We start from the raw sequence: 57,671 nt of genomic DNA on the forward strand, positions 1-57,671 counted from the left end.
CGTCGGAGATAACGTGAGGCTTAGATGCCGGCCACGGCGTTTTTCGCCGCCAGGCGTCCGTAGCACAGGGCGCCGGCGTGGTTCATGCCCATGGTCGTGTTCGGGTAAATGTGCCAGAAACGGCTGCCCATGATGGTGCCACCTACATACAAACCGGGAATCGGCTTGTTGTCCATATCGATAGCGTGCATGTTGTAATCGCAGCACACGCTGCCATAGAAGGTCTGATAGCCCAGAGTCGGCATCTTTGCGGCGTAGAACGGTGGTTGTTTTACCGGAGACATGCGGTCGGCGCGCTTGCCGAAGTCCTCGTCGACGCCTTTCTCGCATAGTTCGTTGTAGCGGTCAATCGTGGCTTTGAGCGTGTCTGCCGGCACTTCCATGGCGGCCGCGAGCTCTTCGATAGAGTCGCAAATGCAAGGTGTCATGGCCTCGACTTCGCTGCGGGTGATCATGCCGATGGGGTCAAGGAATAAACCCATAGGGATGTCGTCGAAATTGTCCACAACCTGCCAGTAGCAGCGATGGCCGACGGGCATGTGGGAGATCTGGTCCGGATAGTTGTCGTCGAAGACCTGCCAGATGCAGCGGCCATTCACGCGGGTGACCTTCTCGCCGAGAATCTCGCCGGTCACGTCTTCGTTCATGAAGCGTTCGCCAGAGCCGTCCACGAACAACATGGGGTTGCAGCCGAGGGATCCACCGTAGTGGTCGTTGGGGAAGGCGTGGCAGTTATCGGTGCGGGCACCCACCCAATGAGCCATCTGTAGGCCCTCGCCGATGTTGGTGACGTCGCCCTTGGCGTCGGTGTCGGGCCAGCCGAGCCATTCGCCGTCCTCGAGTACGCGTGGCATGTAGTACTGAATCATCTGCTGATTGGCCGCATAGTCACCTGTGGCCAAAATCACGCCCTTGGAGGCGTTCACCTTGTATAGGTTGTCATCGATGTCGGCGTAGATGACGCCGGTAACACGTCCAGTCTCGTCCTGGACAAGACGCTTGGCCCAGCTGGCATAGTTGACGCGAGCCTTCTCCTCGACCAGCTTCGCCACGGCCTCGCCGACTTTGGCGTGGGTGGGTTCCACCTGCACGACGCCGGCGGACATGGGGTAGCGCTCGTTGGAGAAGTCCCAATGGGGGTTGAGCGGCTTGTTGAAGGGCACGACGTAGGGCTCGCCGGCTCGGACGGCCTCCATGCGCTCCTCGCTCACATCGTCGAAGTAGCGGCCTACGATGGCGGCCAGACCGGCGGTGCAGTTGTTGATCAGCGCGTAAGCGTCCAGGTTGGTCTCTCCCACGGTCTCGTTGGGATTGACGATGGTGTGGGGGCAGGCCGAGAGGTACCAGTCGAAGTCCTCGCCGCAGTGATGCAGCAGGTAGGACCACATGCGACGGTCGACACGCTCTCGATGGTCGCCCATCACCTGCTCGACCAGAGTGTCAATCTCTTCTTCAGGGATTTCATAGCCGGCATCTTTTTGGGCCTGCGAGTTAATGGCGTGAAACTGGTGGGAGTGCACATGATGGGTGTCGCCCTTTTCGATGACGAAAACGTCGGCGCCTTCCTCCACGGCCTCGCGGGCGGCGGAAAGGCCGGTGAGGCCGAATCCCACAACCACGATTTCAGCATCGAACTCCTCGACAATGGCATCGTCGGGAATGGGCTCCGGATCGACCAAAAATGAGGGCGTGAATTTACCGTTCTCATCGAAAGATCCCCATTCGTTGCCCGTGACATTGCCGGTGGCTGCGAGGCCATCCTCGCCCGCCGACGTCGAGCTGTCTTGAGGCGCGCATCCGGCGAAGGCGCCTGCGGCCAGCGCGGCGGCGCCGCTCACTGCGGCCCCCTTGAGGAAGTCGCGGCGATTGATGCCCTCGCCTCCCTGTTGGATTTCTTGCTTCTCTAGCTTCATATTCCGTCCCTCCTTTGTTGGCGGCTTCTCCGCGTTGTGCGGACGTCTCGCAGCTTGTCTCTCGCGGAGGGCAAAGGCAATCAACAGGGCGCGGAAATGCGCGATTTTGCATGTCAACAAATTGTTGAGAGGTGTGTGATCAGGAGAAATGTCGACAATGACGGACTAATGGATTTCAGGGGAGTCGAGGTGGTCGATGATTCCAAGTAGTTCTTCTTGCGACGAAACGCCGAGTTTGTGATAGATGTTGCGCGCATGAGTACGTACAGTGGCCTCGGAGATATAAAGACTCTCAGCGATATAGGCATAGCCATGGCCGCGGCCAAGCAACGCGAGTAGTTCAGTCTCTCGAGGTGTGAGCCCATGTGTTTCAGAGAGTTTGTCGCACCGGGACTGAATGAATGACTTGAAGAATTCACGGGCCGGGTTGGTTGAGGTACGGTCTTCTGTATTGCCCAGAGCGAGAAACAAAATCACGGCGCCCATATAAAGGATGAACATCACTACAGTGATGACGTTGCCTCCTTGCCCAAGAAAACTAAAAGTTAGGGCTCCGAGTATGGATAAAAAGGCTGTTAAGGCGAGCGAGGCCCCAAACACAACGTCCGTAGAGAATCCGTTGGTGCGTGCTGACAAAAGAAGAAGTGCCCATGTGCAGAGGAGCATGCAAACAGAGCCGCCGTTTTGGAGATTGGAGACGAGCAGATTCCAATAGGGGAGCGTTACCTCTTCCAGCGAGGGCGTTACGAGGAAGATGACGGCGGTTATGGGCATGACAATCCAAAATAACTTGTGGGCTTGCTCGTAGGTTTGAATGTGAGAGACGCCTAGGCAAATCAGTATGACAGCGACAAGAGGGCCGACGGAATCGAGTCCGACAGCACCGTCAAAGGACAATTGATTGCTGGCAGAAGGTAGCGTAGATTTTCGTCCAGGCAAGAGCCATAAGTAGGCAGCCGATGCCAAAAAGGAATCCTCCCCAAGACTCTGGGGCGGCGTAGCCTAGTGCGCCCAGAAGGTGTATTGCCGACCCGACAAGGGCGCTGCCGAAGCCCAAGGCAAGGTCAAGGACAAGAGCAAAGCGGTTGGCGAGTCGTGTTGCAAAGTGTTGTCGGGAAACTAGCCCAAAAGAAAAGGCGAAAATCCCGGCACAGGTAATACCAAGAGCAGCTCCAAAGAAAAACTCCCCTGGGGATTCTCCCGCGCGACCGATCATGCCAATATATGCAGCAAAAAGGAGACCGAAACCGAGCGAGGCAAAAGAAAGCTGTCGGCTCATAGCCGCTGCCTTTCTACCCGATACCACCGTAGAAGATGCCGAGCACGATGACGGCGGCGGTGATGCCCACGAAAACGTAGCGGGTCATGAAGTTGAACCAGGGGCCCAAAGGCTTGCCGTGGCCCAGTTCCGCCTGGCTTTTCGCGAAGCCCTTGGGGCAGACCCAGAAGAACATGATGGCCGCCAAAAGCGCGCCCACGGGCATGACGTAAATGGAAACCACATCCATCCACAGCGACACGGTGGAGCCGCCCTCAAGGAACAGGCCCACGGCCACCGCCGCGATGGCCACAAGCCCCACCGAAGCGGCTCGGGACAGGTGCAGCTGCTCCTGCAGCGCCTCCACGGGTGCTTCGAAGAGGTTCATGAGGCTGGTGATGGCGGCGAACACCACGGAGATGAACAAAATGACGGCGAAGATGTTGCCAAAGGGCATCTCCTGGAACACCTGGGCCAGCGTGATGAACAGCAGCGGAGGGCCGGAGGACACATCCAGGCCGAAGGCGAACACGGCGGGCACCACCACGCAGGCGGCCACAAGGCCGGCCAGGGTGTCGAAGATGGCCACGTTGCGCGCGGCGGAGACGGTATCCACGTCCTTCTTCAGGTAGCTGCCGTACACGAGCGTGCCGCAACCGGCCAAAGAAAGGCTGAAGAACGCCTGGCCCAAAGCATACACCCAGGTCGTTGGGTTCAGCAGCGCCTCCCAGCGGGGAACGAGCAGGTACTCGTAGCCAGCCGCCGCGCCCGGCAGGGTGGCCACGCGAATAGCGATGATGACGAACAGCACGAAGAAGGTGGGCATGAGCACCTTGTTCACCTTCTCGATGCCTCGGGAGACGCCGAGGATCATGATGCCGAAGGTGATGGCTAGGCCCAGCAGGTGGAAGCCCACGTTGCCGAAATCCGACGCGATGGCGCCGAAGAACGCACCCATGTCGGTTTGGGCCATGAGATCGCCGTCGATGGAGGCCACCAGGTAGTTGCAGGCCCAGCCGAGTACTACCGCGTAGCCGATGGCGATGGCCAGCGAACCCAGCGTGGGGATAAGGCCGATGAGTTTGCCGATGATGCCGCCGTCAGCTTTGCGCATTTCCACGGCCTTGGCGAAAGCGCCCATGGGGCCGGTGCCCATGGCGCGACCGAAGGACATCTCGCCGATTACGCCGGAAAAGCCGATGAGCGCAACGAAGATGAGGTAGGGGATGAGGAACGCCGCGCCGCCAAGCTGGGCCACACGATAGGGGAACAGCCAGATGTTGGCCATGCCCACGGCGCTGCCCACGCAGGCCAGGATGAACCCGGTGCGAGTCGTCCAGGTGTCGCGCCGCTTTTTGCCGGTCGCGCCGCCGCCTGTCTCCTCGCCGATCTCAATGGCTCGCGCCTCTTCGGCCGCAAAATTGTCGTTCTTAGGTGCCACGGTTGTCCTCCTTGTGCATCAGTCGTTCCATTCTATCGGAAGAGCGCACCACCGTCGGCAACAGAATGGCCCAAGGGGAGATTGTTCGCGAAGGTGCGCCCCGCTTGACCCATGTGAGAAACTGATGCTGCCCTCATCATCACCGGCGTAACCGCCGCATATGTCGTGGTCTTATTCATGCACTGTTGGGAATCGAAGTGGGGAGCATTAGGTATCTTAACGCAGAGCAGCCTTACGAGCCTGGCTCAAGCAGCAGGGGCGTACGTATGGATATCGTAGCAAAAGAGGATGGTCGTATTTATGATATCGAGATGCAGGTAGGGCCAGAAGCCTATATAGGGCGCCGCATGCGCTACTATCAGGCAGCCATGGACGTTGGGGAGCTCGGGCCTGGTGAAGCATGGGGGCAGCTGCCCGAAAGCCACATCATTTTTATTTGCCCTACTGACCTTCTTGCGGGTGGCTTGCCCGTGTATACGATTAACCGTATCTGCATCGAGGCGCCCGATTTTGCATTAAGAGGCCGGTTCTCCTCTCGCGTCGTGAGAATCGCCGGATTCCAAGTAGGAAATGTGCAATATCTTGCAAGGCTTCATTTATGGGAGTCTGGGTCAGCGTTTTTTATAATTGCGGCATCGCATGAGGTCTGAACAGGCAACAGTTCCAACTATTGCGAATGCGCAATCGGAATGCAAACGTGCATTAATGGCCTTCGCGAGCGACTCGGCCTATGCTCAGACCATCGTGAAAGAGCGTCCGAGAAAAAGGAGGAGGACATGAAGAGTAAGAAAGCGACGACCGCGCTTCTGACGGTTGCCGTCTGCGGCGCGCTGATCGGCGGTGCTGCTCTGGCGGGTTGCGCTAGCGGTGCCACGGATGGCGACACGAAGGCGCCAGACACGGGGGCAGCGGCAAGTGCGTCGGCGACGCCCGAGGTGAAGGTCGGAGCCAACGGTGTGTCCCATATCGCCGACTGGGGCGAGGTGTATCCCCTGCAGACCGCATCGTTTTTGAATGGTGCCAACAACATTGAGGAACGCGACGGAGACAATCGTTCGCATAGTCATGCCCTGCTGGCCGAGGAGATGGAGGCGTTCATCCCCGATGCAACCTATGCCGTTCGCTGCATGGCGTGCCATTCCTCGTGGTATAAAGAAATTACCGAGGCGCATGGAACGACGGCGGAGGTTTTGAATTCTCCCATGGCAAGCTATGCGGATGAGTTTACGGATATGGAGTTCTGGGATTGCCGCACTTGCCACGAAGACGACCCTGCGAATACTCTAAAATCGACTAACGTGGTGTTCAACCAGATTTCTACCAGCTACGACTTCCCCGAGAAAGACAAGGTTTGCGGGCAGTGCCATAGCTCGGATACTCAGAAGATGCTGACTCAACTTGATATCGACGACATTTACAAGAACGGCGTAAGCGCTGATGGTCTGTTCCAAACTTGGCTTGAGTTTGAGCCTCTTGTTGACTGGGAGATTGGCGGCAATAACGTTGTTCGGATTGATGAAGAGACCGGCATAAAGATGTACGGCGAAGGCTCGGTTGTCGATCTCGAGAACTTCCAAGGGAGCAATCACCAGAACCTGGGTATGACCTGCGCTTCGTGTCACATGCCGCAAACGACGGCCGAGGACGGTACGGTCTATACGAGCCACGATGCTTCTGGCTCTCCCATCGAGAACCCTGTTGCTCTTGAGTATTGCCTAACGTGCCATGAGAATCAGGGCATTGATAGTCCCGAAGCAATGAAAGAATTCGTGCTCGGCAAGGAAGACGAACTGGCTCAAGGCCAGCTTCAGATGCGCGAAGACCTGGAGGCCCTGAAGGCCGCTATCGTAGAGGCCAAGGCTGCAGGCAATGTGGATGAGAAGACGATAGAGGAAGCCAGCATGGCGTGGTCCAAGGGCCGTTGGTACCTTCGCTACACCTATGGCCATGAAGGCGAGAACGTCGGCAAAAAGGCTGCTCATAATTTTGATCAGATGATGGATCTTATGCAGCGTGGACATAAGCTCGTCACTGAAGCCACGGCAACATTGGCATAAAGCCGAATAGTCCAAATCTAGCGCGCTCTCTTTTGCAGGGGGCGCGCTCGATTTGTGTCAAGGGCAGGGGGTTGAATGCAGCAGGGACGCAAGCAAACGACGAGGCGGCTTTCGCTCAAGCTCGTTGCGTTGGTGACCGTTGTCGTCGTTGTGGCGGCCTCCGCCTATGTAGTTTGGACCCAGTCGCGCCAGAGTGACGCCGTGGAAAGCAAGGTGCTCGCAGAGGCCCGAACGCTGAATACCGAGATGAGCGCGGTATGGGACTACATCGACGACTCGCAGGGCGCCATTAATTACAACTCCGATGGCTCCTATGACTTCAAGGGCATTTATTGCTCTATGGCGGGGAAGGCCATCGCCCAGCGTTTCACGAACGCCTCCAATAACTACGTGGTGCGCTATGTGCGCGAAAGCCCCCGCACTGCCACCGATGAGCCCGATCGCTTCGAACAGACGGCCCTCAATCATTTCACCGTGGGCGGGTCGTCGGAGTACTACGAAATGACCGAATATGAAGGACGTTCGGTATTTCGCTACGCCTCGGCGCTTCCCGTTAAGCGAAATTGCCTGAGTTGCCATGGCGAACCGGCGGGCGTGCCCGATGAGACCGGGTTTCTCCGCGAGGGTATGAAGCTGGGCGATGTTGCGGGCGCGGTAAGCATCATCATCCCCGTTGAGTCCTATGTCCAGGAATCGCAGCGCGAGTTCGAAAGCTCCGTGGCATTTTTCTGCCTGCTCGCCGCCGCCATCGTTGCGGTCCTGCTGCTCGCCATGCGCCGCTGGGTGTCTGCTCCGCTTGAACAGGCGAACCGCCAGCTGGAAAACGAGAGCCAGCAGAAGTCTGACTTTCTGGCTACGATGAGCCATGAGCTGCGCACGCCGCTCTCGTCCATTATCGCTTTCACGGATATTTGGGAGAAGTCCCATGCTGCCGAGGACTCCGATGAGCGCAAGCTGGTGGAGGAGATCAAGCAGAACAGCTCGGTGCTGCTGAATATGGTGAACAACACCATCGATGTGGCGAAGCTGGAGGCGGGCCGGCTCAGCATGCAGTGCAGCGACGTGGATATGGTGGATGTCGTGGAGGCGGTGTTCGCCGTGGCCGAGCCGCTTGCCATCAAAGAGGGCGTGTCCCTCGACCGTACGGTGGACCCGGAGATGCCGTTTTTGCACTCCGATGCCGAGGCGCTGCGGAAAATCATGCTCAACCTGGTGAGCAACGGTCTGAAGTACACGCCGGAAGGAGGCAGCGTGCAGGTTTCGGTGCGAGCGTCTGCCGACGGGAGGCAGGCTGTCATGAGGGTAGCCGACACCGGCTGCGGCATCCGGCCCGATAACTTCGAGGCGATCTTCAAGAAGTTCGACCGGCCAGGCGCCGGGGAAGATGGTCCCATCAGCGGGAGTGGGCTGGGATTATTCCTGGTGAAGAGCTTAACCGAGAAGCTGGGCGGCACGGTAGGGGTTGAGAGCGAGGTTGGGCGTGGCAGCGTGTTCACGGTGTGTGTGCCTTTCGATGGCCCCGCTACGGGAGAATAGGGGAGGAAATGGCGAAGATTCTTCTTGCCGATGACGAGCGCAGCCTCTGCGATGCAGTGCGCATGATTCTAGAAGACGCCGGCTACGAGGTGGTGACGGCATCCGACGGTCGCGAGGCGGTGGAGTTGTTCCAGCGAGAACAGCCGGACCTTGCGATGCTGGATGTCATGATGCCGCGCCTCGATGGCTTCGAAGTCGTCGAGGAGATTCGCAAGATTCGGAGGAACGTCCCGGTGCTCATCTTGTCAGCTAAGGGCGACATCGTCGACAAGAAGCGGGGCTTTCAGGTGGGCGCCGACGACTACGTGGTGAAGCCCTTCGACGATGACGAGATCGTCTTGCGGGTGGGCGCTCTGTTGCGCCGTGCGGCTATGACGTCAAACGGCGCTGATGACGAGGAGCCGAGTGCCGCCGAGGCGCGTCAGCTCATGCAGCCGGTGACTATCGGAGATTTGGTCATCGACCCGCGCCGCTACGAGGTGACCGTTGCCGGCAAGTCGGTCACGCTGACGCCCAAGGAGTTCCAAATCCTCGCGCTGATGGCCGACCATCCGGGCGAGGTGTTCACCAACGAAGAGCTCGTCGAAACGATTTGGGGCAAGGAGTACACCGGCGAGGCTATCAGCATTCCCGTGTACATCCGCCGCATTCGCCTGAAAATCGAAAAGGATCCCAGCCGTCCCGAATACCTGCAAACCGTCTGGCGCTTCGGCTACAAGCTGGGCGCTTAAGGGCGTTCTGTTTAAACCTTTACATCCTCCTAATTAAACCTTTATAATTCAAAAATTAGGAGGAGGTGCACGATGCCGCACGATATGAGCATTCAACAGGCCGCTGATGCGCTCGGTATTACCGTGCAGGCGGTGCATAAGCGCGTAAAAAGCGGATCGCTTGATGGAATAAAAAGCAACGGTGCCTGGCGCATTGATGCAGCGTCGGTGAGTCGTGCCAAAGCGGAACCTCCGAGGCGCGGTCGACCGTGGCCGGGCGAGACCTATCTGCTCATGAACGGTCCTTATGAGACCATGGAGTTTACCTATCACGCTCAGACAGAATCGTTTCGCCCAGGGGCGGTGATTGACGCAGCCCGCGCCCCCCTGGGGACGGTGTCGCGAAACGGACGCGGCAAGGCGACAGGCCTCAAGCACTGGTGGGAGCACCGCAGCATCCCTGGCTCACGTGCCGGCATGGACGAGAAGCTCCGCCTGTTGGGGCTCGAAGACCCTTCTCAGATACCGTTTCGAAATTTGGGGCTTTCGCTCTCCGATCAGTACTGGGTTTGCCCCGTGGGGCAGAGCCTTAACTGGGGGGAAATCAACTACTTCCAGAACGACTTTGGCGCTCCTGCGGGCGAGTGGGATGAATGGTTGGCGGAAGTGGGCCTCTCATCGCCGGACAATACGTCTGAGGGTGTCCTTCCGAAACGGTGGCTTTGCAAGGGCGAAAAGCGCATATTGCTGAAAGGACATATCCCCTGGACTGACCAGCAGGTTTTCAATGAGGTGGCCGCAAGTGCTCTGCATCGTCGCCTTCTGCGGCAAGACGACTTTGTCCCTTATGAAGTGGTGCGCACCGATCAGCTGGGCGTGGTGAGCGCCTGCCCGTGCTTTCTCACGTCACGCGAGGAGTATGTGCCCATGAGTCTTGTGCTGGAGGCGGAGCGCCGGCGACAGGGGGAAACGGTGTACGACACCGTGGTGCGCGCATGCAAGAATCTGGGCATTAGCCAGAAGGAGATCGAGGAGGGGCTGGCCAAGATGATTGTGTGCGATGGCATTCTCGCTAACACCGATCGCCATTTGCGCAATTTCGGGCTCATTCGCAATATCGACGACCTGTCCTGGCGACTTGCGCCGTTGTTCGATAGTGGGAACAGTCTTTGGTACGACAAGGACGAAGGGGCCGTGGCTCGGGGCGATTATGGTTTCTCGTCGAGGCCCTTCAGCGATATTCCCAACCGACAGTTGTCCTATGCTGCCGTTGCAGAGTGGCTCGATCTTGATGCGCTTGAGGGGTTCGCGGAAGAAGCCTGCGAAGTTCTCAGCGAAGGTGACCTTGCCCGCTGGCGCCTCGATTACCTGCGAGACGGCATTTGCGAGCGTATCGCAGCCGTTAGGACCATTCTGGGGTGAGGCTGCTCTTTGCTGATGCGGGTGAGGGGGGGTCGATTTTGGGCGCAATGACGGCGAGCCAGCAGACTGTCCGTCGTCCATTATTTTCCCGCTTATAGCTGTTTGACCCGGACATTAACAAAACGCAATATCTTGGCAATATGTCAGATATGGGATTCGATTTCTCTTTTTCTTACTATGGGTCATGCAGGAGGAATGTGCAGGAAAGGAGAGGAATCATGAAGGGAAAGCAGAAGAAGACGCTGCTGGGTGCGTCCGTGGTTGCGCTGTGCGTGTCCATTGCGATCGGCACGGCGGTTGGCTGCGCCCCGCAGCCGACTCAAACGGCATCCACCGGCGGCGATAAACCGGCGGCTGAGGCAGCTGCCTCGGAGGCGGCCACCGATGCTGACAACTACGATGGCGGCAATCTGGACAAGTGGGCCGAGCAGTTCCCGCTGCAGTACAACTCGTATCATCAGAGTCCGGTGAAGGCCGACGGCAAGCATCACGGTCACTACGACCTGAAGGCGAAGCTTTTCGCGCCGGTCGTGCGTGACGGCTCCGCGCTCATCACCACCAATGAGGATGGCACCACCGATACCAACGGTGACGGCATGTACCAGATCAGCGGTTTCGAGTACGACGAGTCCATCGGCAAGTGGGTCATTGACGAGAGCGAGCTTGGCCAGGTGAAGGCCCAGACGTTCAAGATGGGCTGCTACTCCTGCAAGTCCGGCACCTTTGATCAGGTGCTTGAGCAGCGTAGCCCCTCGATCTTTACCCAGGAAGTTGACCAGGAGTTCATGGACTCCATGAACGGCCAGATTTGGGCCTGCAACATCTGCCATGGCGATATGCCGGGCACGAAGCCCACTTCCACGTTCACCTACTTCAACACGGTGGGTCGCGATGGCCTGGACGAGTTCTCCGACAACGAGAAGGCCTGCGGCCAGTGCCACAACTCTTTGGACTATCGTCATGCCATCACCGACGACGAGGTCTTCCAGAAGTTCTCCGCCTACAAGTACGGTACCGACGTGGACTCGCTTATCAAGGCCGTGAACGAGGATGACATCACGACCCTCGACGAAGAGATCGGTGTGAAGCTCGTCTGCTTCGACCACGATGAGATTGAGTTCGCTCATACGAGCCCCATGGCTGAGCTCGGCGTCGATTGCGTCACCTGCCATATGCCGCAGTCCACTGAGGGCGGCACCACCTACACCAACCATCACGCTTCTGGTTCTCCGCTGGAGAACGAGGACTCGCTGAACAAGTGCCTCGAGTGCCACAAGAGCCAGGGCATCAACAGCACCGATGAGATGGTCAAGATGGTCCGCGCCAAGCAGGCCGATGCTACCGCCACCTACGAAGCGGCAAAGGCTAAGCTCGATGCCGCTCATGACGCGCTGGCGAAGGCCACGGCTGCCGGTAAGTCCGACGCTGAGCTCGAGCAGGTGCGCGCCGACTACCAGACCGCTGATGGCTACCTGCAGCACATCCGCGGCGGCAACAACGGCGCTGGCACCAAGGTCGTGCACAACGTGCCGCAGTTCTATGACCTCGCTGCCAAGGCGAGCAACCTGGCTGACGGTATCGTAAGCGCCCTCGCGTAAGCTTATCGACTCCAGCACACCTCCCCTCCGGGAACGGCACTTCATGGGTGCCGTTCCCTTTTTGGTAAAGGAGGGGCGGTGCAAAAGGACACGCATTGCTGCGATAATGGCAACTGCTTTTCAAGCGTAGACCCAAGGGGAGGGGGAGTCCTTGAGTGTGAAAAAGCCCTATAGCATGCGCATGCTCTCGCTGCGCGTGGCTGTTGCGGTGGTGCTTGTTGTCGGATTTGCCGGTGTGGTGTACGTGCTTTGGTCGGGGGCCGCACAGCAGGACGCCGTGCACAGCAAGGTGCTCACCGAGGCACGCACGCTGAATAAGGAGATGCAAGCGGCTTGGGATTACATCGACGATTCCCAGACCGCCATCAACACCGCCCCCGACGGCTCCTATGATTTCAAAAACGTCTACTGCGCCGTGGCGGGCAAAGGCATCGCGCGTCGGTTCACCCAAAACGCCGATGGCTACGTCATTCGCTATGTGCGCGAAAATCCCCGAACGGGCGGCGATGAACCGGACGTGTTCGAGCAGCGCGCCCTCAACCACTTCAGTGTTGGGGGCTCTACCGAATACTACGAGATGACCGAGCTGGATGGCCAGCCGGTGTTTCGCTATGCGTCGGTGCTGACTATTCGCAACAACTGCCTCGAGTGCCACGGTGACCCGGCCGGAGAGAAGGACGTCACGGGCTTTGTGAAGGAAGGCATGCAGCTCGGTGATGTGGGCGGCGCGGTGTCCATGGTCATCCCGGTTAACTCCTACGTGAAGGAGGCGGGCGAAGAGCAGCAGCGCTCCCTTGTCTTCTTCGTCGGCTTGGCGCTGCTCGTGGCTGTGGTGCTCAGCTTGCTGCTGCGCCGCTGGGTTGCCGCACCTCTCGAGCGCGCCAACGAGCAGCTGGCCCACGAGAACGAGGACCAGTCGAACTTCCTTGCCATCATGAGCCACGAGCTGCGCACGCCGCTGTCTTCCATCATCGCATTCACCGACATATGGGAGAAAAGCGATCGCGAGAAAGACCCTGAGGAAGAGCGGCTCGTAGGGAAAATTAAGGACAACTCCCATGTGCTGCTGAGCATGGTGAACAACACCATCGATGTGGCGCGTCTTGAGGCGGGGCGGCTTGAGGTGGCTCTGGACGAAGTGGATCTCGTCGATGTGCTTGCGGCGGTGTTTGCCGTAGCGGAGCCCTTGGCCATCAAGAAGGGCGTGGCGCTGACGAAGTCCATTGACCCCACGGTGCCAGTCATGCACTCGGACGGAGAGGCGCTGCGAAAGATTCTGCTCAATCTGGTGAGCAATGCGGTGAAGTTCACCGACGAAGGCGGCAGCGTTGCCGTGATGGCGCGCATGGCCGAAGGCGGCGAGCGGGTGCTCATTGAAGTGTCTGACACGGGCATCGGCGTGGCGCCTGAGGACTGCGGGCGCATATTCGACAAGTTCTCTCAGGCCAAGCATCAGGCGTCCGATAAGGCTGTCGTCGGTGTGGGAGGCCGTGCCGACAAGGCAGGCAAGTCGCCGGGCAGTGGCTTAGGTCTTTATTTGGTTAAGTGCCTGACCGAGCGCCTTGGCGGTTGCGTGAAGCTGCGGAGCACGGTGGGCAAAGGGACGGTGTTCACGGTAACGGTGCCGGTGAGCAGCGTTGAGGATGCAAGCGGGGAGGAGGCATCGTGACGAAGATTCTTCTGGCCGACGACGAGGAGAACCTGCGCGAGGCGGTAACGATTATCTTGGAGAAGGCTGGCTATGCGGTGTGCGCTGCTGCCGATGGTACACAGGCAGTGGAGGCTTTCTTATCCGAGCGGCCTGACTTGGTCATTCTTGATGTGATGATGCCCTGGATGAGCGGCTATGAGGTATGCGAGCGCATCCGCGAGGTGTCGGAAGACGTGCCGGTTCTCATGTTGTCCGCCAAAGGGGACATCATCGATAAGAAGAGCGGCTTTCATGCGGGAGCTGATGACTATGTCGTGAAGCCGTTCAACGACGAGGAGCTTTTGCTGCGTGTGGAGGCGCTCTTGCGCCGCCGCGGCCACAAGGGGGCGACGCCTTCTGCTGTGGGCCAGGTGGTGACGGTGGGCTCCATGGTGATTGACCCCCGCCGTTGCGAGGTGACCGTGGGCGAGCGCTCGGTGTCTCTCACGCCGAAGGAGTTTCAGATTCTCGCCCTTATGGCCGAAAGTCCCGGGAAAGTGTTCACGCGCGAAGACCTTATCGAGATGGTTTGGGGCGACGAGTACGACACGGGTTCGGTGAGCATCCCCGTCTATATCCGCCGCATTCGCGAAAAGGTGGAAGAGGACCCCTCCAACCCGGTGTTCATCCAAACCATCTGGGGCTTCGGCTACCGCCTCGGCGGCGAGTGAGGAATCATGCCAAGAAGAGCTCTGACAGCGATTTTGCCGTTCATGCTGCTCTGCGGGATTATGGCAATGCAGGGCTGCGGTACCGTTCAAGAAGACGACATGCAAGATGGTGCGAACGTTGAGGCGGGAGTGTCCAACGAGCAAGACGTTTCGGTAGGCTCTGATGACCGTCCGGGCTCTCAGCCAACTGTCGGAGAAGGGCCTTCTGATGCCGAGTACCCGTCGGGGTCGTACCTTGTGGGCGACACATTGCCTCCTGGCGAATACGTTTTCGAGCCAGATCCCTCGGGTCGTTACAAGGTCTACGAGTCCCTTGATTCTGCAGAGCTTCTTGACGAAGGGTTGTTTGAAGGCCCTGCTATTCTTACCGTTTCGGAGGGACAACGTATCGAGCACGACCATGCTCGCGCCATCCCATTTGAGCGCTATCCTCACGAGCTGAATCCTGATCGGCGCGCGGGCATGTATAAGGTCGGTGTTGATATACCTGCGGGAACCTATCGGGCTGTTGCCCCTGGTGAAGATCGCGGTTACTGGAACATTACCGGCAGCAGCGAGCCCGGCCGTACGGCCATCGCCTCAGGCACTTTTAGCGGCTCAGACACCTTCACCGTAGAGGATGGCCAGTACCTTCGCTTCAATCGCTGCAATATATCATTGATTCAATAGATGTTGCATGTTTGCAACGCATGCAAAAGTAGATATAATGCATGCAACGAAAGATGAGCGAAGGAGGCTGCCATGCCGGCGCTGCAAGTGAGGGACTTTCCCGCGACCCTGTATGACCAGCTGAAAGAGTGCGCGGCGCGCAACCACCGCTCCATCGCCCAGCAAACCATTATCGCCGTGGAGGAGATGCTGGCCGCTTCAATTGCGCTTGATACTGAATCGGTGCCATCGCGAGAGCGGGACTTTTCGACAGCGGAAGGCTTAGGTCGACGGTGTGGCGCTTTCGAAAAGTCCGGATACATCGGCCGGTGCGAGACCGATGAAGCGAGGGAAGCGCGAAGGGGCAAGCGCCAGCAGATTCTCAAGAGATTTGACGAGATACCATGGAAGGGTCCAAAGCCTTCAACGGACGAGATCGTGGCGCTTGTGCGCGAAGGACGCGACGAGCTTTCGGATAGGGTTTGGCGAGCGCTTGACCCGGTTGCACTGAGTTCTTCCTTCGAAGGCGAGGTGTCGTAGCCATGATCGTGCTCGATGTGAATGCCGGTGTCGCCATGGCGCAAGGGGCCGAGGAGGGAAAGGCACTCGGGGATTTGATCTTAACTGGCGAGGAAATCATTGCTCCGCATTTCTATCTTACAGAAGCGGCTAATGTCGCGTGGAAGTACGTGCGAGCGGGGCAACTTGACGAAGAGGGTTCCCATATATTCCTCGAGGCTATCGTTGATCTGGTCGATAGGTTCGTGCCTGCTGAGGAGATCCTTATCGAAGCGCTGCATCTGTCCATTCAGAATAACCACCCCCTATACGACATGCTGTATCTCTCCGTCGCTCGGCGCAACGCCGCGACGCTCTTTACGCTGGACAAGAAACTGCGGGCAATCTGCGAGTCGAACGGCGTGAACTGCATAGGGATGGAACGGCTCTAAGCTTACTCCGCGAACTTGTAGCCGACGCCCCAGACGGTGAGCAGGTACTTCGGCTGGCTGGCGTTGTCCTCTATCTTCTCGCGGATGCGGCGGATGAACACGGTGATGGAGCTCGCGTCCACCACGGCGCCCTCGCCCCAGATGTGCTCGTAAATTTGCTGGCGCGTGTACACCTGCCCCGGGTTGGCGGCCAGAAGCGCCAGTATCTCGAACTCCTTGCTCGTCAGATCGAGCGGCTGGCCGTTCTTTTCCACGAGGTACTTCCCGAAGGAGATGGACAGGTCGCCCACGGTGGTGTAGCCGTTCTGAGCGCTCGCGCGAGCGAAGGCCAAGTCGCCCTTGTGCCGGCGCAGATGCGCCTCAATGCGCAGCAAAAGCTCGCTGTTGTCGAAGGGTTTCACCAGGTAGTCGTCCCCGCCGGCCTTGAACCCGATGGACTTGTCCACGATGTCGCCCTTGGCTGACAGGAAGATGATGGGCACGCGGTGGCCGCGCTCGCGCAGGGCGGTGCACACGTCGTAGCCGTTCATGCCGGGCATCATCACGTCCAGCAGCACCAAGTCGGGCCGCTCCGCGTCGATGAGCTCGAGCCCCTCCCGCCCGGTGCCGGCACAGCAGAACGCGTAGCCCGCCTCGGTTACCAGGTGCTGCAGCGCCAGCTGCAGGCTCGGATCGTCGTCAATGAGCAGAATCTTGTCCATGGGTCTCCTCTCCCAAGCGGCCCTAGTGTGTCTCCCGGCTGCGGCCGCTGTCGTCCGCAGCTCTCTCGTTCTCGGTATCTATCAGGGGAATGTCATCGGGGATACTCACGGTAAAGGTGGAGCCCTCGTCGACGACGCTCTCAAGCGCTACGGCGCCCCCGTGCATTTCGGCCAGCTCGCGCACGAGTGCGAGCCCCAGCCCGCTGCCGCCGTAGGCGCGCGAGGACGAGCTGTCGGCCTGCACGAAGCGGTCGAAGATGGTAGCCTGGCTTGTCGCGGGAATGCCGCAGCCGGTATCGGACACGGAAAAGTCGATGACTTCCGCGTCGACACGATGCTCCACGGCGAACAGGATGCGTCCGCCCTCGGGCGTGAACTTCACGGCGTTGCTCATGAGATTCTCCACGATGCGCCTCAGCTTCTCGGCATCGGCAACGAACAGGGGCACCTCGCCGATGCGGTACTCCAGGGTGATGGACTTTTGGTCCGCAAGGGGAGCGATGGTCGACTGGACGAGTCCTACCATGTCCCCGATGTCCATCAGCTCCGGATGGAAGCTCTCGCGTCCGGCGTCGATGCGGGCCATCTCCAGGATGTTGTTGATGAGCGACAGCAGCGTCTTGTGGTTGCTCTCCATCTCGTGCCAGAGCCGCTCGTCCTCTTCGGTCATCGCGCCGGCCTCTCGTCGCTCGCGCAGAATGTCAGCGAAAGCCATGGAGGCGGCCAGCGGCGTCTTCAACTCGTGGCTCATCATAGCCAGAAAGTCGCTGCGGTACTGGTTCTCTTCGGTCAAGGCCTCGTTGGCTTCTTCCAAGGCGGCACTTTGGCGCTCCAGTTCGGTGTTGGCGTGCTCCAGGGCGAGCGTGCGCTCGGCAACGAGCTCTTCCAGATGGCTTGCTGTCTTCTCCAGCTGGGCGGCCATCTCGTTGAAACCGCTGGAAAGCACCGTCATCTCGTCAGAGGACTTGTCCATGGGAAGTCGGGCCGAGTAGTCGCCTTCGCCCACCTCTTCCATGGCCGAGCGCACTTGGGCGAGCGGGCGCGTGACCAAGTGCGACATGGCCACGGAGATGATGGCGACGCAAGCGACGATAAGCGCCAGCGAGAAGCCGATGTTGAGCGCGGCATTTTGGTTGGAGGCAGCCACGAAGGCCTCGGTGGGAATCTGCATGGAAAGTGCGCCATACACATAGCCTTCGGGCAGGCCCTCGCGCGGATAGCCGGAAAGGTCGATCTCGCCGGCGGGTTCTCCGTGGCACGACAGGCAGCTGGCATCCAGCACCATGGGCTCGGCGAAACGGAACACCTGGCGACCGTCCACGTCGGCGAACTCGTAATACTCCGTAAGATGCGGGTCGGCGCGGAAAGCGTCGATGGCTGCCTGCTCGAAGGCGTCGGGCGTATCGGCGACGTTGCGCGGCGTGTCGCTCACGTAACGCACGGAATAGTCGGTGTCGCGGGAGAAGAAGGCGCCGACGGAGCGGCCCGCGATGGAGCATTGCAGGCCCTTGAACTCGAAATTGCCCGCGCTGTCGTAATTGATCTTGTCCTGGTTCTTGTTCATGAACTCCCAGACGGCCTCCATGTTGGCCGACAGCGCCCGGGCCTGTTGCACCAGTTCGGTCTCTTTCAGCTTCTCGGAGCGGTCCGACTCCCACACCACGTTCGCCACGAGGAACGCGGCCACCACGCCGAGCACCAGCACGGCGATCTTCGTGCGAAGCTTGATGCGCATGGGCGGCCCCTCCCCTCGGCTGCGCCTCGTACCCGTAAGGCGCTTGAATCCCTTGGGGTAAGTCTACTGCATTTGCAAGCTAAGGGGTAAGAAGGTCTCTGGAAAATGACGATGGGTCAAGAGGGCTTTGACCTGGGCGGCGTCATCGAAGTAATATTTCCGCAATAACTTGTCGGAAAGATATGAGATTTGGTTTATGGCCCTTTCAGAGAGAGGGGGCGATTTTTTGCGAAGCTCGGGAAAGAGCGGCTCGCATTCATCGCGATGTGCTATGATAAATACGAAAGGGTTCCTCCCCAGCGACAAGAGCTCCGCTGCTCTTCCCTACGGATAGCTGGGGGGGTCGTTTTGTTTTTTTTGGATTTGCGGTTGCTTACGAGGGCGCTACGCGGATGGTATGAATTGAGACATCGCCAAGTCGCGCCAGTTGTGAAGGGTCGTTCGATTCCCATTTTCGATAGAGCGCCCAGGCATAGTAATCGACAGCTTGGAGGGCCAAATCGCTTTTAGAGGCCATGGGCATAACCGTAAAGGTCATGCCGGTTCCTTCCAGCACCGTTGCCAATGCGCGTTTGAGGGTCCCGACGATGGCCTTGCGTTTCTTTTGCACCGGAATTGAGTCGAGCATGATGCTGATATGACTGTATGAGGCATTGCGGGTCTCTGTGGTCACAAGGGCGCTGAGGAGGCTTTGGGCTGCGGTTTGGAATAGCTCCTCGGGCGTTTGCCGGTTTGGCGCTAGAGCCGCTTTCTCAAGTATTGCCGCGTAGCCGCGAGCGTCGTTCGAATGCTTCCTCAACGTGGAGAAAACACGCTCCCTTGTTTCAAGCGAGTCTTCCGTGGCGTGAAAATAATCATTGCGCTCGTGACTGTTGCTGAACCGTCCCTGCGCCGCGATGACCGCATAGCGACACTCGAGCAGCGCCCTGTGCAGGGGAAAGCCTTCGCCCGTTAAAACGAGGCCGGTATAGAGAAAAAAAGCGGGTTCCCGAGTCGCCGAAATACATGTCGCCCGCTTCATCAAGATATACGAGTAACGTTTTCTGGCCATCAATTTCCGTCATAAAAAGAACCTTTCACGATTTTGCATATCATACTTCATCGGTTCGCCCCTCGGGCATAAGAAACGGTTTTCTCGGCAACTTCCCTTCGCAACGAGTAATATTTCCGCAATAAGTTGTCGGAAAGATATGAGATTTGGTTTATAGCTGTTTCTCCAGGGGCTGGATATTCTCGATGCCATCGAGGAAAATTCCCAGAAAAGAAGGGGGAGGAATATGGGCGAGATTAAGCTCAACAGCCTCAACATGGACCGCCGCAACTTTGTGGCTGCTGGTGTTGCCGCCGCGACAGCGCTGGGTGCATCGGCATCGCTTTACGGCTGCGACAACCGTCTGAGCGAGACGGGCGGCACCGAGGAGGGTGAGGGCGCCTCTGTGCAGCCGGCAGGCGAGTGGAAGACCCTGGCCTGCCTGCATGGCTGCGGTACCCGCTGCATGAATCAGGCGCTCGTGCAAGACGGAGTGGTTATTCGCCAGAAGACCGACGACACTCATGAGGATTCCATCGAGTGCCCGCAGCAGCGCGGTTGCCTGCGTGGCCGTTCCCTGGTGGAATTCGAGATGGGTGCCGATCGTATCAAGTATCCGCTCAAGCGCGTGAGTTGGACGCCGGAAGACCCTCATGGCGACCTGCGCGGCAAAGAGGGCTACGAGCGCATTAGCTGGGATGAGGCCCTCGACTACGTGGCCGACCAGCTGAAGAAGGTCTACACCGAGTACGGTCCCCGCGCGGTGTTCATGCCCTGCAATCTGTCCGGTGGTCGCGCCACGGTGGCGCCGCTCCTGAACGCGCTCGGCGGTTATCTGGCCGTTTCCGACTCCATCTCCTACGGCACCTACACGGCCAACACCGAGTACCTGGGGCTGTCCTATGGCGGCGAGTGCATGGTGAACGATCGCATGGACCTCATCAAGAACGCCAAGGTCATCGTGCTGTCGGGCCAGAACCCGGGTTGGGGCTCCAACGGCAATCCGTCGTACTTCTTCCGCGCCGCCAAGGACAACGGCGCCGAGTTCGTGTACGTCGGTCCCTCCTATAACGTGTCTGCCGCCGCTCTGGATGCCCGCTGGATGCCGGTGCGCCCTGGCACCGACACCGCCTTCTACATCGGCGTGGCTGGCGAGATGCTGCGCCTTGAAGAAGAGCGTGGCGGCATTCTCGACCTCGACTTCCTCCATCGTTGCTGCATCGGCTTCGACGAAGAGTCGATGCCCGCCGATGCTGCCACGACGGAGAACTACGCCGGCTATCTGAAGGGCTCCTACGACGGGACGCCCAAGAACGCCGCCTGGGCGAGCGCCATCTGCGGCGTTCCGGAGGAGGACATCGTGTGGTTCGCCGAGACTATGGGCAAGGACAACGACGTGGTGCTCTCTCACGGCTATGCGGCCGCTCGCTGCAACGGCGCCGAGGACTTGCCCCAGGCCTACATGGCCGTGGCCTGCATGGGCGGCCACATCGGCAAGTCGGGCAACGGCCTGGGCAATTACTATGTCGACCGTCAGGGTCCGGGCGGCGTGCAGATCGTCTCCACCGGCGGCGACGGTACTGCGGACATCGAGTTGCCCGAGCTCGCCCCGCTCTACGACCCCAACAAAGTCGAGGGCACCATCGAGGACGATTTCGTGAACGGCCTCGAGGTGTGGGACGCCATCATCAATGGGAAGTACCAGTCCACAGGCCGCTGCTGGTCCGGTGTGTTCAACAAGCCGGTGGAGCGCGAGTGCGATATTCGCGTCGTGTACGGTGGTCGCGACGGCTCCGGCCGCTCGGTGCCGAACTCGTCGAAGATGGCCGAGGCCATGCGCAAGCTCGACTTCGTGGTTATTCAGCAGTTCGTCCCCTCGGCGACGACGCCCTATGCCGACATCATTCTGCCCGATTTGGCCAACATCGAGCGCGACCAAATCGTCGACAACGGCGACCGCGACCGCGAGATGGTGCTCGTGTACTCGAAGGTGTCCGATACGCCCTTCGAGGCCAAGAGCGACCAGTGGATCAACGAGCAGCTGCTCGAGCGTTTGGGCTACAACCCGAAGGACGTTTATCCCCTCAGCGAGGAGCAGCAGTTCTTCAACAAGCTGGCCAACTCCACCGTCAACGACGGCAACGAGAACGCCACGCCGCTCGTGACCATCACCGAGGAGGATATCGCGAACTGGGGCGTTGAGGGTACGCCGCAGGAGGGACTCATTGGCTTGGAAGAGCTGCGCGCGAAGGGCATCTACCAGGTTGAGCGCGCCTTCGGCGACGAATATGACCATATCGCCATGGCCGACTTCCGTAACGATCCCGCCTCGGATCCGCGTCCGAGCGCCTCGGGCCTTTTCGAGATCTACTGCCAGGCGAAGGCCGATATGTTCAACACCGCCGCCATGGCCGGCGAGACGTACAAGCCCTATCCGACCTATCACGAGGTTGTGGCTGACGAGGGCTTCCCGCTGCTCATGTTCAACACCCACTATCCGCGCACGGCCTGCTCCGATTTCAACAACGTGGTCACTCTGCGCGAGGCTTGCGAGGCACCGGTAACCATTAGCGCAGCCGATGCTGCCGAGCGTGGCATTGCCGATGGTGACCCGATTCTCGTGAGCAGCCCCTACGGGAAGATTCTGCGCACGGCGGCTGTCAGCGCCTGCATTGTGCCCGGTTCCATCGACGTGCCCAACGGCAGCTGGCCCGAGCTGGACGAGGACGGCATCGACCGCGGCGGCAGCCCCAACACCCTTTACGGCGGTGCGCCGAAGGGCATGGGCGTGTCCGGCTACAACAATGTGAGTGTTCAGGTGGAGAAGTGGAGCGGCGGGGAACTTGTCCCCGACTACGAAACCCAGCTGATTGTCTGCCCGGAATAGCGGCATCTAAGAGGAGGATACCATCATGGCGAGAAAAGCCTTTTACTTCGACAGCAGCCGCTGCGTGGCCTGCAAGACCTGCCAAGTGGCTTGCAAGAAGAAGAACGACCTGCCTATCGGCATCAACTACCGTGCGGTGGCCAGCTACGAGGTGGGGGAGTTCCCCACGGCGAAGATGTACCACATCTCGCATACCTGCAACCACTGCCTGAATGCCGCCTGCGTGGCCAACTGCCCCACGGGCGCCATGTACCGCGACGAGGAAGACGGCACGGTGCAGCACGATGACGAGATTTGCATCGGATGCGAGACCTGCGTGAAGTCGTGTCCTTACGGGGTGCCGGTTCTGCTTGAGGACAAGAAGGTCACCGGCAAGTGCAACGCCTGCATTGACACCCGGCCTGAGGACGGTGTGCCCACTTGCGTGGCTGCCTGCGGCATGCGTGCCCTCGAGTTCGGCGACTACGACGAGCTGGCGGCTAAGCACCCCGACGCGGTGCAGGAGATCGCGTGCCGCCCCGGCGCCGACATGACCGACCCGAGCACGCTGATTGATGGTCGCGAGTGCGTCCAGGATTCTGCCTATCGCGACTTACGCATGTAGCCTTCCCTTTTTCGGCCGCCGGACAGCCTCCCCTCCCTTGTCCGGCGGCCGATTCCTTGGTTGGCCTTCGAGCGTTCGTTACGGAAAAGGAGCAGGCGGTGGACAACGAAACAAAGGAACTGGTGCTGGCGAATCGGCAGTTCGTCTGGGGCATGATTGCCCGCGGATTCGCCGAGGAGCCTGACGGCGCCTTCGCCGAGATTGTCGTAAGCAATCATGCTCGCGACGAGGTGGCCTTGGTGGAAGACGAAACCACCGATGCGCTGCTCGCTGCCTACGAAGGCATGGCGGCTTTCTTCGCACTGCCGCCTGCTGAGCGCGATGCTGCTATCGCCGAGGCGCGCGAGGCTTACACGCGCATCTTCGTGGGGCCGAACACGCTGGCGGCTTCTCCTTGGGAAACTATGCATACCACCGGCAAGCGCGTTCTGTTCCATCGCGACATTCTCTCGGTGCGCGATGCCTATCGCCAGGCCGGCTTTCTCCCCGAGCGTTATCGTCAGGTGGCCGATGACGCCATCGGTCTCGAATGCGACTTCATGGCGAAGCTCGCCACCGATGCCCTCGGGGCTTTCCAGGAGCATGATGCCCAGCGTTGCCAGGATCGCTTGCTGCAATCGCTGACGTTTTTGACGGACCACCTCCTCCGATGGATCGATTCGCTCGCCGACGCCATCGAAGCTCACTATGCGGGCACCTTCTACGCCGCCCTTGCTCGTTTTGCGGCGTTGTGGTGCCGCCGCGACGAAGCTTTGGTGAATACGCTCTTGGAGGATTCGTGCCCCGTGGGTCCCGCCAACTAGCCCTATGCTATTATTGGACCCAGCTTGAAGTACATAGCCTGCCGCCGGGTAGGCGCGAAGCGCTCACTGAGCGAGCATCGTTAGGCCTTTGAAGATGCTCGCCCCGTGGGCGCTTTTTGTTTGCCCGGCGCGCGTGCGACCCGGTCGCGGGCGGCCGGAGAGGAGAAAGGATCGCAGCATGAAGCAGTTCGTCACGGAAGAGTCGTTCTGGAACCTGTTCCCCGATGCGAGCATCGGCATCGTGGTGGCCCACAACATGAAGCCCACCGACGAGGTGACGCCCGAGGACGCCGCCGCTATCGCCAAGGCGCTTGCCGAGGCCAATGGCAAGGCTGACCAGCACCTGGAGAGCAACACCATCTCCCAGAACGAGGTGGTGGCGGTCTGGCGCGACGCCTACCAGAAGTTCAAGACGAAGAAGGGCGCGCGCTGCTCTATTGAGAACCTGCTCAAGCGCGTGCTGAAGGGCAATCCCGTGGGCTCCATCACGCCGTCGGTGGATATCTACAACACCGTGTCGCTCGCTTACGCGCTGCCCGTGGGCGGCGAGGACATCGATGCCATGGACGGCGACATCCGCCTCGGCATCACCGAGGGCGGCGACGCCTTCCGCCCGCTTGGCGAGGACGAGGATGCCCCCACGCTGGAAGGCGAGCTGTGCTACTTCGATAACGCCGGCGCCATCTGCCGCTGCTGGAACTGGCGCGACGGGGAGCGCACGGCCTTGACCGACGAGTCGAAGAAGGCCTTCCTCATCATCGAGTCCGTGGACCCGGCGCGCTCCGATGACCTGGCTGCGGCCACCGACCAGCTGGCCGATATGGTCGAGCGCTACCTGGGCGCCGACATCTTCGCCAAAGAGATCATCACCCGCGACAACCCGACCATGGTGATCGACGAGTAATGAACTGGCTCGTGCTCATAGCCTCAGGGTGCATGGAGTCGGTGTGGGCCATAGCCCTCGGCAAGTCCGAGGGCTTCACCCACGTGGGGCCCACCATTGTGTTCATCGTGGCTTTGGTGCTTTCCATGCTGGGGCTGTCCTTCGCCGTGAAGACGCTGCCCACGGGCACGGCCTATGCGGTGTGGGTGGGTATCGGCGCGGCGCTCACGGTCGTCTACGGTATGGTCACCGGCTCGGAGCCGGCCAGCCTCGCCCGCGTTCTGCTCATCGCCGGCCTCGTCGGCTGCATCATCGGGCTAAAGCTCGTCAGTGGGAGCGAGGCCTAGCTTTCCAGCAGGTCCTCTGGTTTGCATCCCAGCACGTGCGCTAGGGCAAGCACGACGGAGACAGACGCTTTCGAGAGGTCGTTTTGCCGCTGCTCATAAAGCTGCACCATACGTAGCGATACGCCTGCGGCATCAGAAAGCTCCTGCTGGGTCATGCCGCGATTGCGGCGAATGCGTGCCAGGGGAGCGGGCCGCTCGGCCTGGGACGCAAGCACGCGGTCGGCTATTTCGACGAATTTAGTGACGTCGGCCTCGTGCAGAATGTAGCGGCTAAGTACAGCCGAGGGCGGCAAGCCGCCGTCGGCGATATCCGAGAACCGCAGTGCGCGATACCACTGGTAATAGGCCAGGATCCAGCCCGTCCAGTATTCGGGACTGCGGTCGAGAGGCTGGGTGGCAGGGCACGATTCGCGGCTCCCCGTTGTTCGAAAGACCACTTCTCGAGCGATTTCCACGCCTGACATGCCTGCCACGAATTTGGGGTTGCCCCGTTCGAACTGTCCGGCTATGCCTGATGAGGTGAACCAGCCGAAGAACTCATCGGCGTCGTAGCCGCAATCGATGACGGCGTAGTCGAGCATCTCGCCGAGGGCGTCCATGGCGTCATTCAAATAGGACTCGTCGTAGGCGCGCATCGTCGGCCTCCCAATCTTCTCTCATGATATCCCTGATGGTGTAATCGCTGTCAAGATCGGTCAGTTTGAGTTCCTCGCGATAGATGGCGCGCGCTGCGTGATCGCGAGCCATTTTGCGCGGATAGTATACGGTGCGGTCGGCGCTTTCGACGCCCTTGAACCGAAGACGCTCAAATGCCTTCTCCGAGCGCACCACAACCTGCTCGCCCAAGTTGCCGAGTGCCATGGCTTTTTCCAAACGTGAGAGCGACAGCGCATTGTTGAGAAAGGCATTCGCGAACGAGAAGTACGAGTCGTCGGCCCGATAGCCGCGCATCACATCGCACGTGCGGTAATCGACGGCGAAGCGACTGAGGACGAACTCGCGTGCGAGCGGCGCAATGTCGCCCGAGACACGGAAGACGCGGTTCTCCAGCAAGACGGCAAGCCAGTGCAAAATGGTGTAGGTGCCGTCATTCAGGTTGAGCTCGGAAAGACCGGCCGTGTCGAGCGCATAGCGGTTAGCGAATCCGTCGGTTTCCTCGGAGGCGCCCCATTCCTTGGCTAGCTCCAAGTTCTCGGTGCAGTAAAAACCCAGCCCGTAATCGTTATAGGGGTTTCCCCGTCCGAAAACAGGACGCTCGATTATCTGGCCTGAGCCGTGAAAGAGTGCCAATTCCTCTGCCATGACGGTCCTTGCTATCGCTGTGACGATAGCTTATTCTACTATCGTCACAGCGATAGTCAAGAATGACTGCCATCTTCTCGTTAACATCCCGTTGCCAAAATTCGAGACACACTTCAAAGAGTGGTACACTATAAAAGTCGCGCGCATTCCGGTGCGCGGCTTAATTTTTTCGGCCAGCGACTACGAGGGAGAAGACCTGAGCCTATGAACGCAGCCCAAGCATCAAAGGACGCCGCCAAGGAAACCGCCACCACCGAGATGGTGAAGCCCCCCTATATGCAGAACCGCGAGCTTTCTTGGCTTGATTTCAATAAACGCGTGCTCGACCAAGGCGCCGATCCCACGGTGCCGTTGCTGGAGCGCCTGAACTTCATCTCCATCTTTTGGAGCAACTTGCAGGAGTTCTTCATGGTGCGCGTGGGCTCGCTTACCGACCTCTCCCTTCTGAAGAAATCGATCATCGACCCGAAATCTGGCATGACGCCGGCCCAGCAGCTCGACGCTATCTATAAGCGCTGCCACGAGCTGTACCCCTACTATGAGGAAACCTACGAGGGCGTTCGCGCGCTGCTCGCCGAGCAGGATATCCGCGGCCTGCGCAAGGAGGACCTCTCCGATGAGCAGCGCGAGTACATGCGCGATTACGTGGTGAACAACGTGCTGCCCTTCCTCTCTCCGCAGATTATCAACGCCCGCCATCCCTTCCCGCATCTGGAAAACGGCGGCCTGTACATCGTCGTGCGCCTGGATGAGCAGGCCAAGCCCAAGCAGAAGAAGTCCAAGGACGAGCGTAGCAAGGAAGAGAAGGCTCGCGACAAAGCCGAGGCCAAGGCCACGAAGAACCTCGGCGCCGAAGGCGTCACCCTTGGCGTCATTCCGCTGCCGCGCCAGACGAGCCGCGTCATCGAGCTGCCGGGCCGCGGTCTGCAGTACATGCTCGTGGAGCATGCCATCGAGATGTTCGCCGCCGACGTGTTCTCTATGTACACGGTGAAGCACACCAACATCATCTGCGTCACGCGCAACGCCGACTTGGATGCCACGGAGGGCGCCGAAGAGCAGGGCGAGGATTACCGCGAGCACATGAAGCGCATTCTGAAGCGTCGAAGCCGCCTGGCTCCGGTGCGCCTGGAAAGCGAGCGGCCGCTCTCCCGCACGGTGAAATCGCTGCTGTTGGATAAGCTCGGCCTGGGAGAACACCAGCTGTTCGTCACGCGCGTGCCCTTGAACATGGGCTTCACCTGGGGTCTTGGCAGCCGTTTGGCCGCCGATAAGCGCGCCGCCCTCACCCAGGCGCCCTTCACGCCGCAGTGGCCCGCCTGCCTCGACCGCAACCGCTCCATCATCGAGCAGGTGACCGACCACGAGGTGCTGCTGTCCTATCCCTACCAGTCGATGGACGCCTTCGTGCAGCTTCTGCGCGAGGCCTCCACCGACCCGGCCGTGGTTTCCATCAAGATCACGCTCTATCGTCTGGCGAGCCAGTCGCATTTGGCCGAGGCGCTTATCAACGCCGCCGAAAACGGCAAGGAAGTAACGGCGCTCTTCGAGCTGCGCGCCCGCTTCGATGAATCCAACAACATCGAGTGGTCCCAGCGCTTCGAGCAGGCCGGCTGCCACGTCATCTACGGCTTCCGCAACTTCAAGGTGCATTCGAAGATTTGCACCATCACGCGTCAAACCGAGCACGGCCTGCAGCACATCACCCAGTTGGGCACGGGCAACTACAACGAGAAGACCGCGAAGCTCTACACCGACTTCTCGTTCATTACGTGCGATTCGCAAATCGGCCACGATGCGGCGGACTTCTTCCGCAACATGGCGCTGGAGAACACCTCGGACAACTATGACATCCTGTGGGTGGCTCCGCTCATGATCAAGCAGAACATCCTGCGCAACATCGACGTGCAGATTGAGCGCGCCCGTCGCGGCGAGCCATCGGGGCTGTTCTTCAAGACGAACTCCATCACCGATAAGGAAGTCATCGACAAGCTGGTTGAGGCCTCCCAGGCCGGCGTGCCCATCGATCTGTTCGTGCGCGGCATCTCCTGCATTCTGCCAGGCGTGGAAGGTTATACCGACCGCGTGCGCGAGGTGTCCATCGTCGGCCAGCTGCTCGAGCACAGCCGCGTCTACGGCTTCGGTCCGCGTGATGACTGCAAGATTTACCTGTCCAGCGCCGACCTCATGACCCGCAACATGGACAAGCGCATTGAGATCGCCTGGCCTATCCTGAACGACACGCTGCGCAATCAAGTGCTCGGGTATCTGGGCATCTGCTACTCCGATACGGCGAAGCTGCGCGAGCTTCTGCCCGACGGTTCCTACACGCCGCTGGGTTCGTTCGCCGAGCGCGACGAGAGCGGGGACGTGGAGCTGTTCGATTCGCAGAAGTACCTCATCGCCGAGGCCCAGCGCATGCACCTGGTTGCCGCCGAGCTGGCCGCGCGCCAAGAGGCCAACGGCTCGGGAAGCGCTCGCATGGTGTTTCCCCTGGGCGAAGTGGCCGTCTCGAACAAACAGGCCGATGAGGTGGTGACCGAGGAGGAATCCGAGTACGTCGCCCATCGTTCACCGGAGCTTGAGGCTGCCGAGGCCCAGGCCGTGCGCGATGCCGCTGACGCCATGGCCGCCGCGGCGACGGCGACGGCCGCTTCGGTGTTGGAGGCCGTGACCAAGGGCGTGACCCAGGAAGTGGCCGCGGCCCAGGCCCGTGCGGCGAAGGCGGAAGGGGAGAAGGTGCCTGACGCGGCGCGCACGGACGCGGCCAAGGCCGAGCAGTCTGCGCCTGCGAGTGCCGCCCCGGCCAGCCCCGTCGCTGTCGAGCCCGCTCCGGCCGAGCCTGCTGCCCCCGCGCCCCAGGCCGAGGTCGTCGACGCCGCGGCTCCCCGCCGCGACATCGTTCCCGCCACGGTGGTTGAGCCCGCCGCCCGGGGCAACGCCGTCACGCGCTTTTTTCGCCGCCTGTTCGGTAGATAGGGACGGCGCCGGGCGCGCAGGGGATTTCGAACGGAACGCAGAAAGGGACGTTATGCTCGATAAGGTCAAGTTCAACAAGAAGCCGATGAAGAAGGCCGAATACAAGGCGCGGTGGGACGAGCTGCTCGCGAAGCTCGTGGTGCTCCAGCAGCGGGCGCACAACGAGGGCGTGGGCCTGGTGGTGCTGTTCGAGGGATGGAACGGCGCTGGCAAGGGCAGCCGCATCTCCGATCTCATGTACCACTTGGATGCCCGTTCCACGAGCGTGTACGTGGGCATGGACCTCGACCCCGAAGTCGAGCGCGAGTTCGCCGGCCGCGAGTGCGGCGTGACAGGCTTCTACCCCCTCATGCAGCCGTTCTGGAAGGCCTTGGGCGAGCGCAACTCCATCACGTTCTACGATCGCGGCTGGTATTCCGAGGTCATTCAACACATGCTCTACAATGCTCCGGCTAAGCTGCTGCTGCCCAAAAAGCAGGAGCGTCACTATCTGGACTCCATCCACGACTTCGAGCAGCAGCTTACCGCGGACGGCTACGTGGTAGTGAAGTTCTTTGTGCACATGACCAAGAAGGCCCAGGTGGAACGCTTGCGCCGCTTGCACGACGACCCGGTGACCCGCTGGCGCGTCACCGACAAGAAGCTCGAGAGCCACCACGGCTACGAGGCGGCTTACGAGCTGTACGACCGCCTGCTCGAGCGCAGCGATTACGATTTCGCCCCCTGGGTGCTGCTCAACGGCGAGGACAAGCGCCGCACGAACCTCACCATTGCCGGTACGCTGGTTGACGCCCTGGAAAAGGCCTTGGCGCGCAAGGAGGCCGAAGGCGTGCTGAAGGCGTCGCTGGCGGCCAAGGAGGCAGCCGACGAGCTGCTCGCCGAGGAGCATGCCGTCGAAGAGGCCGTCGCAGCTGAGGCGGCCCGTTCCGAGGCGCCGCTTGTCAAGCCCGGCCGTGGCATGCTGACCGGCCCGGCCCTGGCCCGCGCCCAGGCCCAGGCCGATGCGGCCCACGATCTGGCCCCCAAGGAATCGCGCTTTGAAATCGTCAAGCACTACCCGCAGGTTGATAGCATCGACCACAGCTTGGCGCTGTCTCTTGAGGAGTACAAGGCCGAGCGTAAGGAGCTGCAGGAGCGCCTCTTCCGCCTGGAGAACATCATGTTCCAGCGCCGCGTGCCCCTCATCCTCATGTACGAGGGCTGGGACGCCGCTGGCAAGGGCGGCAACATCAAGCGCGTCGCCCAGGCTCTTGACGCCCGCGCCTACACCATCTTCCCGTCGCCGGCGCCCACCAAGCCCGAGCTCGCTCACCCCTTCCTCTGGCGCTACTGGACGCGCCTGCCCAAGGCGGGCCATGTGGGCATGTACGATCGTTCCTGGTACGGTCGCGTGCTCGTCGAGCGCGTGGAGGGCTTCGCCACCCCGGCCGAGTGGTCCCGCGCCTACGACGAGATCAACGAGTTCGAGCACGATTTGGTCGACTGGGGTGCCATCCTGCTGAAGTTCTGGGTGGACGTGTCTCCCGAAGAGCAGCTGCGCCGCTTCCAGGACCGCGAGGACGACCCGGCCAAGCAGTGGAAGATCACCGAAGACGATTGGCGCAACCGCGAGAAGTACCCCCAGTACAAAGCCGCCATCGACGACATGTTCCGCCTGACGAGCACCACCTTCGCCCCCTGGATCGTGCTTGAGTCCGACGACAAGCGCTACGCCCGCATCAAGGCGCTGCGCCTCATCGTGGAGGCCCTGGAAAAGCGCTTGGGCGCATGTCCGGCCTCGTAAGGCAACTCGCGGGAAACGATGACGTTTCCACCTACCGCACGCGAGGGGTTTTTCCTTGCGAAAGGCGCACCTTCGGGGTACTATGAACCCAACATCAGCAAGTCCGCGGCTGCGCCTTCGCGGCCGTTTTAGGAGGAGATCGCTATGGATCTGTTCGGAATTCAAGTGCCCATGGAGGCCATTTGGGTCATCGTGGCCATCATCGTGCTCGTCATCGTGGCGTTCATCGCCAAGGGCTTCATGGACGAAATGAAGAAGTAGACGCCCGCCCGCACGACGGGGTGAGCTCAGGGCCCCTTCGGGGGCCCTTTTGTTTTCGGCGGCGTGGGGCCGGCGAAGGTGCGGCGGCTAACGGCCTGTGCGGGTCGGGTGACCGTCGCAACGTGAAAGAGAGAAGCATCGATATCGAAGGGGGCCGACCTCATGGCTACCGCAGCGAATACCGATACCAGCAAGAAGAAGAAAAAAAAGAAGCGCGGGCTGTTCTGGCGCATCGTGTTTTGGCTGGCCCTGGTGGTGTTCATCGGCTCGGTGGGCACGCTGGGCTATCTGTTCTATACCTACTGGGCCGGGCAAAACGAGTACGACGAAATTGCCAGCCGCGCCGTGACCGTGCCCGAAGACGGGCAGGTCACGAACTTGGCCGATTTGGTGGTCGACTGGGACGCCCTGCGCGAGATTAACCCCGACATCGTCGCCTGGGTGTACATGCCCGGCACGGTCGTCAACTATCCCGTGGCCCACAAGGCCGGCGACTCCGAGTACTACCTGCACCATAACTTCTCGCTCGGCGAGGGCTCGTTCGGCGCCGAGTACGGCTCCATCATGCTTTCGGGCGAGAACGCGGGCGACTTCTCTGACGAGGTGAACATCCTTTACGGCCACCATATGCGCAACGGCTCCATGTTCGCTCTGTTCGCGGAGTTCCGCGATTCGGCGGACTTTAACAAGCACCGTACCATCTATCTGCTGACGCCCGAGGGCAACTATCGCCTGGAAACCTTCGGCGTTGAACACGTGCCCATGACCCATGCTTCCATCGCCACGCCGAACTACCCGACCGACCAGGAGTTCACGGCGTTCAAGGAATGGCTCGTTGAGGAATCTATCGTCACGCCCGACCCCGACACCACCGGCACGGTGGCTGACGCGACGAAGCTCTTCGGCTTCTGCACCTGCGATGGCGCGGATAACACCTGGCGCTATATCACCTTCGCCGACGTCGCCGAGTTCGTGCCCATCGATTACGTGGGAACGGGCACCTACCAGGGCGATACGGCTGTGGAAGATGGTGCGGCCGACGAAATTGCCGAAGACGCGCAGGAGCGCGCGGAGGGCTAGACGGTTGTCCCTGTGTCTCCGGGCGCAGGCTCGCCCCACTCGTTGATAGCGCCCCAAACGGGGTTGTTTGAACTGAAAGGAACCTCATGGAAAACCAGAACAGCGTGACCTATGCCGAGGCCGGCGTCGATATCGCCGAGGGCGCCCGTGCGGTGGATGCCATCAAGGATACGGTGCATTCCACCTATCGTCCCGAGGTCGTGGGCGACATCGGCGGCTTCGGGGGACTGTTCTCCATCGCCGCGGCCAAGGACATGGCCGATCCGCTGCTGGTCTCCGGCACCGACGGCGTGGGCACCAAGCTCAAGGTGGCCCAGCGCCTCGGTGTGCACGATACCGTGGGCATCGATTTGGTGGCCATGTGCGTGAACGACATTCTGGCCACCGGTGCCGAGCCGCTGTTCTTCCTGGATTACGTGGCCGTGGGCAAGCTGGATTCCGAAGCCATGGCGAAGATTGTCGGCGGCATCGGCGAGGGCTGCCGTCAGTCGGGCTGCGCGCTCATCGGCGGCGAGATGGCCGAGCACCCTGGCGTGATGGACCCCGACGATTACGACCTCTCCGGCTTCTGTGTGGGCCTGGTGGACCGTCCCCGCATGCTGGACCCCGAAGCAGTGCGCGAGGGCGACGTGCTCATCGGTCTGGCGTCTTCCGGCCTGCATTCCAACGGTTATTCCCTGGCCCGTAAGGTATGCGTAGAAGGTCGCAGCGAGGACGAGCTGCGCTGCGCTCGCGAGGAGCTTGAGGGCCAGAGCATCCTGGAGGCCCTGCTCATTCCCACGCGCATCTACGTGAAGCCGGTGCGCGCCGTGATGGAGCACGTGCCCGGCGCCATTCGCGCACTGGCCCACATCACCGGCGGCGGTATCACTGAGAACTTGAACCGCGCCCTGCCTGCCGGCGTGAATGCCGAGGTTGATCTGGGCACCTGGCCCATTCCGCCCGTGGTGCGCTTTGCGTGCGAGCGGGCGAACCTCTCCGAGGCCGAGGCGCTGAAGACCTTCAACATGGGCGTCGGCATGATTCTCATCGTGAGCCCGGACGAGGCAGAAGCCGTGGAGGCTGCCCTGGCCGAGGCGGGCGAGCAAACCTTCCGCGTCGGCCGCATCGTTCCTGGCATTGGCGACGTTCAGTACACCAACGAGGGCGGCCTGTTCGCCTAAGAATTCATTTTCTGGCTTGAAAATGACGATTCTTTGACCATGCGGGAGAAAAACTGAGCAAGATTTGGCTAAACCTTCACGTTTTCCCAGGTCGAAAACCATGAGAGGGCGGCTATGGCGCAAATGAGGTCAAAGAATCGCGAATTCGAAGCCAGAAAAGCAAAGATTGATGCTCCTTTTTGGCGTTAAGTTTTTGCGGGACACGGTAAGAGAGGGTCAAACGAAGGGCGGTATAGGGTGAAATTGAAAATCGGCGTGCTGCTTTCCGGCAGCGGAACAAACCTGCAGGCCATCATTGACGAGATTGCGAACGGCCTGCCGGTGGAAATCGTCCATGTGCTGTCGTCGCGCCCCGACGCTTACGGCATCGAGCGCGCTCGCGCCGCGGGCATCCCCGTGACGGTGTTCGACCGCTCCTGCTACGAGGACCCGATTGCCGCTGACGCGCGCATCGCCGCCATCATGGCCGAGGCGGGGGCCGAGTACCTCGTCATGGCCGGTTACATGCGCAAGCTCACGCCGGCGGTGCTTAACGCTTTCCCCGACCATGTGCTGAACCTGCACCCGGCGCTTCTGCCCTCGTTCAAGGGCGCCCATGCCATCCAGGATGCTTGGGACGCGGGTGTTAAAGTGACGGGCGTTACCGTGCATTTGGCCAACGAGGATTATGACAAGGGCCCCATCGTGGCCCAGCGAGCGGTGCCGGTGCTGGAGGAGGATGACATCGACTCCCTTGAAGCGCGCATCCACGATACCGAGCACGTCATCTATCCCGAGGTGCTGCGCGCCATTGCCGAGGGCCGCATGACCATGGATGAGGACCGCAAGATTCATATTTGCTAGCTGCTGAAGGTGCCGCCTGCTTTAGGGCTCGTTTTTGAAAAATGGCCCCAAAGGGCCTCGAGTGAACTTTTTATGACCCGATCCGAGTCATTCGGCCCCTCGAATTGGCCGATTTGACGCGAATCGAGACTGAAAGGGGGCGGAATTTGGCAGCAAATTGCGAGATGGCAATTCACTCGACGCATTTTGGGGCCACAAAAGTCAGATTACTCTCATTGGTAGGATGAAAGAGGAGCTTATGCAGCGTGACACCCTGGAGACTGTTATCGAAGATTTGCGCGCGGGTCGCGTGCCTGCGCTGACGGTTGAGGATTTCCCGGCCTTTTCGGAGGAGGCCACGGCGGGCGATCCGCACATCGGCCCCGAGACCCTCGCGACCATCGCAGCCACGCTGACTGCGGCCGACATCCCCACGTTTGAGCGCGCCCTGCGTGCCGTGGATGAGGGCGATTTGGCCTGGCTCGGCTTCAAGGTGGTGTATGACTCCGCCGCTGCCGTGGGCAACGTGGATAACGAGGTTACGAAGAAGTACGGAGATGTGGGCTCGGCCGACGGTGAGTCGCTTGTGTTCTTTTGCAACGACGCCAAGGAGATTGTGGCTTCCCGCGAGCTGTCGCCCCGCGATATCTTCCAGGCCAAGGATGTCACCCGCGGTCCCTCCATGCACAACGACCAGTTCGACGGCCTCACGTGGGCAAGCGAGCCGCTGTTCGGCAAGGTGCGCGTATGGCTGCTGGGCGCGTCCGATGCGGCGGTGGAAGTGGCCCAGCTGGCCGACCACGTTGGCTTTAAGGTGATTGCCGTCGACTACGATCCGGCCTTCCTCAACGCCGAGCGCTTCCCGAACGCCGAGCGCATCATGCTTCATGGCGGCAGCTTCGACGAGCTGGCCAACATGCCGGCCCGGCCCGACGATTACGTCTGCGTGCTCACGCGCGGCCACATGTTCGACCCCGAGGGCTGCATTTGGGCGCTGCAAAACGACGCGCACTATGTGGGCATGATGGGTTGTGCGGGGAAGAACTCCACCGTGCACGATCTGGTTGTCGCCGCGGGCATCACTGAGGCGGATTGGGATCGCGTGAAGCGCCCGATTGGCTTGAAGTTCGGCGCGAAGACCCCGGCCGAGCTGGCCATCGCCATTGTCGGCGAGCTGGTGGACGTTCGCTATCGCCAGCGCTATAGCGAAGAGGCCCGCCACCGCCACGAGAAAAGTCTCGGGCGCGATTAGCCTCGTCATCCTTGGTTAAACTCATAAGAAAAAGGGAGCCGGCAACTGCCGGCTCCCTTGCTGTTTGGTGCTGCGGATGGCTCTTAGTGATGGAACAGGCGCATGCCGGTGAAGGCCATGGCGATGCCGTACTTGTTGGCCACCTCGATGACGTTGTCGTCGCGGATGGAGCCGCCGGGCTCGGCGATGTACTCCACGCCGGACTTGCGGGCGCGCTCCACGTTATCGCCGAAGGGGAAGAAGGCATCGGAGCCCACGGTCACGCCGGAAAGCTTCGCGATCCATTCTTTCCTCTCGGCCGGGGTCAGCGGCTCGGGTTGCTCGGTGAACACGCGCTGCCACTCGCCGTCGCGCAGCACGTCATCGCACTCGTCGGAGATGTACACGTCGATGGCGTTGTCGCGGTCGGGCCGGCGTATGCCCTCCACGAAGGGAAGGCCCAGCACCTTCGGGTGCTGACGCAGCCACCAGGTGTCGGCCTTGCTGCCCGCCAGGCGCGTGCAGTGGATGCGGCTCTGCTGGCCGGCGCCCACGCCGATGGCCTGGCCGTCCTTCACGTAGCACACGGAATTGGACTGCGTGTACTTCAGCGTGATGAGCGCCACGATCATATCGATCTTGGCAGCTTCGGGAATCTCCTTGTTCTCGGTCACCACGTTCTCGAGCAGCTCTTCGCTGATCTTGAAGTTGTTGTGGCCCTGCTCGAAGGTAATGCCGAAGACGTCCTTCAGCTCGGTTTCGGCCGGCTCGTAGGCAGGGTCGATTTCCACCACATTGAAGCTGCCCTTGCGCTTGGTCTTCAGAATCTCGAGCGCCTCGTCGGTGAAGCCCGGGGCAATGATGCCGTCGGAGACCTCCTTGGCCAGGTAGCGGGCCACGTCGGCGTCGCACACGTCGGACAGGGCCGCCCAGTCGCCGTAGGAGCACAGACGGTCGGCGCCGCGAGCGCGGATGTAGGCGCAGGCGATAGGCGACAGCTCGCCCTCGTCTTCCACGAAGTACATGGCGCGGTCGGTGTCGGACAGAGGATGGCCCACCGCCGCGCCGGCCGGCGACACGTGCTTGAAGGACGCCGCCGCGGGCAGCCCCGTGGCTTCCTTCAGCTCGCGCACGAGCTGCCAGGAATTGAAGGCGTCCAGGAAGTTGATGAAGCCGGGCTTGCCGTTGAGCACCTTGATGGGGAGGTCGCTGCCGTCCTTCATGTAGATGCGCGAGGGCTTCTGGTTCGGATTGCAGCCGTACTTGAGCTCCAGTTCGTTCATGTTTCTCCTTGTCGTTGTTGCGGGTCGTCGGGGGCGAAGCTACGCGGTATTCTGATTCGCTCAGACAGTCCTCGCTTGGTGAAACAGGACGTTTAGTCCTGTTTCAGTCGCTGCGGAACTCGCTCGGTCAGAACACCCCGTATCTTCGCTTAGCTCAACCAACGTCGAGGTGAGCGTGCGGCGGGGGGGGGTTAGTCGCCGAGGTTTTTGTTGTAGAGGGTGACGTTGCCGCCGACGTTGGCGTAGAGGCTCACTTTGTTGTCGTCGTTGAGGGCCGCCCACAGCTTGTCCGGTGTCGGCAGCGTCACGGGGATGGGCTCGCCGGCGAAGGTGGGCAGGGGGTTGCCGTCGCCCTGGTAGGTGCTGATGAAGTAGCCACAGCCCTCATCAACGCCCTCGTAGGCGAAGAACTCGCGAATGCAACGGTCGCCCTCGCCGTGCTTCAGGATGGAAATCTCGAAGCTGCCGTCGGGGTTCACCAGGGCCGAGATGCGCGGGGTGAAGTTGGGGGCGTCGGGCTCGTATTCGCGCTTCATGCAGCCCTCGCGGAAGTCTCCGGCCTCCACGATGGTGTCGGTCTGGTCGCCGTTGGTGACCACGAGCGCATCGCCCATGGTGCGCACGGGGTGGTAGATGATAAGGCTCGGGTCCTCCAGAAGCGCCGGGTCGTGGGCTTCGGTGCGGATGCCGTCGGGCTCGGTGGCGAAGATACGGTTGCGGCTGTTTACCGAGCGGCCCATGATGAAGTAGTAGACAGTGTCCTTGCCCACCACGATGCCGCGGCCCGGGTAGGGGTTGTTCTCGAGCAGTTCGACGAGGTCTTGCATGCACGCTCCCTTTCTAGACGCGGGCTTGCGTCGTGCCGGTGCTCGTTGCGGAGGGCTCTCCGCAACGCATCGCACGCCGTGCGCCCTTTTGGCTTGCGCGTTCCGCCCAACGAAAAAGGGCAAGCCGATAGTGCGTTTCGGCTTGCCCAGACGGTCGGCGGAAATATGCGCGCTGCTTCCCCGCGGTGACCCGCGATTATCCGTCAGTTACAGCGCGTTCGCTTGATGGCAGGGTAGCACGGAAGCCGCCCCGCGCGAAAGCCCGCGCCGCATTTCCCCACGCCTTTTCCGTCGGCGGCAGACGGCCTCTTCAACGGTCAGCGAAACGTTGGCGGACGCGCGGGCGGCAGACAGCGTTTTTGCGTCATAATGGCATGGTCGATGGCTCGTCGGGCCGCGCGCGGGAGCGCGGTGCGCGCCGTGAAAGGTTTGCGGTGAAGACGCCTCGGGAAATGCGGGTGGAAAGCCTGCGCTATACCAGTAACCGTAAGGATCGCGGCAGCGCCCAGGCGCGGCGGCGGCGAAGTCGGAACACCGAGCCGAGCAACCGGGCCCTGGAAGAAAGGAATGGAATATGAACCGATTCGACATCACAGAGCGGCCCAAGCAGTGGCTCGTGGCCCTGGTGGCCTTGGCCTTCACCTTCATGCTGGTGGTCCCGGGCTGCGCGAGCGAGGCAGCCGACAAGGCGACCGGCAGCGCTGCCGGCGAAAACGCTACCGAGCAGGCGGCCCAGACGGCCGAAGACGAGGGCCCGCTTGAGGCCGGCGAGGCCGCGGGCGACATCATCGTGCCCGTCTCCATCACCATGCCTGAAAGCGCCAACGCCGAGCCCGAGACCATCGAGGTCACGGTGCCCGCCGGCGCCACCGTGCTGGACGCCCTGCAGGCCACGGGCTGGGACGTGCAAACCGAGGACAGCGACTACGGCATGTTCGTCACGGCGATCAACGGCGTCGCCAACGGCTCCGAAGGCGAGGCTTCCGGCTGGATCTACACCGTCAGCGACGAGTCTGTCATGGAGGCATGCAACGCGCGCGTTCTGACGGACGGCGACAGCGTCCAGTGGTCGTTCTACGTCGGCTAGCCGAGTCAAGCGAATCATCCGGGCCCCTCATCGCGAGGGGCCCGTTTTGCCCATCCCGCGTTCGAAGGAGTTCCCGTGATCATTCTCGATGAGCCCTACGCCTCGGTTCCGCTGCTCGATTGGATGGAGGCGTCGTCCCATCCGGTGCTGGCCAATGCCTTCACGGAAAGGCTGGTTGCGGGCGGACGGGCGCTGAATCTCGTTGGCGAGACCGAATGCGCCCGTCGCCTTGAGGCGGGGGAGCGCATCTACACGAACTCCGAGAACGCCCTGGCGTGGATTCTCGACCAGGTGGACAACCCCACGCTCACCGATGCCATCCGGCTGTTCAAAGACAAGGCGGCCATGCGCGAGAAGCTTGCGCCCTTGAACCCCGGGCTGTTCCACCAGACGGCAGACCGCGCGGGACTTGAGGCGGTGAACGTGGCCGATTTGCCGCTGCCGGTGGTGCTGAAGCCCTCGGTGGGGTTCTGCTCCATGGGCGTTTACGTTATTGAAGAGCCCGAGGACTGGGCCGAGGCCGTGGCCGACATCGCCCGTCGCGAGGATGGCTGGCACGAGCGTTATCCGGAAAGCGTTGTGGGAAGCCAGAAGTACATCATCGAGGGCTACCTGACGGGCACGGAATACGCCCTGGACGCTTATTTCGATGAAGCGGGCGCGCCGCGCATTCTGAATATCCTGCGCCACGATTTCGCCGGTCCCGACGACACGTCCGACCGCATGTATCTCACCGATGGCGCCATCGTGAACGAGTGGAACGAGCGCTTCACCGCTTGGCTTGAGGCGGTGAACGAGGTGGTCGGCGCGCGCAGCATCCCCGTGCATGTGGAGCTGCGCGTCGATGGCGATGTCATCGCCCCCATCGAGTTCAACCCGCTGCGCTTCGCCGGCTTGGGCGGCACCGATGTGGCCTTCTACGGCGTGGGCCTGCGTACCTACGAGGCATTTTTGGAAGATGAGCCGGTAGACCTGGCGGCGCTCTACGCGGCGCGGCCGGGCAAGGTGTACTCGATGTCGCTGCTCAATCCGGCCCCTGCGGTCGACCTGGCCCGTCCCTTCGATGGCGCGGCGCTGTGCGACCGCTTCGGCCACGTGTTGGCCTATCATGAGTTCGATCCGGCAACGGTCGGGTTCTACGGATTTCTCTTTCTGGAGACCGACGCGCAAGGCGCCGGCGCCGATGAGCGCGACTGGCTTCTGCGCTCCGACCTCATGGAGTTCGCGGGGTAAGCTTGGGGCTCCCGGAGTCTTGTGGCCTCCGAAAAAGATACGGAAAAGGCTCATGATTACGTTTAGCTCCAATCGCTATTCGCGAAGGTGCGCGATGTTTGCAACTTACCGTGCGAGAACCGTCCTTTACCGGGCGGTTCTTTTATTTAAGGAGCTATTCACGCATATATAAGCAGCTCACTGGGTAAAAAGTTTTTTCTTTTATAACGATACGTAACGGCCATTTTCCCGTTGACGGCAGGTCTTCAAATCGTCATTCTTCCCCCAATTATGTTGCAGAGCGGGGCCCCTGGATGCGCAGCGGTTGCCCTCGCGCTTAGCAGAGGAATAGCCAATCGAACAAAAGGCGGAAGAGCAGTGAACGAGAACCTAGTTTTGAGAGAGCGCGCCGCACGTATCGATGCGGGCCGGCGCCTGTTTGCTCTCGTGGCGGCGAGTTTTGCGGCGCTGCTGTCAGTGGCCCTGGTGCTCGCAAGCGTCCCGGCCTACGCGGCGGGTGCCGAGGGCTCCGATGACGAGGGTGCTCTGGGCGGGCTTACCGTGACGGGCGTTGATTTCATGCAGCCCAAAGCGGAGGCCTGGGAAGTCCTGCGCGTAGATGGGGCCCAAGACGGCGACATCATTTACCTCAGCCTGACGGAGAGGCAGGGCGGTGACCGGAAGGTGCTGGCCTATCGTCAGGCCTACCGGCTGCAGGATGCGGCCTTCGATTCGAGCGTCGGCGATGTGCCGCTCGCCCATATCGTCGCGTTCTCGCTGCCCGCTGGCGCGAGCGGCGAAGCTGCTACGCCCCTTGACGCATTTGGCGAAGGAGCTGCGAGCAGCCTGTCCGGAAAGACCTTCGCGCTGTCGGTCTATGCCACGTCGGTACAAACTGCGGATGACGAGGCTCTTTTCGAGGGCACGGTGTACCCCGTCTACGCCAAGCTGCTCGACGAGAACGGCGAGGTGGAATCCTACAGGCTGATGGGCATTCGCGTTCTGGAGGGTGCGCCCGCGGAGTGCGTCCAGAGCGTCGGCGCGGGAAAGGCGTTCTACCGCGGGACGGGGGACGATCTGGCGACCTATAGCCTCGTTATGCCGAGCGACGGCTCGAAAGCCGATAACGCCTTCGACGAGCACAATCAAGCCTTTATCGTCACGTATCAGCGGGCTCTCGCTGGCAGCGTCAGCGGCACGATTACCTATGTCGATTCGGCCGGCGTGACGGTGCGCACCGATTCGGTTCCTGCCATTAATCAAGCAGACGAAAACGGTCAGATCGGAAAGATCGTGTCTCCCGAGTCCTCCTTTTTTGGGGACGGCGCATACTACCGCGTCATAGGGAAGCTCTATGGGGAGGTACGCCTCACACCTGCTTACGCCAACCATGTGGTTCGCGTCATGGAAGTGGACAACATGACGGCCAAGGCCTATCAGGTGACCGTTCGCTACGTCACGGAGGTTGCGGGCGAGAGCGGCGAGCCTGAAGAGCAGCTGCTTTGGAGCGATACGCTCGATGTGAAGGGGGAGGGCTACCGCTACACGCTGCCCACGGTGTTCTCTGCCAACGCGAGCAGCGGCGTCAACTACTATACGTTCCTCGGTGCAAGCGGCGCCCAGGGCGGTATAGGCGCGCTGTCGCCAGCTTTGGCACGATCGGGTACCAGCGCCGTCATTGCATTTGACGAGAACGTGAACCCCGAAACCGATTTCTACAAAGAGAACGGTCGCTATTACCTGAAGGCCCACTACCAGTCCCAGGACGCGAATAAGACGGCCGCGCTGAAGATTGTGGAAGTGGACGGCTCCCAGAACAAGACGATAGGCGAGTGGAAGGGTGAGATTACCCCCGACAAGGATGCGGTGTACACGCCGGCCAACAAGGTCATCGAGGGGGTCACCTATGTACCCTGGTCCGGTAATGCCGATGTGATTACCTATACCTGGGAAGACATGAAGCAGGGCGCCGATTTGCTTCAGTACGTGTACTACGTGCCCGAGGACTACGTGCCCGGCAGTGCTTATGACATTACCGTGCAGTACCTGAACATCGCCAACAGCCAGGTCGTCCGCACGGAGACGCTGACGGTCGACCCTGAAATGACCGACTACCTCGCCATTGTCGGCGAGGAGCGCTTCTCCTCCGACGGCATCGAGTACGTGCGTCTGGCCGGGCAGGAGTCGGGCATCCGCCACACCTACTTCACGCCCCAGCGCACGTACGCGATCTATTACCGCGACGTGAACGACACGATCAATGCCGACACGGTTATTCGCCGGACCCAGATCATCGAGACCGAGCGCGTCGTGGAGGTGCCCGGCGAGGCCACCTTCACCACCACGGTGACGGCGGCTCCGGCTGTTGCCCCTGCGGCGGGCGATGCTGCGGCGGGCGCCGGGGTTCCGGCGGTTGACGCCGGCGTCGGTGCGGGCGATGGGGCCGTGGTGATTAACGACGACGAGAACCCCCTTGCCAATGCCGAGGGCGTCGACACGGCCACCGAGCGCACGGTCGAGGAAAACGAGAACCCCCTGGCATCCGGCGCAGCCGATTCTGAGCGGGCTGCTTTTGGCGGCTCAGCCATTGCGGTCGGCACGCTCATAGCGGCTCTGGCGGCTGTGGCCTTTGCGGCGTACCTGCTGTTGGGCCGACGCAAGAAGAACGAGTCCGCGGCCGTTGCCGCGACCGAAACTGACGAGCTGAACGAGTAGAGAGGAGGGTGGCACTATGTTCGATTGCAGGACAAACGCGCTGGGCCGACAGCTTTCGCCCGCGCTGGCCAAGCTGTGCTTGTCGGTGCTCTTGGCGCTTCTTTTGCTCGCAACTCTGTTCCCCGCCATGCCGTTCGCCTATGGCGACGATGCCTTCGATGCGGCGGTTGGGGACGCCACGCAGTTCGATGAGGCGGTTCTCGATGAGGCCGAGCAGGATGCCGGGGCGTCGAGTGGCGTCGAAGGCGACCCTGCTGGAGCCGACTTCGATGGCGAAGTTGCTGAAGACGGAGCTGCTGAGGAGCCTTTCGTGGCATCGGCGGCCCCCGATAACCAGGATGAGCCTACGCTTGAGACGGAATCGATGGGCGAGCGAGCTGCCGCTGCCACGGTGGCCATAAGCGGGTCCGTAGGTACGCTCACCGACAAAGCGCACCTCACCATCGACAAGGGCACAAGCGCCTCCGGCTGCCTTGTCTACCAAGAAAAGGGCGCCTACGATCTTGTCGTCAACGGCACGTTCAAGGGGACTATTCACGTAACTCGGGGAGCCAAGCTCACCATTAACGGCAGCGGTACCATCAACGGAAACAACCACCCCACAGTTATCCATGTCGAGGGCGGCAACAGCGTTCTCAACATTTGCCCTGATGAGGCCCTGGGCTCGGGGGTCACGATCACCGGAGGCAACGGCGGCACGCATCTGAACGACACTGCCAATTTCCCCACCTATGCCTGTGGCGGCGGTATTCTCGTGCAGCGTATCTATGCCGGCTCCGAAGACAAGAACAAGGGAACGGGCGCAACGCTCAACTTCTACCGCGGCACGGTGTCCGGCAATAGGGCTGGCGCGGGCGGAGGCATTTATATTGACCGCACCTGCCTTTTCACGATGCACAATGGCACGGTGACCGGCAACACGGCTACGGCTGGTGAGGGCGGCGGCCTCTATATCGCCGGCGGATCGAAGTTCGTGAGATATGAGGGGAGCAAGCAGATCTGGGAGGGGCATGGCCTTCTGGAAATCAAGAAAGCCACCATCACCGATAATCATACGAAGACGACTTACGACTGGGGCGGCGGCGGCATTTTCGTCGAGAGCAAGGGCGTGCTCAAGCTGGGAAGCTCTCTTATCACCCAGAACACGGCCGAGGGTCTCGGAGGCGGCATCGCCGGCTGTCCCCACGCCAGCATCGGCATCGGCAAGATCACCGAGGGCTTCTCTCTCTATGGGAACACGGCCAAGCGGAAGCAGTGGCCTACCAACAACTACCTCAATGAGCTGAAGGTAACCTATAACGGGAAAACCTATATCGCTGGCGACAAATGGGCCAAGGCCGATCGGGGCTTTACCGCGCAAAAGGCCATGGATTACTACTGCACCAACGTCAGCTACGTTACGGGATACGACGGCGCCGCCGATTCGAGCATTGCCTGGACGGGCCGCTCCGCCGGTCCCGACAACGCGGGCAAGGACGTCACCATCTACAAAGGCGACTCCCTGGCGCTTCCCGGAGAGTCCCTGGGCCTGACGAGCACGAAGCCGAAGACGGATGCCGTGGTCGGTCGTTCCGTCGTCATCGCGGGCAATACCAGCACGACTCATGGAGGGGGCGTCGGCTGCAACGGCACGCTCATGATCGGAGCGCTTCCCAGCGGGGATGTGTACAGCCCGCTTTCCTTCGAAGTGAAGAAGGACTTTAAAAACAGCCTTGGCGGGGCTATCGCGCTTGAGGGAGGCGAGTTCACGTTCGAGCTGGTTGACGAAAAGGGGAAGGTTGTCGCCGAGGGCGCCAATGACAAAAACGGGTCGGTGCTTTTCTCCGTTGATTTCAAGGCCAACCTGAAGAAAATCGAGGCCGGGAAAACAGGCAGTTTCAGCTACACGATACGCGAGAAGCCATCCAACTCCCTGGGGCTTGGCGACATCACCTATGCCGACGAGGTGAAGGTTAAGCTCACCGTCGAGCACAGACAGCAGTCCGTCTCCTATCCCAACGCGTCGATTAATGTGACCTACCATGAGGCTGTTCTGAAGAAGGCTGAGGCTAACGGTAGCATTTACGCAAACGGCGCACTGAAGTTTGTCAATACATTGGAGCTCAGCACGGCTATTGATTTGCCGTTGAAGAAGGTGTCCGAGGGTATTGGCGCTGGAGCCTTCTCGTTTGTTCTGCAGGAGGTTGAGAACCCTGGCGAGCCAGGTGCAGCCACTCCCGCGAAACTGAAAGCGAAGGGTGAGGCTCAGCACGTTGAGATTAGCACCAGCGCCGCCACCAGCGAAAAACCGACTCAGTCAGCCGAGGGCTCCTTCCACCGCGCGTACCGCGAGCCGGGCACCTACTGGTATCTCCTCAGTGAAGTTGAAGGCGGAAGCCGTGACATCTCCTTCGATAAAGTCGCGTATTTGTTGCGCGTTGATGTTTCGGTTGCCAAAGACGACAAGAGCCTGTCGGCGCACATCGGCGGTCGTTGGAAGGCCGAGGATGCATCGAGCCAGTTTGAAGTCGACTCTTCGGCTGGTCCGGCCACGTTCGAGAACGTGGCGGTCGCTTATGCGGGCTTTACGTTGGAGTTCGACAAGGCCCTGAAGAGCACGCTGGGCCAGGACCTTCCGCTCGAGGGGCGGACCTACGCCTTCGAGCTGCACGACGGCTCGCTGGCTCCCGAGCCGACGCTGATTGCCGAGGCTACTTCCGACGCCGATGGCAAAGTGACGCTTGAGGTGGCCAGCACGAGCTACGCCCAGCAGATATACGAGGCCGGCGAAGAGAGCCACCCCTATAGCTTCACTTTGCGAGAAGTAAGGGGCGATGACTCGTTCACCACCTATCTGGACGATATTGAGGTCGCGGTGACGCTCGGAACCTCGGCCGAGCGCGTAACCAAGGATGGCCGCACCGTTCTTTTGGTGACGCCCCAGGTGCAGAAGGTGACTATGGGCGACAAAGACGTTACAGGCGCGTTTGCGGTAGATAACTTCTATGCTCCGAACGGCACTTGGGCTCCTGCGGTCATGAAGCGATTCCTGGGTTCCGGGGAGCCGGGGCTGTTCTCCTTCACGCTGGTCGAGCTGGAAGGCGAGCCCGTCCAAGGCGAGAAGCTCTCCGAGGCCAACCTGAAGACGGACAAGATTTGGGTGGGCGCGGCCGCCGATTATGAGAAGGGGGAAGCGCCAATCGCTTTCGAAAGCCCCGTCGACTACCGTGTGGACGGCGATGAGGCCAGCGGCAAGCGCAACGACCTCGGAAGTCACTGGTATCGCCTTGTGGAAAACGACGGCGACGCGCCGGGCAACGATCCGCGCGTTTTCGTCTTCTGCGTTGAGGTGACCCAAAACGGGGACGATAAGACGAAGCTCGATGCCAACGTGGCGGCGACCTACTATGCAGACAGCCTCGATTCCAGCGAGCTGTTCCCGCTCGACAATGGCGTCGTTCCCGCATTCCACAACTTCACAAGCGAGCTGGGAGCGGTTTCCTTCGCCAGCTACACGGCCTATGCGGCCAGCGGGGAGCCGGTGGACCAGAAGTGCCTCGTCGATCCGAAGATTTACAAGGCGCTCGAGGGTCGCACGCTGCGCCCTAACGAGTTCCAGTTCCAGCTGGTGCGCGCCGACGAGAGCTATGAGCCTACCAGCGATGTGATATCCGAGACGGGCAATGACGAGTTCGGCATGGTCGACTTCGACGCCGCTAACCCGGTTAATCCCGATGCTGAGGATCCCTGCTGCTTGCTGTTCACTCAGCCGGGCACCTATCGCTATCGGGTCATCGAGAGCCCGAAGATGAACGCCGATCCGTCGGTTACCTACGGCACGGAGAAGATCACCTTCACCGTGGTGGTCGAGTTGCGCGATGGCGTGCTTAAGGCTACCGATATGTACTACGGCTACCTCGACGGCGACGAGAACATCCGCTACAAGGAGCAGTACCAGGGCTGGGAAAGCGAAGCGGCCGATTGGGTGCCTTCGAGCGTCGACTTCGGCAAGCTGGATGCTTCCTGGCATCCGACCATGACCAATCGCGCCAAGCCCATGGATCTTGTGGTGCGCAAGACGAGCGTGCTCGACCGCAACGAGGGCCTCGAGGGTGCCACCTACGGCCTCTACCTGGTGAACGAGGCAGAGCAGGCCGACGTCTACCTCGGCAGCGCCACCTCTGATGCCGAGGGCTGGCTGTACTTCGCAGACGTAGCGCTCAAGACCGGCAACCTCTACTACTTCATGGAGGAGGCCGCGCCGGCGGGCCACACGGTCAGCGAGTTCCGCAGCAAGTACTTCTACCTGGTGCCTGATGCTAAAGCAGGCAACGGGTACGTCATGAAGTACGCCGACTCGAAGCGCGCGCTGGAGGGCAGCGACGACCTTATTGCGCCGACCGATGGCGAGGGGGGCGACGGCAATGCCCCCGACGGGGCCAACGCCCCCGACGAGTCCTACGGCGGCAACGCTGCCAGTGCCGAGGATGTCGCCACCGAGCCCACCGAGGGCAAGGACGGCGCGCTGCTCTATGTCTACGAGGCCGATGGCGGCGTTTACGATGAGGCTACCTACGTCGAGTTCAACAAGTTGGATGCGCGCAATCACGAGTGGGTGGAGGGCGCCAAGCTTTCCATCGTCGAGAAGGAAAGCGGCGCGGTGGTGAACGCTTGGACCTCGGGCCAGGCGCCCGAGGTGCTGCAAAAGACGCTGAACGTCGGCGTGGTCTACGTGCTGCGCGAGGACGAGGCGCCCGAGGGTTACCAGAAGGCCCGCGATGTGGAGTTCCGCATCGACCAGTACGGATCCGTGGAGATTCTCTCCGGCACCGAGAACGGCAACGCGGAGCTGTCCGATGCCACGATCACGCTCTACGACACCCGCATTCCCCTCGAGGAGGTCGTGACCGAGAATCGGGAGAAGGTTCGCAAGGTGCCCGCAACCGGTTCGAGCCGCGATTTGGCGAAGACTGGCGATGCGCTGCCGCTGCTCGCCATTGGACTTGCGGCTCTGGCGGCCTTGGCGATTCTGGTGCTGGCTGCCCGTCGCAACCGCAAGCGGCCCAAGCATGGCAGCCTGAAATAACGCCTGTTTCGCCCGGGGGCTCTTCGCCGCCCGCGCTGCTGGCTAATGATGATGGAGCGCGTCACCGTTAGGGGCGCGCTCCGTTGTATAATGGAGCATCTATCCCTCGCGGCCGGCCCCTTCCCGAGGTTTTAGAAGGACAACAAGTTGGGAACAGCGAGCCCAATACCGCACGGCCGCAGGCAGAACGACCCGCCCATAGCGTATGCTTGACGGTGGAGGCTCCTACCAAGACGGAGGTGCGCTCATGCGCGGCAATTTGCAGAAGATCATGATTGGCCTGGTGGTCGTCATTGTTCTTGCGTTCATCTTCTTCTCCGGCGATTCGCTGGTGAAGCTTGTCGATACCATCAAACAGGGCACGCCTTACTTCATTATTGCGGCGGTGGTGGCGCAGATTTGCAAGTATCTGGCCCAGGGGCGCGGTTTTCAGGCGTGCTTCAATACCGTCAACGGTGAGATCAGCTACCGCACGGGTCTCTCGCTTGTCTTCGGCACCTTCTTCATGAACACGGTGGCCCCCTCAATGAACCTGGCCGGCACCTCGCTTGTCATGGCCACGGCCACGCGCAACGGCATGCAGGCGGGCAAGGGCACCACGGCGGCGCTGCTCATGCAGCTGTCCATTGATACCGGCTTCGTCATCATCATGCTCACCACCTTCGGCATTCTCACGTTCACCGTGGGCCTGCAGCCGGGCTGGCTGGCGCTGGGTTTGGTGGCGGTGGCGCTTGTGGGCGGCCTCGTGTTCGTCATTGCCGTGGGCGGCTTGAAGCCCCAGCTGGTGTTGAAGGTGCTGCATCCCTTCGTGAAGCTCGCCGACAAAGTTCTCGCGAAGTTCAAGAAGCCGGCCATCGATGAGTCGGTCGAGCGCACCATCCACAACTTCTCGAGCGCGGCGCACCTCATCACGAAGAACCCGCGCAAAACGGCGCATTCCTTCTTGTGGACGACCCTTTCCAGCATCTGCGAGATGAGTTGCTTCGCGCTCGTCGGCTTCGCCTTCGGCGTGCACCACCCCGAAGCGCTCATTTGCGGGTATGTCGTGGCCACGCTGTTCGCTATGATTTCCTTTGTGCCCCAGGGCGTGGGCGTCGTGGAGGCGGCGGTGACCGTGGCCTTCGCGCTGTTCGGCATCGGCTCGGCCACGGGCCTGGCGGTGGTCATCGTCTACCGCGGCATTGTGTTCTGGCTGCCCTTCCTCGTGGGGGCGGTGGTTATCCAGCGCATCAAGGCGTTTGTGCCCATCGCCAAGCGCGATTTGAAGTCGAAGGCCCAGGCCATGGAGGCGCAGCTGCCCGATGAGGTTGAGACGGTCAAAAAGGTTGAGGCCGCCGAGGCGGACAAGTGGGATGCGGCTGCAGGTGCTGCGGATTCGCGGCAAAAGGAGGCGGCGAAATGACCGAATCTGAACTGACCGGTACGGCTTTGGAAGTAGCCCAGAAGCGTGAGACGCGAGGGTTCAATCACACGCTGGGCATTCATTTCACGAAAGTGGAGCCAGGATTGGTGGAAGCCGAAATGCCCATTACGCCGGCGTTGCTGCAGCCCTTCGGCTTTTTGCACGGTGGCGCGACCATCGCGCTTTTGGAATCGGTGGCCTCGGCCGGCGGCGAGTATGCTTGCGATTTGGAGACGGAGCAGCCCTTCGGCGTCGAGGCGGACATTCGCCACAAGAAGAGCGGCCGTGAGGGCGATGTGGTTCGCGGGGTGGCCAGGCTTTCCGATCGCAGGCCGTCGAGCAAGGCTGGCTACAAGCTGTATTGGGATGTGGCCGCCTACGACGGTGCCGGCGATGTACTTTCCGACGGCGTGTTCGTCGTGAAGGTCGTTCCGAAGGACTACCTCGCGCAAAAGCTTGCCGAGCGCGGCCAAGCTCCGGTGTAGCTAGACGAATTCCCCCTTGCGCACCGCGCGGGCTGTGGTATCATAACGTTCGCTGTCCGCAAGGAAGCACTTCGGGTTGTGGCTCAGTTTGGTAGAGCGCTGCGTTCGGGACGCAGAGGCCGCAGGTTCAAATCCTGTCAACCCGACCATGAAATTGCAGGTCAGAGGCTAACGCGAGAGCAAGCCTCTGACCTTTTTTCTTGTCAAAATCTCATTTTTGGTGCTCCTCCATCCTCGGCTACGGCGCCCGATGTGTCGATAGCGACCAGACCTCTCGTTCGAACGATGCGTTTGAGCCTGCCCTTGCAATCATCGAATCAACTCATTAGAATGACCTAGCGGGGGTATTCGTTGAACAATTTTTCCTTAATACCCCCTCTGGTAAGCAAATGGAGCGTGAAATGGAACTATTCAAGCGCGAGAGCTATCTGAGCAAGATACGTGGCTTCTATCACGACGACGAGGTCATAAAGGTCATCACGGGCGTCCGACGCTGCGGCAAGTCGTGCCTCATGAAGACCATACGACAGGAAATCGAGGAGAGCGGAGTCGATCCTGCGAACATCCTCTACCTCGATCTCGACAAGCGCGGCCTCAGATCCGTTAAAACGAAAAGCCAGTTGGAGGGCCTTATTGACCCCATTGCGGAAGCGTCTGGGCGAAAGTACGTCTTCATAGACGAGATACAGAATGTTAAGGGCTTCGAGGAGGTGATCAACGGGTTCCGCACCGACGGCGATTTCTCTATCTTTATCACGGGCTCCAACTCGTATCTGTTGTCGGGTGAGCTGGCCACGAAGCTGACGGGCCGCTACATCGAGTTCGAGATGCAGACGCTCACGTTCGCGGAGTACTGCGAGATGAAGCAGTTCCTGGGCAAGCGGGTGCTCCCCGACTTGACCCGGGAACTTGACGCCTACATCCTCGAAGGAGGCTTTCCCCGGGCCCTCTACTACGACAGCATGCAGGACAAGCGGACCTACGTCCAGTCCGTTGTCAGCGAGATCATCGAGAAGGACATCCGCAGGCGCGTCCGCATCACGGACCTGGCGCTCTTCACGCAGATACAGAACTACATCATCAACAACTTCGGCGCCACGACCTCTCTCACGAACATACTGAAAGACCTGGAGAAGCAGGGGGTGACGCTCAAGCGCGAGACCCTTTCGAGGTACCTCCGCATTCTGGAGGACGCGAAGGTGATCCGCAAGTGCACGCGCTTCGACATGAAGTCGCGCAAGTCCCTTCGCGGGGAGCAGAAGTACTACCTCGCGGACCTGAGCTTCTACTTCGCGCTGAACACGGACAACCAGATCAACTACGGGCCCGTCCTGGAGAACATCGTGTACTCGTACGCCCGCAGCAAGGGCTACAGCGTCAGCGTGGGCCGCGTAGGGAAGCTGGAGTGCGACTTCGTCATGCGCGACCACGACATGGGGTACGCCTACGTGCAGGTGTCGATGACCATAGCCGCGTCCAAGGAAACGGAGAACCGCGAGTACGCCCCTCTGGAGCAGCAGAAGGACAACTACCCGAAGTTCGTGCTGACCCGGAACGATCCGATCCAGAGGCGCAACGGCATCTACCACGCGAACATCGCGGACTTCATGAGCATGGGCCGGGGGTTTACCGACAGTCTCTACGCGGATACTCCCGAGGAAACGCCGTACGGTTACGACTACGGCATAGACATGCATAGGGCGATAGAGTGCCCGAACTGTCATTTCGTGCAACGGAACATCGATCTGTCGGAGGACGTGGTCGACGTGACGGTTGGCGAGGACAACGAGACGACTATGGGCTCGGACATCGTGTACAACTTCAACATAGATCGGCTGCCCTGTCCAGAATGCGGTTTGGACCTAAGAGTTTACGGCTACATCCGCGAGTATCCGGCGGGCGCATACGACTCCGAATACTTGAAGGTGCTGCCGATCAGATAGCGCAGGGCTAGGGGGTTTCCATTAGCCATCTACATACCCGTCTTGTTTAGGCGCCCGTCGCATTTGCGGCGGGCGCTCTTTGTTTCGGGCGGGATGTCGGCGCTTTGCGCCGTGTCGAGGGCACAGGGCACCCCTCTTCACGGAGCGGGCCGCCCTGTGCGAGCAAGTCGCACCGTTTCGGATTGTCGGGGCGAGTCTCGTCATTTCAGCGTGGCAAGCCGCACTTCGGCCGACGAGGAGCTCACGCCGGTTGAATACCTGTTCGTCGAAGACATTCGTTCGCTGCTGCGCTGCGGGGACACCAAGGCCAAGAGGCCCAAGGGCAAAAAACGCGTTTCTCTAGATGGGAAGCATGACGAGCAATGTACACCGTCAGAGGTCCGGGAAACGAGCTTTTGCGATTGGGATTCGGGTTATAGAACGGCATTTCAAAATGCAAAAACACACCTCACTAGCCATTTGGCCGTGCTATGATTGTCCGAGGTAATAGTCGCTCGGTCGGTAACTGGTGGAGAAAATGCGTTCGGGACGCAGAGGCCGCAGGTTCAAATCCTGTCAACCCGACCATCGAATTCAGGAGCCGGCATCGCGCCGGCTCTTCTTGTGTGGAAGGGGATCGCCATGCGGGTTCTGGTCGTGAATGCGGGAAGCTCCAGTCTGAAAAGCCAGCTTATCGAGACCGATGGCAAGGTGTCGCTCATGAAGTGTCTGGCCGAGAAGGTGGGCACGCCCGAGGCCTACATGAATGTCTCCTTCGCGCCGGACTTCCATAAGACTACCTACAACGTGGCCGACCTCACCGTGGAGCAGTGTCTGGCGAAGCTGTTGGAAGCGCTCGTTGACGACCCGGAAAGCCCCATCAGCGGCCTTCAGCAGATCGACGCCATCGGCAACCGCATCGTGGCGGGCGGGGAGTACTTCACCAAGTCGGTGGTCATCGACGAGGCGGCCCGCGAGAAGCTGACGGCTTGCGAAGAGCTGGCCCCGCTGCACAACCCGCCGGCCGACGCCTGCATCGACATGATGCGCGAGCTCATGCCGGACACCCCGCAGGTGGCCGTCTTCGATACTGCCTTCCACGCTACCATGCCGGCGAAGGCCTACATGTACCCGCTGCCGCGCGAGTACTACGACAAGTACCGCATCCGCCGCTACGGCGCCCACGGCACGAGCCATCGCTACGCGGCCCAGCAGGCGGCCAACCTGCTCGGGCGACCCCTGCGCGATTTGGGCCTCATCACGTGCCATTTGGGCAATGGCGGCTCTATCACGGCGGTGAACCACGGGAAGTCTATCGATACCTCCATGGGCTTCACGCCGCTCGAGGGCCTTATGATGGGCACGCGCTCGGGTTCCATTGACCCGGCTATCGTCACCTACCTCATGCGCCGCGAGCACAAGTCCTTCGACGAGATGGACGCCATCCTGAACAAGAAGAGCGGCATCTTGGGCGTCTCCGGCGTGTCGGCCGACATGCGCGATGTGCTTCAGGCCGCTGCGGCCGGCAACGAGCTGGCGGAGCTGGCCATCGACATGTACGTGTACCGTATCCAGAAGGCCATCGGCGGCTACTACGCGGCTATGACTCGTACCGACGCCGTGGTCATGACCGCCGGCATCGGCGAGAACTCTGCCGAGCTGCGCGAGCGCATTTTCGCGGGACTGGCGCACATGGGCATGATCTTGGACCACGAGCGCAACGACGTGACGGGCCAGATCGGTGTGAACCGCATCATCTCCATCGATGACAGCCCCATCAAGATCTGCGTGGTCACCACCGACGAGGAAATGCGCATCGCCCGCGAGACCGACAACCTCGTCAGTCAATTGGGGTAGGGGCGGGGCTCGAACGGCCCGTTGTGGTCCATGCTACAATGGCCCTATGGTGCGCTCTACGGACATATATGAGCTGCGGCTCTTCGATCGGCCCTTGCTGCGGTTCTCGTTCGGCGAGGACGATCCGGCCGTGCTACACGAGTGGGACGCCTCTGCCGAAGCGCTCATGCCGCTGGGCCTTGTGCTGACCAACGAGGGACTCTGGCGCTGGCTTTCCGCCCGGGCTATTCCGCAGAACCGGCGCTTCGCCACGGAGCTCTGCCGCTCGCTCGGGCTTTCCGCGAACGACCGCAGTGGCATCCTCGCTGTGAGCCGCGGGCTTTCCCTGAACGACTCGTATTGGATCGCGCCGACGGGCAGTACGGAAACCTTCGCCGAGTGCAACCTGTACGACAACGGTTTTTCCTCGGTTTTGGCTGCGGTGGCCTACACGGGCGTAGTGAGCGACCAGCGTGGCCTGACGCCGGCAACGCCGGAGCTGACCACAAATGGCAACCTCCGCAAGGCTTGGCGCATTGAAGCTGACGGGGTGCGTCGGCTCTATAAAGGCAACAGCGATGACCGCGACGAGTTCGGTGAGGCGCGGGCGGAGTTTCTCGCCTCGCAAGTGGCCGATGCCATGGGGCTCAATTCCGTTCGCTATGGCCTGACGCGCTGGGCTGCAAGCTCTGCCGATGTGTGCTGTACCTGCGATTGCTTCTGCGCCCCTGATATTTCCTACGTGCCCCAGGCTCTTGCCTTCGGGCAGTCGTCGCATACCGCCGCCGTGAAATCGTACTTGCGCTGGGGCGTTGAGCATTTTGAAGACTACGCCTCGATGATGGTCTTCGATGCGCTCATTTTCAACACCGACCGCCATCTGACGAACTTCGGTGTGCTGCGGCAGAGCCACACGGGTGAGCTTCTGGGCATGGCCCCTGTGTTCGACAATGGAAGATCCCTCTTCTTCAACCACGGGTTCAACCAGGTGGACACCTTTGAGAGTGAGGCGCAGTTCGTGCTGCCCTCCTGGCCGCAAGTTACCTTCGACGAGCAGGCTGCTCGTCTTATCGGTCCTCGTCAAATTGGGGAACTAGAGGCATTGGCATCGTTCGAGTTTACGAATAGCGAGGAGGCTCCCTTCCCCGAGGCGTTCCTCCGTAGCCTCTCCGGCCTCATTCGCCGCCGCGCCGAAGAGCTCGCCGCCTTGCCGCCGGTATCGCGCGATGAGTTGCTTGCTCGCTGCTAGTGGGATAGGGGCCCTGAGTCGTCTGGCCATCCGTCGATAAGCGTGATGAGCTCTTGGCGTGAATGGACATCGCATTTGGCGTACAGGTGCAAGATATGGCTGCGCACGGTATTGTTGCTCACGCAAAAAGACTCGGCAATATAGGTAGCCGAGCGGCCTTTTGCGAACAGCTCCATAACTTCAGTTTCCCGGGCGGTAAGCTTATGGGCACGGGCCACGGCCGCAGCGCGATCTTCGAAAGGGGTGCGATCGGGTAAGGCAGTGCTTTCGGAGGGTTTCTGCTCCCACAAGAACGCGGTGACCGTCGTGTCGTTAAGAAGCCAAACGGCATCCACGATAAGGAGCGCCACAATGGCCAACCCAAACATCGAATAGGATAGCGAAGGCAAAGCGGCGTGCTCGGCGAGAGAGAGCAGGCATCCCAGCCATTGCATAAGCCCGGTGAGCATCATCCAAATGCCTCCGATGAAGAACGGGCTGCGGCTGCTACGTTTCGCATATTCCACCAAAGCGAGGAGCACGATAAGCTCGAGCATCCCCTCAACCCCTGCGGCCAGGAGGACGGAGACGCCCATGGCATCTCGGGAAACAGCGAGCAGGACAAAGGAGAACAGGGTGAGTGTCGTGGCAAGTTTTGCGCCAAAGCTAAATTCAGCTCCGCGAGCAAGGTAGAGAGATACCCCGAGCAAAGCGAGAGAAAGGACGTGGGAAATCGTCTCGCTCCAAGGCATCGCGGGAGGCGTGAATTGGTAGACCGTGTATTGAAGAAAGCCGAAGCCCATCATGATGATGCAGACGCCCAGGATTGCGGACAAACGCCGTGGAGAGAGGTCGATATGTTGGGGCTTTGCTGTGGAGAGACGGACAGATGACGGCTTCCATTTCGCATGAACTCGCTCATAACAGAGGACGCTTCCCCCTAAAGCAACAAAGGCGACGACGAGAAGGGCGGTGTCTGGGAGGCTCCATAAAAATGTTCCGAGTGCGGTGATAAGAGCAGTGAACAAAACCGCCTTTCTCACTAGGTTCAGTGGGAGAGCCGTGAAAGCCACAAACCAAAGCACATTGATCGAAGCCGTGCTCGCGGCAAAGAGCACCGTTCCTGCAATAGTGCAGACAGCCCGATGGGGCATGAGGGCTATTATGAGGATCCCCAGCATCCCCAGCCCCAAAATGATTGAGGAAGTGGCGGGCTTTTCGAGGATGCGATCGATGGGTTTCGATGCCGCGAAAAGAAGTCCGAAAAAAGCGAAGAGGGGCAAATAGATAAGGTACAGGGGAGCCGAAAGTCCAAGCTCTTCGACTAAAAGACGTGAAGCGCAAAGAGTGACGATCTCCTCCGCTGCCCATCCCAGACCCAGTCCTATGAAGACGAGCGGGGCGAAGGGGCGAGTGCTGTTGGGGTGGTTGTCCATAGTCCTCTTCTGTCTAAAGGATTTCCAATCTATTTTATTATACGTATACGATGCGTTCTATTCGGTGGTTTGCCAGACCTCATTTACCTGGGAAAACGAAATTCACCAGTTTTGCGTGAGGGAAATAACCACTGTATTTCACCTGCTTTTGCTGGTTTCAACCGAGCGTTAGTCTCCTAAATTCGGCGTGTTGGAATTGCCTTGCGGGCTTTCTTTGCACAGCAAGTATAGAGAGCAAGGCGGGCTATGATTAAAGGAGAAGGGAGCGCTCATGGCAGCAAGTATCAATACCGTGGAAGCGAATGGGGCTGTAAGTCGTCGAGGATTCATGCGCCTTATGGCGACGGCGGGCTTGGCGACGGGCGTGGCCGGGTTGACGGGTTGCGCGCCCCAGGCGACAGCCGACAAGAAGACAGACGCGAATGATTTGGCCGAGACGGGTTCCTCGTGGCGCGACGTTCCTGCACCGATAGACGAGAGCTTGATTACCGACACTCAAGAAGCCGATGTCATCGTAGTCGGAGGCGGTCTGGCTGGCGTGAGCACGGCGGCTTCAGCTGTTGAAAACGGCCTCACGGTTATCGTTCTCGAGAAAAACGAAACACCTCGCATGACGGGATTGGATTTTGGCTGCGTCAATTCGACGCTTGCGAAAGAAGCGGGCTTGGAATTGTCGGATGAAGATATCTACAAGATGACTCGCGAGTGGATTCATATGTCCGGCAATCGCGCCCGTGCCGACATCATCCTCAAGTTCATCCGCGAGAGCGGGGCGGCAGTAGATTGGATTGTCGAGAAGGCCGAGGCATGGGGATGTCGTCCCGTGCTGGCCGCTATGCGCAGCAATAGCGATATGTACTTCAACTACATTCACCCGGTGGAGTTCCCCGATGGCCCCTTGTACGACCTTGAAACGGCTTCGTTTGGCGCCAACGACATCATCACTATGCTGCAAAAACAAGTGACCGACGGCGGGAGCCAGTATCTTGTTCAGGTTGCTGCCGAGCAGCTGGAGAAAGAGGGCGAGCGCGTTGCCGCCGTTATCGCCAAGAATGCCGATGGCGACTATGTCCGCTTCAAGGGCAAGAAGGGCGTGGTGCTGTGCACTGGCGACTTTGGCGGCGATGAGGCCATGATGAACGAGCTGACCGCCTATGACTTCGAGTCCTTCGATCCCGAAGGATATTTCAACGCCTCAATGAGCACCGGCGATGGGCATAAGATGGGCTTGTGGGCCGGCGGCGCGTTTCAGATGGGACCGCAACCGCTCATGATGCTTCCTCAGACCTACCCCTATTTTTACTTGCACGTGAATGATCGAGGCGAGCGATTCTGCAACGAGGATTGCGACTCTGTGAACATGTGCATCAACCAGCTTCAGCAGCACGAGGCGAAGGCCTGGTCCATTTGGGACAATAAGTGGCGCGAGGAGATTCCCGCAAGTCTCGAAGTGAGCGGCGGCATGAGCTGGGATCAGGACTTCCGCGAGATGGGCACGCCCTGGAGCGCCGAGGTTGAGGAAGTGGGCACCCATTCTTGGGAGGCGGACGCTGGGCTTCTGGTGACGGCCGATACCTTGGATGAGCTGGCCTCCGCCGTCGGTATTCCCGCTGACGCGCTGAAGGCTACGGTGGATCGCTACAACGAGCTGGTCGAAGGCGGCGTCGA

The 57,671-nt window shown here is 60.6% G+C and carries 44 protein-coding genes, 1 tRNA gene and 2 riboswitches (1 of these 47 running past the window's edge); of the genes, 33 read left to right on the forward strand and 12 right to left on the reverse strand.

The window, feature by feature from the left end; translation table 11 throughout:
- Positions 1-20: 20 nt before the first annotated feature.
- The 4 genes from VJ923_RS07710 to VJ923_RS07725 all read right to left on the reverse strand — a co-directional run bounded on the left by VJ923_RS07710 (position 21) and on the right by VJ923_RS07725 (position 4,612).
- Positions 21-1,913 (reverse strand): FAD-dependent oxidoreductase, encoded by a 1,893-nt coding sequence (locus tag VJ923_RS07710; protein WP_326440233.1) that lies wholly within the window; start codon positions 1,911-1,913, stop codon positions 21-23.
- Between the two features lie 165 nt (positions 1,914-2,078).
- Positions 2,079-2,879: a response regulator transcription factor gene (locus VJ923_RS07715; protein ID WP_326440234.1), complete on the reverse strand. Its 801-nt coding sequence runs from the start codon at positions 2,877-2,879 to the stop codon at positions 2,079-2,081.
- Positions 2,800-3,192, reverse strand: a complete 393-nt coding sequence (locus VJ923_RS07720) for a hypothetical protein (protein WP_326440236.1) — start codon at positions 3,190-3,192, stop codon at positions 2,800-2,802. Before VJ923_RS07720 ends, VJ923_RS07715 begins: the two co-directional genes overlap by 80 nt.
- A gap of 13 nt (positions 3,193-3,205) precedes the next feature.
- Entirely contained in the window at positions 3,206-4,612 is a 1,407-nt protein-coding gene (locus VJ923_RS07725; protein ID WP_326440237.1) for a sodium-dependent transporter, read from the reverse strand.
- A gap of 158 nt (positions 4,613-4,770) precedes the next feature.
- Between VJ923_RS07725 and VJ923_RS07730 the strand changes: the two genes are divergently transcribed.
- From VJ923_RS07730 to VJ923_RS07780, 11 genes are all read left to right on the forward strand, one after another.
- On the forward strand, positions 4,771-5,262 hold the full coding sequence (locus tag VJ923_RS07730; RefSeq protein ID WP_326440297.1) for a PD-(D/E)XK nuclease family transposase: 492 nt from the start codon (positions 4,771-4,773) through the stop codon (positions 5,260-5,262).
- Positions 5,263-5,388: 126 nt separating this feature from the next.
- The gene (locus VJ923_RS07735; RefSeq protein ID WP_326440238.1) at positions 5,389-6,669 is read left to right on the forward strand and encodes an ammonia-forming cytochrome c nitrite reductase subunit c552; all 1,281 of its coding nucleotides are present in this window, start codon (positions 5,389-5,391) and stop codon (positions 6,667-6,669) included.
- 75 nt (positions 6,670-6,744) lie between these two features.
- A complete protein-coding gene (locus VJ923_RS07740; protein ID WP_326440240.1) occupies positions 6,745-8,205 on the forward strand; it encodes an ATP-binding protein in 1,461 nt (486 codons plus the stop codon).
- Positions 8,206-8,213: 8 nt separating this feature from the next.
- Complete coding sequence (locus VJ923_RS07745; RefSeq protein WP_326440241.1) at positions 8,214-8,936, forward strand: response regulator transcription factor; 723 nt, start codon at positions 8,214-8,216, stop codon at positions 8,934-8,936.
- 72 nt (positions 8,937-9,008) lie between these two features.
- Positions 9,009-10,337, forward strand: coding sequence for a DNA-binding protein (locus VJ923_RS07750; RefSeq protein ID WP_326440242.1), 1,329 nt, complete (start codon positions 9,009-9,011; stop codon positions 10,335-10,337).
- 218 nt (positions 10,338-10,555) lie between these two features.
- On the forward strand, positions 10,556-11,935 hold the full coding sequence (locus VJ923_RS07755; protein ID WP_326440243.1) for an ammonia-forming cytochrome c nitrite reductase subunit c552: 1,380 nt from the start codon (positions 10,556-10,558) through the stop codon (positions 11,933-11,935).
- 157 nt (positions 11,936-12,092) lie between these two features.
- On the forward strand, positions 12,093-13,604 hold the full coding sequence (locus tag VJ923_RS07760; RefSeq protein ID WP_326440299.1) for an ATP-binding protein: 1,512 nt from the start codon (positions 12,093-12,095) through the stop codon (positions 13,602-13,604).
- On the forward strand, positions 13,601-14,296 hold the full coding sequence (locus VJ923_RS07765; protein WP_326440244.1) for a response regulator transcription factor: 696 nt from the start codon (positions 13,601-13,603) through the stop codon (positions 14,294-14,296). The genes VJ923_RS07760 and VJ923_RS07765 overlap by 4 nt, the downstream gene beginning before the upstream one ends.
- Before the next feature lie 6 nt (positions 14,297-14,302).
- Positions 14,303-14,965, forward strand: coding sequence for a hypothetical protein (locus VJ923_RS07770; RefSeq protein WP_326440245.1), 663 nt, complete (start codon positions 14,303-14,305; stop codon positions 14,963-14,965).
- Positions 14,966-15,037: 72 nt separating this feature from the next.
- The gene (locus VJ923_RS07775) at positions 15,038-15,484 is read left to right on the forward strand and encodes an argininosuccinate lyase (RefSeq protein WP_326440246.1); all 447 of its coding nucleotides are present in this window, start codon (positions 15,038-15,040) and stop codon (positions 15,482-15,484) included.
- 2 nt (positions 15,485-15,486) lie between these two features.
- Complete coding sequence (locus VJ923_RS07780) at positions 15,487-15,894, forward strand: type II toxin-antitoxin system VapC family toxin (RefSeq protein WP_326440247.1); 408 nt, start codon at positions 15,487-15,489, stop codon at positions 15,892-15,894.
- Positions 15,895-15,896: 2 nt separating this feature from the next.
- On the opposite strand, the gene VJ923_RS07785 is transcribed toward VJ923_RS07780, so the two are convergent.
- The 3 genes from VJ923_RS07785 to VJ923_RS07795 all read right to left on the reverse strand — a co-directional run bounded on the left by VJ923_RS07785 (position 15,897) and on the right by VJ923_RS07795 (position 19,381).
- A complete protein-coding gene (locus VJ923_RS07785; RefSeq protein ID WP_326440248.1) occupies positions 15,897-16,595 on the reverse strand; it encodes a response regulator transcription factor in 699 nt (232 codons plus the stop codon).
- A gap of 22 nt (positions 16,596-16,617) precedes the next feature.
- Positions 16,618-18,330 carry an ATP-binding protein gene (locus tag VJ923_RS07790; protein WP_326440249.1) on the reverse strand — a complete coding sequence of 571 codons (1,713 nt, stop codon included), beginning with the start codon at positions 18,328-18,330 and terminating at the stop codon, positions 16,618-16,620.
- A 373-nt stretch (positions 18,331-18,703) separates the two neighbouring features.
- Positions 18,704-19,381 carry a DUF3800 domain-containing protein gene (locus tag VJ923_RS07795; protein WP_326440251.1) on the reverse strand — a complete coding sequence of 226 codons (678 nt, stop codon included), beginning with the start codon at positions 19,379-19,381 and terminating at the stop codon, positions 18,704-18,706.
- 226 nt (positions 19,382-19,607) lie between these two features.
- On the opposite strand from VJ923_RS07795, the gene VJ923_RS07800 reads away from it, so the two are divergent.
- From VJ923_RS07800 to VJ923_RS07820, 5 genes are all read left to right on the forward strand, one after another.
- Positions 19,608-22,247: a molybdopterin-dependent oxidoreductase gene (locus VJ923_RS07800; protein WP_326440252.1), complete on the forward strand. Its 2,640-nt coding sequence runs from the start codon at positions 19,608-19,610 to the stop codon at positions 22,245-22,247.
- 25 nt (positions 22,248-22,272) lie between these two features.
- Positions 22,273-22,851 carry a 4Fe-4S dicluster domain-containing protein gene (locus tag VJ923_RS07805; protein ID WP_326440253.1) on the forward strand — a complete coding sequence of 193 codons (579 nt, stop codon included), beginning with the start codon at positions 22,273-22,275 and terminating at the stop codon, positions 22,849-22,851.
- A 98-nt stretch (positions 22,852-22,949) separates the two neighbouring features.
- Entirely contained in the window at positions 22,950-23,654 is a 705-nt protein-coding gene (locus tag VJ923_RS07810; protein ID WP_326440255.1) for a TorD/DmsD family molecular chaperone, read from the forward strand.
- Positions 23,655-23,832: 178 nt separating this feature from the next.
- Entirely contained in the window at positions 23,833-24,558 is a 726-nt protein-coding gene (locus VJ923_RS07815; protein WP_326440257.1) for a B3/B4 domain-containing protein, read from the forward strand.
- 11 nt (positions 24,559-24,569) lie between these two features.
- Positions 24,570-24,884, forward strand: coding sequence for a DMT family transporter (locus tag VJ923_RS07820; protein ID WP_326440259.1), 315 nt, complete (start codon positions 24,570-24,572; stop codon positions 24,882-24,884).
- Here VJ923_RS07820 and VJ923_RS07825 read toward each other — a convergent pair.
- A complete protein-coding gene (locus VJ923_RS07825; RefSeq protein ID WP_326440261.1) occupies positions 24,881-25,519 on the reverse strand; it encodes a helix-turn-helix domain-containing protein in 639 nt (212 codons plus the stop codon). The genes VJ923_RS07820 and VJ923_RS07825 overlap by 4 nt on opposite strands.
- Positions 25,488-26,186, reverse strand: a complete 699-nt coding sequence (locus VJ923_RS07830; protein ID WP_326440262.1) for a DUF3990 domain-containing protein — start codon at positions 26,184-26,186, stop codon at positions 25,488-25,490. The genes VJ923_RS07825 and VJ923_RS07830 overlap by 32 nt, the downstream gene beginning before the upstream one ends.
- 204 nt (positions 26,187-26,390) lie before the next feature.
- Between VJ923_RS07830 and ppk1 the strand changes: the two genes are divergently transcribed.
- The 6 genes from ppk1 (at position 26,391) to VJ923_RS07860 (ending at position 35,526) form a co-directional block, all read left to right on the forward strand.
- Positions 26,391-29,165, forward strand: a complete 2,775-nt coding sequence (gene ppk1, locus VJ923_RS07835; RefSeq protein ID WP_326440264.1) for a polyphosphate kinase 1 — start codon at positions 26,391-26,393, stop codon at positions 29,163-29,165.
- 52 nt (positions 29,166-29,217) lie between these two features.
- The gene (locus tag VJ923_RS07840; protein WP_326440265.1) at positions 29,218-30,948 is read left to right on the forward strand and encodes a polyphosphate--AMP phosphotransferase; all 1,731 of its coding nucleotides are present in this window, start codon (positions 29,218-29,220) and stop codon (positions 30,946-30,948) included.
- A gap of 423 nt (positions 30,949-31,371) precedes the next feature.
- Positions 31,372-32,289, forward strand: coding sequence for a class B sortase (locus VJ923_RS07845; protein ID WP_326440267.1), 918 nt, complete (start codon positions 31,372-31,374; stop codon positions 32,287-32,289).
- A gap of 86 nt (positions 32,290-32,375) precedes the next feature.
- Positions 32,376-33,452 carry a phosphoribosylformylglycinamidine cyclo-ligase gene (gene purM / locus VJ923_RS07850; protein ID WP_326440268.1) on the forward strand — a complete coding sequence of 359 codons (1,077 nt, stop codon included), beginning with the start codon at positions 32,376-32,378 and terminating at the stop codon, positions 33,450-33,452.
- Positions 33,453-33,689: 237 nt separating this feature from the next.
- Positions 33,690-34,295, forward strand: coding sequence for a phosphoribosylglycinamide formyltransferase (purN, locus tag VJ923_RS07855; RefSeq protein ID WP_326440270.1), 606 nt, complete (start codon positions 33,690-33,692; stop codon positions 34,293-34,295).
- A 238-nt stretch (positions 34,296-34,533) separates the two neighbouring features.
- Positions 34,534-35,526: an XdhC family protein gene (locus tag VJ923_RS07860; RefSeq protein WP_326440271.1), complete on the forward strand. Its 993-nt coding sequence runs from the start codon at positions 34,534-34,536 to the stop codon at positions 35,524-35,526.
- A gap of 83 nt (positions 35,527-35,609) precedes the next feature.
- Here VJ923_RS07860 and VJ923_RS07865 read toward each other — a convergent pair whose 3' ends face one another.
- Both VJ923_RS07865 and VJ923_RS07870 read right to left on the reverse strand, forming a co-directional pair.
- The gene (locus tag VJ923_RS07865) at positions 35,610-36,788 is read right to left on the reverse strand and encodes a phosphoribosylaminoimidazolecarboxamide formyltransferase (RefSeq protein WP_326440273.1); all 1,179 of its coding nucleotides are present in this window, start codon (positions 36,786-36,788) and stop codon (positions 35,610-35,612) included.
- A 191-nt stretch (positions 36,789-36,979) separates the two neighbouring features.
- Positions 36,980-37,615: an IMP cyclohydrolase gene (locus tag VJ923_RS07870; RefSeq protein WP_326440274.1), complete on the reverse strand. Its 636-nt coding sequence runs from the start codon at positions 37,613-37,615 to the stop codon at positions 36,980-36,982.
- Positions 37,616-37,752: 137 nt separating this feature from the next.
- Positions 37,753-37,836: riboswitch (ZMP/ZTP riboswitch) on the reverse strand.
- Positions 37,837-38,046: 210 nt separating this feature from the next.
- Positions 38,047-38,160: riboswitch (adenosylcobalamin-variant (AdoCbl-variant) riboswitch) on the forward strand.
- Between the two features lie 29 nt (positions 38,161-38,189).
- Here VJ923_RS07870 and VJ923_RS07875 point away from each other — a divergent pair.
- From VJ923_RS07875 to VJ923_RS07920, 10 genes are all read left to right on the forward strand, one after another.
- The gene (locus VJ923_RS07875; protein WP_326440276.1) at positions 38,190-38,702 is read left to right on the forward strand and encodes a DUF4430 domain-containing protein; all 513 of its coding nucleotides are present in this window, start codon (positions 38,190-38,192) and stop codon (positions 38,700-38,702) included.
- Positions 38,703-38,777: 75 nt separating this feature from the next.
- Positions 38,778-39,935 (forward strand): ATP-grasp domain-containing protein, encoded by a 1,158-nt coding sequence (locus VJ923_RS07880; RefSeq protein ID WP_326440277.1) that lies wholly within the window; start codon positions 38,778-38,780, stop codon positions 39,933-39,935.
- A 357-nt stretch (positions 39,936-40,292) separates the two neighbouring features.
- Entirely contained in the window at positions 40,293-42,629 is a 2,337-nt protein-coding gene (locus VJ923_RS07885; protein ID WP_326440279.1) for a hypothetical protein, read from the forward strand.
- Positions 42,630-42,645: 16 nt separating this feature from the next.
- Complete coding sequence (locus VJ923_RS07890) at positions 42,646-47,694, forward strand: Spy0128 family protein (protein ID WP_326440280.1); 5,049 nt, start codon at positions 42,646-42,648, stop codon at positions 47,692-47,694.
- A 205-nt stretch (positions 47,695-47,899) separates the two neighbouring features.
- Positions 47,900-49,096 (forward strand): lysylphosphatidylglycerol synthase transmembrane domain-containing protein, encoded by a 1,197-nt coding sequence (locus VJ923_RS07895; RefSeq protein ID WP_326440282.1) that lies wholly within the window; start codon positions 47,900-47,902, stop codon positions 49,094-49,096.
- A complete protein-coding gene (locus VJ923_RS07900) occupies positions 49,093-49,581 on the forward strand; it encodes a PaaI family thioesterase (protein WP_326440283.1) in 489 nt (162 codons plus the stop codon). The genes VJ923_RS07895 and VJ923_RS07900 overlap by 4 nt, the downstream gene beginning before the upstream one ends.
- Before the next feature lie 72 nt (positions 49,582-49,653).
- Positions 49,654-49,730 (forward strand) — tRNA-Pro (locus VJ923_RS07905).
- A gap of 252 nt (positions 49,731-49,982) precedes the next feature.
- Positions 49,983-51,524 (forward strand): ATP-binding protein, encoded by a 1,542-nt coding sequence (locus tag VJ923_RS07910; protein ID WP_326440285.1) that lies wholly within the window; start codon positions 49,983-49,985, stop codon positions 51,522-51,524.
- A gap of 621 nt (positions 51,525-52,145) precedes the next feature.
- Positions 52,146-53,360 carry an acetate/propionate family kinase gene (locus VJ923_RS07915; RefSeq protein WP_326440287.1) on the forward strand — a complete coding sequence of 405 codons (1,215 nt, stop codon included), beginning with the start codon at positions 52,146-52,148 and terminating at the stop codon, positions 53,358-53,360.
- Between the two features lie 46 nt (positions 53,361-53,406).
- The gene (locus VJ923_RS07920; RefSeq protein WP_326440289.1) at positions 53,407-54,588 is read left to right on the forward strand and encodes a hypothetical protein; all 1,182 of its coding nucleotides are present in this window, start codon (positions 53,407-53,409) and stop codon (positions 54,586-54,588) included.
- On the opposite strand, the gene VJ923_RS07925 is transcribed toward VJ923_RS07920, so the two are convergent.
- Entirely contained in the window at positions 54,585-56,003 is a 1,419-nt protein-coding gene (locus VJ923_RS07925; RefSeq protein WP_326440290.1) for a response regulator transcription factor, read from the reverse strand. The genes VJ923_RS07920 and VJ923_RS07925 overlap by 4 nt on opposite strands.
- 271 nt (positions 56,004-56,274) lie before the next feature.
- Here VJ923_RS07925 and VJ923_RS07930 point away from each other — a divergent pair, with 271 nt between their 5' ends.
- Positions 56,275-57,671: the 5' portion of an FAD-dependent oxidoreductase gene (locus VJ923_RS07930; RefSeq protein WP_326440292.1), read on the forward strand. Its footprint extends 289 nt past the window's final position; only the first 1,397 of its 1,686 coding nucleotides appear in the window; its start codon is at positions 56,275-56,277; the stop codon falls past the right edge of the window.

Origin of the sequence: Adlercreutzia shanghongiae, assembly GCF_035830635.1 — a bacterium.
Classification (GTDB): domain Bacteria; phylum Actinomycetota; class Coriobacteriia; order Coriobacteriales; family Eggerthellaceae; genus Adlercreutzia; species Adlercreutzia shanghongiae.

Bases quoted from the DNA above. Each gene is read 5' to 3' on its own strand.
- VJ923_RS07710 (WP_326440233.1), bottom strand. From the start codon at position 1,913: ATGAAGCTAGAGAAGCAAGAAATCCAACAGGGAGGCGAGGGCATCAAT.
- VJ923_RS07720 (WP_326440236.1), bottom strand. From the start codon at position 3,192: ATGAGCCGACAGCTTTCTTTTGCCTCGCTCGGTTTCGGTCTCCTTTTT.
- VJ923_RS07735 (WP_326440238.1), top strand. From the start codon at position 5,389: ATGAAGAGTAAGAAAGCGACGACCGCGCTTCTGACGGTTGCCGTCTGC.
- VJ923_RS07740 (WP_326440240.1), top strand. From the start codon at position 6,745: ATGCAGCAGGGACGCAAGCAAACGACGAGGCGGCTTTCGCTCAAGCTC.
- VJ923_RS07745 (WP_326440241.1), top strand. From the start codon at position 8,214: ATGGCGAAGATTCTTCTTGCCGATGACGAGCGCAGCCTCTGCGATGCA.
- VJ923_RS07750 (WP_326440242.1), top strand. From the start codon at position 9,009: ATGCCGCACGATATGAGCATTCAACAGGCCGCTGATGCGCTCGGTATT.
- VJ923_RS07755 (WP_326440243.1), top strand. From the start codon at position 10,556: ATGAAGGGAAAGCAGAAGAAGACGCTGCTGGGTGCGTCCGTGGTTGCG.
- VJ923_RS07770 (WP_326440245.1), top strand. From the start codon at position 14,303: ATGCCAAGAAGAGCTCTGACAGCGATTTTGCCGTTCATGCTGCTCTGC.
- VJ923_RS07775 (WP_326440246.1), top strand. From the start codon at position 15,038: ATGCCGGCGCTGCAAGTGAGGGACTTTCCCGCGACCCTGTATGACCAG.
- VJ923_RS07780 (WP_326440247.1), top strand. From the start codon at position 15,487: ATGATCGTGCTCGATGTGAATGCCGGTGTCGCCATGGCGCAAGGGGCC.
- VJ923_RS07785 (WP_326440248.1), bottom strand. From the start codon at position 16,595: ATGGACAAGATTCTGCTCATTGACGACGATCCGAGCCTGCAGCTGGCG.
- VJ923_RS07790 (WP_326440249.1), bottom strand. From the start codon at position 18,330: ATGCGCATCAAGCTTCGCACGAAGATCGCCGTGCTGGTGCTCGGCGTG.
- VJ923_RS07795 (WP_326440251.1), bottom strand. From the start codon at position 19,381: ATGGCCAGAAAACGTTACTCGTATATCTTGATGAAGCGGGCGACATGT.
- VJ923_RS07800 (WP_326440252.1), top strand. From the start codon at position 19,608: ATGGGCGAGATTAAGCTCAACAGCCTCAACATGGACCGCCGCAACTTT.
- VJ923_RS07805 (WP_326440253.1), top strand. From the start codon at position 22,273: ATGGCGAGAAAAGCCTTTTACTTCGACAGCAGCCGCTGCGTGGCCTGC.
- VJ923_RS07815 (WP_326440257.1), top strand. From the start codon at position 23,833: ATGAAGCAGTTCGTCACGGAAGAGTCGTTCTGGAACCTGTTCCCCGAT.
- VJ923_RS07825 (WP_326440261.1), bottom strand. From the start codon at position 25,519: ATGCGCGCCTACGACGAGTCCTATTTGAATGACGCCATGGACGCCCTC.
- VJ923_RS07830 (WP_326440262.1), bottom strand. From the start codon at position 26,186: ATGGCAGAGGAATTGGCACTCTTTCACGGCTCAGGCCAGATAATCGAG.
- ppk1 (WP_326440264.1), top strand. From the start codon at position 26,391: ATGAACGCAGCCCAAGCATCAAAGGACGCCGCCAAGGAAACCGCCACC.
- VJ923_RS07840 (WP_326440265.1), top strand. From the start codon at position 29,218: ATGCTCGATAAGGTCAAGTTCAACAAGAAGCCGATGAAGAAGGCCGAA.
- VJ923_RS07845 (WP_326440267.1), top strand. From the start codon at position 31,372: ATGGCTACCGCAGCGAATACCGATACCAGCAAGAAGAAGAAAAAAAAG.
- purM (WP_326440268.1), top strand. From the start codon at position 32,376: ATGGAAAACCAGAACAGCGTGACCTATGCCGAGGCCGGCGTCGATATC.
- VJ923_RS07860 (WP_326440271.1), top strand. From the start codon at position 34,534: ATGCAGCGTGACACCCTGGAGACTGTTATCGAAGATTTGCGCGCGGGT.
- VJ923_RS07865 (WP_326440273.1), bottom strand. From the start codon at position 36,788: ATGAACGAACTGGAGCTCAAGTACGGCTGCAATCCGAACCAGAAGCCC.
- VJ923_RS07870 (WP_326440274.1), bottom strand. From the start codon at position 37,615: ATGCAAGACCTCGTCGAACTGCTCGAGAACAACCCCTACCCGGGCCGC.
- VJ923_RS07875 (WP_326440276.1), top strand. From the start codon at position 38,190: ATGAACCGATTCGACATCACAGAGCGGCCCAAGCAGTGGCTCGTGGCC.
- VJ923_RS07890 (WP_326440280.1), top strand. From the start codon at position 42,646: ATGTTCGATTGCAGGACAAACGCGCTGGGCCGACAGCTTTCGCCCGCG.
- VJ923_RS07895 (WP_326440282.1), top strand. From the start codon at position 47,900: ATGCTTGACGGTGGAGGCTCCTACCAAGACGGAGGTGCGCTCATGCGC.
- VJ923_RS07900 (WP_326440283.1), top strand. From the start codon at position 49,093: ATGACCGAATCTGAACTGACCGGTACGGCTTTGGAAGTAGCCCAGAAG.
- VJ923_RS07910 (WP_326440285.1), top strand. From the start codon at position 49,983: ATGGAACTATTCAAGCGCGAGAGCTATCTGAGCAAGATACGTGGCTTC.
- VJ923_RS07915 (WP_326440287.1), top strand. From the start codon at position 52,146: ATGCGGGTTCTGGTCGTGAATGCGGGAAGCTCCAGTCTGAAAAGCCAG.
- VJ923_RS07920 (WP_326440289.1), top strand. From the start codon at position 53,407: ATGGTGCGCTCTACGGACATATATGAGCTGCGGCTCTTCGATCGGCCC.
- VJ923_RS07925 (WP_326440290.1), bottom strand. From the start codon at position 56,003: ATGGACAACCACCCCAACAGCACTCGCCCCTTCGCCCCGCTCGTCTTC.